Source organism: Delftia sp. 11MD (assembly GCF_050907895.1).
GTDB classification, from domain to species: Bacteria; Pseudomonadota; Gammaproteobacteria; order Burkholderiales; family Burkholderiaceae_C; genus Comamonas; species Comamonas tsuruhatensis.
The window spans coordinates 499045-556715 of sequence record NZ_CP194333.1 but is presented as its reverse complement, the minus strand read 5'-3'; the positions used below and the strand labels follow the sequence as shown (position 1 = coordinate 556715).

34 protein-coding genes, 6 tRNA genes, 1 pseudogene and 1 riboswitch (2 of these 42 only partly in view) are annotated in these 57671 nt (G+C 66.3%); of the genes and pseudogenes, 7 read left to right on the top strand and 34 right to left on the bottom strand.

Annotated elements, in window-relative coordinates:
- Together ACRSCF_RS02545 and ACRSCF_RS02540 are read right to left on the bottom strand one after the other, a co-directional pair.
- Positions 1-274: the 5' end (the start) of a PepSY domain-containing protein gene (locus ACRSCF_RS02545; protein WP_034368826.1), read on the bottom strand. The gene continues 2345 nt to the left of window position 1, outside the view; the window shows 274 of its 2619 coding nt (coding positions 1-274); the start codon lies at positions 272-274; its stop codon lies beyond the left edge, outside the window.
- A gap of 321 nt (positions 275-595) precedes the next feature.
- A complete protein-coding gene (locus tag ACRSCF_RS02540) occupies positions 596-11365 on the bottom strand; it encodes an invasin domain 3-containing protein (protein WP_244387748.1) in 10770 nt (3589 codons plus the stop codon).
- A 388-nt stretch (positions 11366-11753) separates the two neighbouring features.
- Positions 11754-11864: riboswitch (glycine riboswitch) on the top strand.
- Between the two features lie 93 nt (positions 11865-11957).
- On the opposite strand from ACRSCF_RS02540, the gene ACRSCF_RS02535 reads away from it, so the two are divergent.
- On the top strand, positions 11958-13289 hold the full coding sequence (locus tag ACRSCF_RS02535; protein WP_244387747.1) for a D-amino acid dehydrogenase: 1332 nt from the start codon (positions 11958-11960) through the stop codon (positions 13287-13289).
- 41 nt (positions 13290-13330) lie between these two features.
- Here the strand turns inward: ACRSCF_RS02535 and ACRSCF_RS02530 are convergent, their stop codons facing one another.
- From ACRSCF_RS02530 to ACRSCF_RS02515, 4 genes are all read right to left on the bottom strand, one after another.
- On the bottom strand, positions 13331-14566 hold the full coding sequence (locus ACRSCF_RS02530) for an FIST signal transduction protein (protein ID WP_016450408.1): 1236 nt from the start codon (positions 14564-14566) through the stop codon (positions 13331-13333).
- A gap of 81 nt (positions 14567-14647) precedes the next feature.
- Complete coding sequence (locus tag ACRSCF_RS02525; protein WP_126313035.1) at positions 14648-15580, bottom strand: PhaM family polyhydroxyalkanoate granule multifunctional regulatory protein; 933 nt, start codon at positions 15578-15580, stop codon at positions 14648-14650.
- A 142-nt stretch (positions 15581-15722) separates the two neighbouring features.
- Entirely contained in the window at positions 15723-16250 is a 528-nt protein-coding gene (locus tag ACRSCF_RS02520) for a copper chaperone PCu(A)C (protein ID WP_016450406.1), read from the bottom strand.
- A gap of 96 nt (positions 16251-16346) precedes the next feature.
- Positions 16347-16706, bottom strand: a complete 360-nt coding sequence (locus ACRSCF_RS02515; protein ID WP_016450405.1) for a hypothetical protein — start codon at positions 16704-16706, stop codon at positions 16347-16349.
- A gap of 116 nt (positions 16707-16822) precedes the next feature.
- Between ACRSCF_RS02515 and ACRSCF_RS02510 the strand changes: the two genes are divergently transcribed.
- The gene (locus ACRSCF_RS02510; RefSeq protein ID WP_016450404.1) at positions 16823-17485 is read left to right on the top strand and encodes a glutathione S-transferase family protein; all 663 of its coding nucleotides are present in this window, start codon (positions 16823-16825) and stop codon (positions 17483-17485) included.
- Between the two features lie 16 nt (positions 17486-17501).
- Here ACRSCF_RS02510 and recD read toward each other — a convergent pair whose 3' ends face one another.
- The 6 genes from recD to ACRSCF_RS02480 all read right to left on the bottom strand — a co-directional run bounded on the left by recD (position 17502) and on the right by ACRSCF_RS02480 (position 29162).
- The gene (gene recD, locus ACRSCF_RS02505; protein WP_212646635.1) at positions 17502-19637 is read right to left on the bottom strand and encodes an exodeoxyribonuclease V subunit alpha; all 2136 of its coding nucleotides are present in this window, start codon (positions 19635-19637) and stop codon (positions 17502-17504) included.
- On the bottom strand, positions 19634-23458 hold the full coding sequence (gene recB, locus ACRSCF_RS02500; RefSeq protein WP_212646636.1) for an exodeoxyribonuclease V subunit beta: 3825 nt from the start codon (positions 23456-23458) through the stop codon (positions 19634-19636). Before recB ends, recD begins: the two co-directional genes overlap by 4 nt.
- Positions 23455-26979 (bottom strand): exodeoxyribonuclease V subunit gamma, encoded by a 3525-nt coding sequence (recC, locus tag ACRSCF_RS02495; protein WP_244387746.1) that lies wholly within the window; start codon positions 26977-26979, stop codon positions 23455-23457. The genes recB and recC overlap by 4 nt, the downstream gene beginning before the upstream one ends.
- Before the next feature lie 77 nt (positions 26980-27056).
- Positions 27057-27509, bottom strand: coding sequence for a CopD family copper resistance protein (locus ACRSCF_RS02490; protein WP_016450400.1), 453 nt, complete (start codon positions 27507-27509; stop codon positions 27057-27059).
- Positions 27506-27952 (bottom strand): RrF2 family transcriptional regulator, encoded by a 447-nt coding sequence (locus tag ACRSCF_RS02485; protein WP_016450399.1) that lies wholly within the window; start codon positions 27950-27952, stop codon positions 27506-27508. Before ACRSCF_RS02485 ends, ACRSCF_RS02490 begins: the two co-directional genes overlap by 4 nt.
- Positions 27953-27965: 13 nt before the next feature.
- A complete protein-coding gene (locus ACRSCF_RS02480; RefSeq protein WP_212646638.1) occupies positions 27966-29162 on the bottom strand; it encodes an NnrS family protein in 1197 nt (398 codons plus the stop codon).
- Positions 29163-29281: 119 nt separating this feature from the next.
- Between ACRSCF_RS02480 and ACRSCF_RS02475 the strand changes: the two genes are divergently transcribed.
- Positions 29282-29611 carry a cupin domain-containing protein gene (locus ACRSCF_RS02475; RefSeq protein WP_012202449.1) on the top strand — a complete coding sequence of 110 codons (330 nt, stop codon included), beginning with the start codon at positions 29282-29284 and terminating at the stop codon, positions 29609-29611.
- A gap of 97 nt (positions 29612-29708) precedes the next feature.
- Here the strand turns inward: ACRSCF_RS02475 and ACRSCF_RS02470 are convergent.
- The 21 genes from ACRSCF_RS02470 to ACRSCF_RS02370 all read right to left on the bottom strand — a co-directional run bounded on the left by ACRSCF_RS02470 (position 29709) and on the right by ACRSCF_RS02370 (position 50521).
- Positions 29709-29784, bottom strand: a tRNA-Phe gene (locus ACRSCF_RS02470).
- Positions 29785-29850: 66 nt separating this feature from the next.
- Positions 29851-30525, bottom strand: coding sequence for a response regulator (locus tag ACRSCF_RS02465; RefSeq protein WP_016450397.1), 675 nt, complete (start codon positions 30523-30525; stop codon positions 29851-29853).
- 42 nt (positions 30526-30567) lie between these two features.
- Positions 30568-32910, bottom strand: a complete 2343-nt coding sequence (locus tag ACRSCF_RS02460) for a sensor histidine kinase (RefSeq protein WP_126313041.1) — start codon at positions 32908-32910, stop codon at positions 30568-30570.
- The gene (locus ACRSCF_RS02455; protein ID WP_016450395.1) at positions 32907-33590 is read right to left on the bottom strand and encodes a DUF4390 domain-containing protein; all 684 of its coding nucleotides are present in this window, start codon (positions 33588-33590) and stop codon (positions 32907-32909) included. The genes ACRSCF_RS02460 and ACRSCF_RS02455 overlap by 4 nt, the downstream gene beginning before the upstream one ends.
- Positions 33535-34932, bottom strand: coding sequence for a 16S rRNA (cytosine(967)-C(5))-methyltransferase RsmB (gene rsmB / locus ACRSCF_RS02450; protein ID WP_034367464.1), 1398 nt, complete (start codon positions 34930-34932; stop codon positions 33535-33537). The genes ACRSCF_RS02455 and rsmB overlap by 56 nt, the downstream gene beginning before the upstream one ends.
- On the bottom strand, positions 34929-35558 hold the full coding sequence (locus tag ACRSCF_RS02445) for a LemA protein (RefSeq protein ID WP_034367462.1): 630 nt from the start codon (positions 35556-35558) through the stop codon (positions 34929-34931). Before ACRSCF_RS02445 ends, rsmB begins: the two co-directional genes overlap by 4 nt.
- Positions 35559-35813: 255 nt before the next feature.
- Positions 35814-40043, bottom strand: coding sequence for a DNA-directed RNA polymerase subunit beta' (rpoC, locus tag ACRSCF_RS02440; RefSeq protein ID WP_016450392.1), 4230 nt, complete (start codon positions 40041-40043; stop codon positions 35814-35816).
- 23 nt (positions 40044-40066) lie between these two features.
- Positions 40067-44179 carry a DNA-directed RNA polymerase subunit beta gene (gene rpoB, locus ACRSCF_RS02435; protein WP_016450391.1) on the bottom strand — a complete coding sequence of 1371 codons (4113 nt, stop codon included), beginning with the start codon at positions 44177-44179 and terminating at the stop codon, positions 40067-40069.
- A 277-nt stretch (positions 44180-44456) separates the two neighbouring features.
- The gene (gene rplL / locus ACRSCF_RS02430; protein WP_012202441.1) at positions 44457-44834 is read right to left on the bottom strand and encodes a 50S ribosomal protein L7/L12; all 378 of its coding nucleotides are present in this window, start codon (positions 44832-44834) and stop codon (positions 44457-44459) included.
- Between the two features lie 37 nt (positions 44835-44871).
- On the bottom strand, positions 44872-45399 hold the full coding sequence (gene rplJ / locus ACRSCF_RS02425; RefSeq protein ID WP_016450390.1) for a 50S ribosomal protein L10: 528 nt from the start codon (positions 45397-45399) through the stop codon (positions 44872-44874).
- Between the two features lie 226 nt (positions 45400-45625).
- Complete coding sequence (gene rplA, locus ACRSCF_RS02420) at positions 45626-46321, bottom strand: 50S ribosomal protein L1 (protein ID WP_016450389.1); 696 nt, start codon at positions 46319-46321, stop codon at positions 45626-45628.
- The gene (gene rplK / locus ACRSCF_RS02415; RefSeq protein WP_012202438.1) at positions 46322-46753 is read right to left on the bottom strand and encodes a 50S ribosomal protein L11; all 432 of its coding nucleotides are present in this window, start codon (positions 46751-46753) and stop codon (positions 46322-46324) included.
- A 140-nt stretch (positions 46754-46893) separates the two neighbouring features.
- Positions 46894-47478: a transcription termination/antitermination protein NusG gene (gene nusG / locus ACRSCF_RS02410; protein ID WP_016450388.1), complete on the bottom strand. Its 585-nt coding sequence runs from the start codon at positions 47476-47478 to the stop codon at positions 46894-46896.
- On the bottom strand, positions 47478-47861 hold the full coding sequence (gene secE / locus ACRSCF_RS02405) for a preprotein translocase subunit SecE (protein ID WP_012202436.1): 384 nt from the start codon (positions 47859-47861) through the stop codon (positions 47478-47480). The genes nusG and secE overlap by 1 nt, the downstream gene beginning before the upstream one ends.
- Positions 47862-47947: 86 nt before the next feature.
- Positions 47948-48023 (bottom strand) — tRNA-Trp (locus ACRSCF_RS02400).
- A gap of 9 nt (positions 48024-48032) precedes the next feature.
- Positions 48033-49223 (bottom strand): elongation factor Tu, encoded by a 1191-nt coding sequence (gene tuf, locus ACRSCF_RS02395; protein WP_016448514.1) that lies wholly within the window; start codon positions 49221-49223, stop codon positions 48033-48035.
- A gap of 78 nt (positions 49224-49301) precedes the next feature.
- Positions 49302-49376: transfer RNA gene (locus ACRSCF_RS02390), tRNA-Thr, on the bottom strand.
- A gap of 43 nt (positions 49377-49419) precedes the next feature.
- Positions 49420-49493: transfer RNA gene (locus ACRSCF_RS02385), tRNA-Gly, on the bottom strand.
- 55 nt (positions 49494-49548) lie between these two features.
- A tRNA-Tyr gene (locus ACRSCF_RS02380) sits at positions 49549-49634 on the bottom strand.
- A 90-nt stretch (positions 49635-49724) separates the two neighbouring features.
- Positions 49725-49800, bottom strand: a tRNA-Arg gene (locus tag ACRSCF_RS02375).
- Positions 49801-49882: 82 nt separating this feature from the next.
- Positions 49883-50521, bottom strand: a complete 639-nt coding sequence (locus ACRSCF_RS02370) for a TetR family transcriptional regulator (RefSeq protein WP_198818715.1) — start codon at positions 50519-50521, stop codon at positions 49883-49885.
- A gap of 192 nt (positions 50522-50713) precedes the next feature.
- Between ACRSCF_RS02370 and ACRSCF_RS02365 the strand changes: the two genes are divergently transcribed.
- From ACRSCF_RS02365 to ACRSCF_RS02350, 4 genes and pseudogenes are all read left to right on the top strand, one after another.
- Entirely contained in the window at positions 50714-52006 is a 1293-nt protein-coding gene (locus ACRSCF_RS02365; protein ID WP_016448485.1) for an efflux RND transporter periplasmic adaptor subunit, read from the top strand.
- Between the two features lie 15 nt (positions 52007-52021).
- Positions 52022-55177 carry an efflux RND transporter permease subunit gene (locus tag ACRSCF_RS02360; protein ID WP_016448486.1) on the top strand — a complete coding sequence of 1052 codons (3156 nt, stop codon included), beginning with the start codon at positions 52022-52024 and terminating at the stop codon, positions 55175-55177.
- Positions 55170-56624: an efflux transporter outer membrane subunit gene (locus ACRSCF_RS02355; RefSeq protein ID WP_046987756.1), complete on the top strand. Its 1455-nt coding sequence runs from the start codon at positions 55170-55172 to the stop codon at positions 56622-56624. The genes ACRSCF_RS02360 and ACRSCF_RS02355 overlap by 8 nt, the downstream gene beginning before the upstream one ends.
- 208 nt (positions 56625-56832) lie before the next feature.
- Positions 56833-57363, top strand: a pseudogene (locus tag ACRSCF_RS02350) (c-type cytochrome); the annotation flags it as partial.
- Positions 57364-57420: 57 nt separating this feature from the next.
- Here ACRSCF_RS02350 and ACRSCF_RS02345 read toward each other — a convergent pair.
- On the bottom strand, positions 57421-57671 hold the final stretch of the coding sequence (locus ACRSCF_RS02345) for a DUF2946 family protein (protein WP_244387745.1). 301 nt of this gene lie beyond the right edge of the window; only the last 251 of its 552 coding nucleotides appear in the window; its start codon lies beyond the right edge, outside the window; it ends in the stop codon at positions 57421-57423.

Below are 57671 nucleotides of genomic sequence, written 5' to 3'. Positions count from 1 at the left end.
AGGCCACCTGGGCCGAGCGGCCGGGCTCGGCAAAGACGGTGATGCGCTGGACCACGCGCTGCTCGCCGGCCTCGCGCAGCGCCTGCGCAATCTGCGGCGGCCCCAGCGGTGGGTCATCGCGCGCAGGCACGGAGACAGTGCCGGGATTCAGCCAGCCCAGGATCTCCTCATGGAACGAGAACACCGCGCCCGACAGCCCGATGACGATGAGCACCGTGCCGGCCGTAATGCCGGCGAACCAGTGCAACTGGAACCAGATTTTCTTGAAAGTCATGGGGAGCAGGCGGCGGCGTTCAGCGGTCCATCACGGTGCGCAACGGAACATCAGGACAGAACGGTGCATGGAAGGCAGGCGTGCAGGAATGAAGGGGCCAGGCGCCTGTGCGTCGGCCGGGACCCAGGGATGCAAGGCACCCATCAGCGCGAAATTCTAAATTGTTCTCATTTACGGCGTGTTGCACGCGCGATAGGCCCGCAAGGCGGCCTGGGGTTTCGTGCAGGCTTGAGCCGCCGGGATGCAGCGCCTCTACCCAATGGAAATCGCCTGCCGAAACAGGTTCGGCAGGCGATGGTTCAGCGCCTCTTCAACCGTGTGTCAACCGCGTCTGCGGCGCAGATTCCACAGGCCTGCAGCCAGCATCAGCAGCATGGCCATGGCGAGCATGCGCGGTTCGAGGGCAGGGATCGGCCGGGCACCCGGTGCCGCCCCCACACGCGCCGGACCGCTGGGATCCACGATCACGCCATTGGCTGCGCGATCGTCATCACCCTGGCCGCCATCGGTGACCACCACCGAGGTCGTATTGCCCGACACCACCGCACCCGCAGGCTGATACCAGGAGTCCGCCGCCCCTGCGGACGCTGGACCGAACTTCCAGTACGCCATGCCGGTCACCGGCCCCGGCCAGGTGACGCTGACCGTGATCGAGCTGCTGGGCGTACAGCCACGGGCCACGAAGTGCACATTGCCGTACGGGAAGCTCAACTGGCCCGGCGCACCCGCCGCAGCCGCGACGAAGTACGACTGCGACACATCGAACCCGCAGCCCGCGCCACCACCGCTCAAGGTCGCCGTGGCGTTGCCTGCCCCGGTGGCTGTCGGGCCCGTGAAGGTCGTTCCGAGCACGTTGAGCGAAGTCGTTGTGGCAGGTCCGGTGTTGCCATTGCCAGGATTGGTCTGGGTCGCGCTGATCGTGTGCAGACCCGGCGTCGGCAAGCCGCCGCCTGGCGTGCAGCTCCACGTCTGATCGGCCGCGACGATTGCCGTACACAGCGTCGTCGAGCCATCCTTCACCGTGATCGTGTAGCCCGGCGTGCCGGTGCCGGATATCTGCGGATAACCTCCCACCGTAGTCGGCGAAACCGTCAGCGTCGGAGCCACCGGTACCTGCGTGCTGGGAGTGACCGGCGTTGCTGGTGTCGATGCACAGTTCACAGTGCACCCTGCCGTCGGATTGACCGGGCTGATGCCGCCCGATGGATCGTAGGAGGCCGTGTTCGTGCTCGAACCCACAGCCGTCGGAACAGCCGGCAGATTGAAGCTGGTGTTGCTGCCAGCCGCCACCGGCGTGGTGAAGCTCACCGTGCAAGACAGGATCGCCGTGCCATTGCCCACGAAGGGGAAGGTATTGGGCGTGCAGGTCGCACTGGCCACGTTCGCACCGGTCGGCACGCCCGTGATGCTGATGCCTGCCGGCACCAGGTCCTTGATGGTCACGCTGGTGGCGGGACCGAAGGCACTGGCAGCGTTGGACACGGAGAACGCGTAGTTGAACGCAGTCCCCACAGCCAAGCTGCCGGGGTTGGCCTTGGTGACCGTCAACGCTGGCGTGCCAGGCGTCACCGGAGTCACCGGTGTGGAAGCGCAGTCTGTCGTGCAACCGGCTGTCGGATTGACGGGGCTGATGCCACCGGACGGATCGTAGGAAGCCGTGTTCGTGCTCGAGCCCACAGCTGTCGGCACAGCCGGCAGGTTGAAGCTGGTGTTGCCACCGGCCGCCACTGCCGCAGTGAAGTTCACCGTACACGTCAGCACGGAGCTGCCATTGCCCGCAAACGGGAGGGTATTGGGCGTGCAGGTCGCACTGGCCACGTTTGCACCAGTCGGCACGCCCGTGATGCTGATGCCTGCCGGCACCAGGTCCTTGATGGTCACGCTGGTGGCAGGACCGAAGGCACTGGCGGCATTCGCTACCGTGAAGGCGTAGTTGAACGGCGTGCCCACAGCCAAGCTGCCAGGGTTGGCCTTGGTGACCGTCAACGCAGGCGTGCCAGGGGTCACCGGCGTGGAAGGCGTCGATGCGCAATCCGTCGTACACCCCGCCGTCGGATTGACGGGGCTGATGCCGCCCGACGGATCGTAGGAGGCCGTGTTCGTGCTCGAACCCACCGCCGTCGGAACAGCCGGCAGGTTGAAGCTGATGCTGCCACCGGCCGCCACTTCCGCCGTGAAGTTCACCGTACACGTCAGCACGGAGCTGCCATTGCCCGCAAACGGGAAGGTGTTGGGCGTGCAGGTCGCGCTGGCCACGTTTGCACCAGTCGGCACGCCCGTGATGCTGATGCCTGCCGGCACCAGGTCCTTGATGGTCACGCTGGTGGCGGGACCAAAGGCACTGGCCGCATTCGCTACCGTGAAGGCGTAGTTGAACGCAGTCCCCACAGCCAGGCTGCCGGGATTGGCCTTGGTGACCGTCAGCGCAGGAGTACCAGGGGTCACCGGCGTGGAAGGCGTGGAAGCGCAGTCTGTCGTGCACCCTGCCGTCGGATTGACCGGGCTGATGCCGCCCGACGGATCGTAGGAGGCCGTGTTCGTGCTCGAGCCCACCGCCGTCGGAACAGCTGGCAGGTTGAAGCTGGTGTTGCCACCGGCCGCCACTGCCGCAGTGAAGTTCACCGTGCACGTCAGCACGGAGCTGCCGTTACCCGCAAACGGGAAGGTATTGGGCGTGCAGGTCGCACTGGCCACGTTCGCCCCAGTCGGCACGCCCGTGATGCTGATGCCTGCCGGCACCAAGTCCTTGATGGTCACGCTGGTGGCGGGACCGAAGGCACTGGCAGCGTTGGACACGGAGAACGCGTAGTTGAAGGGCGTGCCCACAGCCAGGCTACCCGGGTTGGCCTTGGTGACCGTCAGCGCAGGCGTGCCAGGGGTCACCGGCGTGGAAGGCGTCGATGCGCAATCCGTCGTGCAACCGGCCGTCGGATTGACGGGGCTGATGCCGCCCGACGGATCGTAGGAAGCCGTGTTCGTGCTCGAGCCCACCGCCGTCGGAACAGCTGGCAGGTTGAAGCTGGTGTTGCCACCGGCCGCCACTGCCGCAGTGAAGTTCACCGTGCACGTCAGCACGGAGCTGCCGTTACCCGCAAACGGGAAGGTATTGGGCGTGCAGGTCGCGCTGGCCACGTTTGCACCAGTCGGCACGCCCGTGATGCTGATGCCTGCAGGCACCAAGTCCTTGACGGTCACGCTGTTGGCGGGACCGAAGGCACTGGCAGCGTTGGACACGGAGAACGCGTAGTTGAACGCAGTCCCCACAGCCAGGCTACCCGGGTTGGCCTTGGTGACCGTCAACGCAGGCGTACCCGGCGTGACTGGAGTCACCGGTGTGGAAGCGCAGTCTGTCGTGCAACCCGCCGTCGGATTGACCGGGCTGATGCCACCCGACGGATCGTAGGAGGCCGTGTTGGTGCTCGAACCTACTGCCGTCGGCACAGCCGGCAGATTGAAGCTGCTGTTGCTGCCAGCCGCCACCGGCGTGGTGAAGCTCACCGTGCAAGACAGGATCGCCGTGCCATTGCCCACGAAGGGGAAGGTATTGGGCGTGCAGGTCGCGCTGGCCACATTTGCACCGGTCGGCACGCCCGTGATGCTGATTCCCGCAGGCACCAAGTCCTTGATGGTCACGCTGGTGCCAGGACCGAAGGCACCAGCCGCATTCGCTACCGCGAAGGCGTAGTTGAACGGCGTGCCCACAGCCAGGCTACCGGGGTTGGCCTTGGTGACCGTCAGCGCAGGCGTACCAGGGGTCACCGGCGTGGAAGGCGTCGATGCGCAATCCGTCGTGCAACCGGCCGTCGGATTGACGGGGCTGATGCCGCCCGACGGATCGTAGGAGGCCGTGTTGGTGCTCGAACCCACAGCCGTCGGCACAGCTGGCAGGTTGAAGCTGCTGTTGCTGCCAGCTGCCACCGGTGTGGTGAAGCTCACCGTACACGTCAGCACGGAGCTGCCGTTACCCGCAAACGGGAAGGTGTTGGGTGTGCAGGTTGCACTGGCCACGTTCGCACCGGTCGGCACGCCCGTGATGCTGATGCCTGCCGGCACCAGATCCTTGATGGTCACGCTGGTGGCGGGACCAAACGCTCCAGCCGCATTCGCTACCGTGAAGGCGTAGTTGAACGCAGTCCCCACAGCCAGGCTGCCGGGGTTGGCCTTGGTGACCGTCAGCGCAGGAGTGCCAGGGCTCACCGGCGTGGAAGGCGTCGATGCGCAATCCGTCGTGCAGCCGGCCGTCGGATTGACCGGGCTGATTCCACCCGACGGATCGTAGGAAGCCGTGTTCGTGCTCGAACCCACAGCAGTTGGCACAGCCGGCAGATTGAAGCCGGTGTTGCCACCCGCTGCGACCGAAGCCGTGAAGTTCACCGTACACGTCAGCACAGTGCTGCCATTGCCCGCAAACGGGAAGGTGTTGGGCGTGCAGGTCGCGCTGGCCACATTGGCACCAGTCGGCACACCCGTGATGCTGATCCCCGCAGGCACCAGATCCTTGATGGTCACGCTGTTGGCAGGGCCGAAGGCACCAGCCGCATTCGCTACCGTGAAGGCGTAGTTGAAAGGCGTGCCCACAGCCAAGCTACCCGGGTTGGCCTTAGTAACCGTCAGCGCAGGCGTGCCTGGCGTGACCGGGGTCACCGGTGTGGAAGCGCAGTCTGTCGTGCACCCTGCCGTTGGATTGACGGGGCTGATGCCGCCCGACGGATCGTAGGAAGCCGTGTTCGTGCTCGAGCCCACCGCCGTCGGAACAGCCGGCAGATTGAAGCTGCTGTTGCTGCCAGCCGCCACCGGTGTGGTGAAGCTCACCGTGCAAGACAGGATCGCCGTGCCATTGCCCACGAAGGGGAAGGTATTGGGCGTGCAGGTCGCGCTGGCCACATTTGCGCCGGTCGGCACGCCCGTGATGCTGATCCCCGCAGGCACCAAGTCCTTGATGGTCACGCTGGTGCCAGGACCGAAGGCACCAGCCGCATTCGCTACCGTGAAGGCGTAGTTGAACGGCGTGCCCACAGCCAGGCTACCGGGGTTGGCCTTGGTGACTGTCAACGCAGGCGTACCAGGCGTGACCGGTGTGGTCGGTGTCGATGCGCAGTCTGTTGTGCACCCTGCCGTCGGATTGACCGGGCTGATGCCGCCCGACGGATCGTAGGAGGCCGTGTTGGTGCTCGAACCCACAGCCGTCGGAACAGCCGGCAGGTTGAAGCTGGTGCTGCCACCGGCTGCGACCGAGGTCGTGAAGTTCACCGTACACGTCAGGACGGCGCTGCCATTGCCCGCAAACGGGAAGGCGTTGGGTGTGCAGGTTGCACTGGCCACGTTTGCGCCGGTCGGCACGCCCGTGATGCTGATACCCGCAGGCACCAGGTCCTTGATGGTCACGCTGGTGGCGGGACCGAACGCTCCAGCCGCATTCGCTACCGTGAAGGCGTAGTTGAACGCAGTCCCCACAGCCAGGCTGCCGGGGTTGGCCTTGCTGACCGTCAGCGTGGGCGAACCAGGGTTGACTGGGGTGGCGGGCGTCGACGAGCAGTCCGTCGTGCAACCTGCCGTCGGATTGACCGGGCTGGTACCACCGGACGGATCATAGGAAGCCGTGTTCGTGCTCGAGCCCACAGCCGTCGGCACAGCCGGCAGGTTGAAGCTGGTGTTGCCACCGGCTGCGACCGAGGTCGTGAAGTTCACCGTGCACGTCAGGACAGTGCTGCCATTGCCCGTAAACGGGAAGGTGTTGGGCTTGGGCGAGCAGTCCACACTGGCCACGTTCGCACCTGTCGGCGCACCCGTGATGCGGATACCTGCAGGCACCAGATCCTTGATGGTCACGCTGCTGGCAGAACCGAAGGCACTCGCTGCATTCGCTACCGTAAAGGTGTAGTTGAAGGGCGAACCTACGGCCAGGCTGCCTGGGTTGGCCTTGGTGACACTGAGGTTCACCACGCTCACAAAATGAATTTGTGCGGCGCTTGGCGAATACGCGTTTGCTCCCACGGTGAACGTGCCACCCAGGGTTCCGGCAGGAATGCTGGTGGCAATGCTGTAGGTCCCACTCGCTGTGCTGGTGGCAGTGATCGAGCAGATGCCCAGAGTTGTGCCGCTTGTTCCAGTGGTGCAAGTGGCTGACGCGCCGTCCGCGCCACCGTTCAGCTTCACGCCGGGGGTACCGGCAAAGGTGACGACCTCGCCGCCCTTGGGGTTGCCACCGGCATCGCGCACATACGCTTCCACCACATCGGTTGCCGTGCCATTTGCCGCCGCGTTGTCGCTCACGACACGCAGGCCCGAATTGCTTGCCGAGGCATTGCCGGCGACAAAGGCCATCGATTGCGGGCTGTTGCCGATGGCAGTTGCACCCACCGTGGCGGCAGCCGAGTAAGTCGATGCGGTCACGCTGGTGAACGACACCGAGCAGGTCGCCGCCGCACCCGCAGTCGTGCAACTGGCGGTGGCAGGTGCCGCTCCGGCAGGCGTCACGCTGAAGTTCACGGCAACGCCGGTGACCGGATTGCCGAACGCATCCTTGGTGACCACGGAAACGACGTCCTGGCCGCCGCCGGCTGCCTGGTTGTTCACATCGACCGACATGGTCGAATTGGCGGGATCGACGGCACCTGCCGTAAAGACATAGGCAGCCGTAGCGCCGTACGTATTGCCGCCGGAGCTGATGCCGCTGCCGCTCAATGCGCCCCCCGCGATGCTTGCGCCGGAAGCGTAGGAGCCCGCGACGGTTGTCCTGGCGGTGACCTGGCAGGTACCAGCCGCATTGGTGGTGCAGGTACCGCTGAAGGTGATGTTTGCGGTGGGAGAGAACGTGACAACGCTTCCAGCCACCGGATTGCCGTTGACATCTCCCACAAACGCTTCAAGCACATCCGTCGCCGAGCCATTGGCCGTGGCCGGACTGCTGACGGTACGCACCCCCGACCTGGCGGGGTCGGCGGCATTGGCCGTGAAGTTGATCACGGCCGGACTGCCATTGGCCACGCTCTGGGTGGTGGTGCCGTTGTTGTCCGTGGCTGTGAAGCTCGCCGCACCCGCGACGGTGGATGTCACCGTGATGGAACAGCGCGCTGGATTCGCATTGGCCGCAATCGTGCAGGAAGTTGCCGAAGGCGTGCCGGCGCCGGTATGGACAAAGCCGATGGTGTGGGCAACCGTATCGACGGTTGCATTGCCATTGGCGTCCTGCAGTGCGACGGTCACCGTGCCGGTGCTCGTACCGTCGGCCATCACCGAGAGCGGTGTGGCACTGAGCAGATTGCCACTGGCTGTATTGCTGGGCGGCCCGGCAATGAAGTTGACCGATACCGGACTGCCATTGCTCACGGCCTCTCCGTTGTCCGTTGCCGTGAAGCTTGCGGTGCCGACCGTGGCCGATTTCACCGTCACGGAGCAGGTGGCCGGATTGGCGTTGGCCGCGATCGTGCACGTGGGTGCGGCCGGCGTGGTCGTGCCCACGCCCGTTTTGGTGAAGACAATCGTGTGCGCAGCCGTATCCGTGGCGGGATTGCCATTGGCATCGCGCAGGGTCACGCTGATCGAACTCGTGGCCGTGTTGTCTGCGACAACGCTGAGCGGACTGGCACTGATCAGGTTTCCATTCGCGCCATTGCTGGGCGGGCCGGCCGTGTAGTTCACCACAGCCGTAGCCGTGGCGGCCGAGCCATTGATGGTGAAGCCAAAGGTGCCGCTGCCGACTGCGGTAGGTGCCGTGACGGTGGCCGTGTACACCCCTGCGCTGCACGACCCCGCGCCGACCGCAGGCGAGCCCTGTGTTCCGCCGTTCAGCGTGAAGGCCACCGTGTTGGCACAGGTCGAAATCGAATTGCCTGACGCATCCTTGAGCTGCGCCGTCAATGTGCTGGTTGCAGTGCCATTGGCAATGATCGAGGTCGGACTCGCAACGATGGTCGAGGCGCTGGTACTTGGCGGACCCGCCGTGTAGCTCACTGAAGCCGTAGCAACTGCGGCAGAGCCGTTGATGGTGAATCCGAAGATCCCGCTGCCGACCGCCGTGGGCGATGTGACGGTGCCCGTATAGATGCCGGCAGTACACGAGGCCGCGCCCACACTCGGCGTTCCCTGCGTTCCGCCGTTCAGGGTGAACGCCACCGTGTTCGTGCACGTGTTGATCGGATTGCTGCTGGCATCGACCAGTTGCACGCGCAGCACGCTGGTGGAGCTGCCGTTGGCCACGATCGATGCCGGAGTGGCGACTATCGTCGATGCACTCGTGCTCGGCGTTGCGGCCGCATAGGAGATCGTTGCGGTGGCAACAGCCGCAGACCCGTTGATGGTGAACCCGAAGGTTCCGCTGCCGACCAGCACCGGCGATGTCACCGTCCCCGTGTACATGCCGGCACTGCAGCCCGTGACGCTGACGGCAGGAACGCCTTGCGTCCCCGCATTGAGGGTGAAGGCCACCGTATCGGTACAGGTGGTGACAAGGTTGCCTAAAGCATCCTTCAACTGCACGGCCAAGGTGCTGGTGGAGACGCCGTTGGCCGCAATCGATGGCGGACTCGCGGCGATTTCAGAACCGGTCGTGCTGGCCGGCAGCCCGGTGAAGCTGTAAGCAACCGGCGAAGGCTGATAGGTCACTGCGCCAGATACCGGGCTTCCACCCAATGGAAGATTGGAGAACGTGGCACCAGCGACTGACGACGACAAGGTCACGGGTGTCGTGAATGTTCCGGCGACACTGCTGCTGGCATTGATGGGAGACGCGCACTTTCCGCTGGAGTTGGTCGTGCAGCTGACTGCGGCGGAGCCGCCATTGAACGTGACACCTGCAGGCGGCGCTGCGAAGGTGACGGTGTCACTGCCCCCCGTCCAGGCATTGCCTTGGCCATCAACAATGTAGACCTCCAGCAAGTCGCTGCTGCCGACAGGTTGATTGTTGGTCGTCGCCAGAACGCCGGATTTCAGGGCACAGGGAAAACCGGTGACGCTTGCCGCCGTTGAAAGCTGCGAGGTTTGTGCTCCACCGGAATTGCTGTCCGTCACTGTGACTCGCACCTGGCCGCTGAGATACGAAGGAACGGTCAGCGTTCCCGAGGCTCCGGCCATGGTCCCTGAGCCCAGATAGACCTGCGCATCGTTGACGCCCGCGCCGGTCGGCGACCAAAAGGCTTCCACCGTATACGGTGCCGGCTCGCTCGCATTGGCATTTGCCGTGATATTGAATGTCCAGGTGCAGGCGGCGGTGTCACTGGCGCCAACGCCAAGGGTCGGGGTCCATCCGGTTTGTCCATTGGCCGTCGTCTGCAAGCTGATACCTGAGTTTGCAGCCACAGGCACGGAAAACAGCGTGTTCTGAGAAATCTTGAAGAAATCACGCGCAGTGACACGAATGGCACTTCTCGACTGGCTTGTCATCTTGTTGTTGCCAATCAATCCTGGTGCCGTACCCGTACCACCGATATTCACCCCGTCCCCGCCGCCAGTGAAGTTGTTATCGGTCACCGTCACTACCTGCGTCGTGCCTGAGGCTGCCGTATTCAACGTTGGTGCCGACACATGCATTGGCGATGAAGTGGTATAGGCGGCAATAGGCAGCGAGAAGGTATTACCCGTCACGGCAAGACCAGTTCCATTGTCCAGGTTGATCGTTCCATCAACCGACACCACGGCCCTGGGCGCATTTCCACCAGTCGGGCTCAGTGCGATATTCGAATCTTTGATCGTCAATCCGTTGACGGTCATGTTCGACATGACCTGGAAGAACTGCTCGAGCTGCATTCCCCCGATAGGGTTGGGCAGATTCGTTACCGTGAAATTATCGACAACAATGTTGGAAACCGTGCCTCCTGTACCGTTGCTTGCGGCAACGGAAATGGCCGAGCCCTTGTTATTGCCGTAATTTCCATTCCATATCGCGGAATTGATCGTGCTATTGGTAAAGAATACGTTTTGTGCGCCTTGATGAATCTCCGCGTACAGCTCGCAGTTGAACGGCGTCCCCTCTCCAGCAGGGGTTGGAGCCACATTCACCAGGCCGACGCGATCAATGGTGACATTGTTCGCCGGGGAGCCAACGACGAATACCGCTTCGCCACAGGTCATATTGGGCGAATTGGTGAGCGTGATGTTCTTCCCACCAAGATAAAAAGTTTCCCAGGGGGAGTCCGCCCAGTTCTGGACTTGTATGACTCCCCCGAAATCGATGGTCAACGAGCCCGTGCCGGCTGGCACGGTGCCTTTGAGCCAGTACCAGGCACCACCGGCACCAGTGGTGGTGCCCGTATCGCCGCCGCTGATCATCTGGCTTTGACCACAGGCATTGGTGGCCCCCGTCACGGCGCCGGACTGGGCTCCGCTGATGAATGTATTGGCACAGCGCACGTAAACCGTCTGATTGTCGACATACGGATGGAGGTTTCCCGCCGCATCCTTGGATGTCCCGCTCTGTATGGTTCGTACCGACGTGGTCAGTGTCGGCGCAAAGACGATGGAAACATCGGCACTCGGATCCAGCGTTTGCAGCGTGTAGTTGGCTGCCTGAATGGCCGCTCGCAGCGTACATGCGCCAGCAAAGGTGCCCCCCAGCGTGCTGACACAGGTGGTTGGTGTCGTTGCATTGGCATTGGGAGCGTCGCTGTTGTCGGTGACCGTGAAGACGATGGTCGCCGCCAGTGCCGTGGATGAGATACCCGCGCATGAAAGCAGCAGCAAAGAGAAAAGGCACTTCGCTGCACGCCACTTGCGAAAAAATGCCGAACCAGGCAGGCGATTGAGAGCATGCATGATATTCCCCGTTCTCTCAAGGAGATATGACAGGAAAATGATTTTCCCAATGGCAATGGCCATCAGTTGTACCCAGCGCATTTGCATCGCCGTACCTCGGATAGTTCTATTTGAATCACGAGCCCACAACTCACCTTGCAGCCGGTGAGTTTGGAAGCAAAATTTTTCGCGCAGATCCTGCGCGTCAATCAAAAAAAGGCGGATTTCCATCAACGCTTGCGCGCTGCTCCACTGCCCATTGAGCGGGCACACCTTCAGTCGGGTTTGCGACGCAAAACATTCCTCCCTCGACAAACCATATTCACCGTGCTTGTATTTTTTCAGTGACGGACCAGTTTCCATGGACCCGCACCTGTGCAACGGTAAGTCGCCTATCAGACATATAGACAACCCATGGTTAACCCATGCAGGTCCAATCGACCAGAACATGCACTGACAAACCACTGCACATATCGATAGGCTAAATCATGTTTTTTTCTATTTCAATAGTTTTTTTACATGAAACCAGAGACTCGTACCAGCGCTACGAGGGAGGCGCTTGAACGATCTAGGGAATACCCTGAATCAGCCACACCACATACAGGTAACTGGTGGTATCCCCAATACGACTGGAGCTGGCTGCGCAAGCCCCATAGAATCGCCCCTGCAGGAGAGCAGGCGGGCGCCACGGTGCCGAGCCTCACCGAAGGCGCAAACTCCCATACACGCTCAGGTTCCGTACTGCAAACACAACATGCCGTCTGGAGAGCCGCCGCACGCAATGTGCGGCGCACCGAAGGAGCAAGCCCCGTTCCCATGGACGGCGGTGAATCTCTCAGGTACCAAGGACAGGGGGAGCGGCAGCTGCGTCACGACGGACGCCGGCTGCCTGCTATCCAGACCATAGCGGCCAGCTTTCGCGTGACCCGGCACATGCCTTTGAAAGGGCATCGTCATGCGCGTCATCGTTCTCGGAGCCGGCCTGATCGGCACCACGTCGGCCTACTATCTGCAATCCCTCGGTCATGAAGTGACCGTCATCGACCGCCAGGCCGCGCCCGGCGCCGAAACCAGCTTCGCCAACGGCGGGCAGATCTCGGTCAGCCATGCCGAGCCCTGGGCCAACCCCGGCGCACCGCTGAAGCTGCTGGGCTGGCTGGGCCGGCAGGACGCCCCCCTGCTGTTCCGCCTGCGCGCCGACATGCGCCAGTGGCGCTGGGGCCTGTCCTTCCTGCGCAACTGCACGCCCGCGCGCACGCGCCACAACATCCAGCAGATCGTTCGCCTGGGCACCTACAGCCGCGAGGCCCTGCAGCAGCTGCGTGCCGACACCGGCATCCAGTACGAGCAGCGCACGCAGGGCATCCTGCACTTCTATACGAACGCCCGCGAGTTCGAGGGCGCGCTCAAGCCCACCGAGCAGATGCAGACCCTGGGCTGCGACCGCCGCCTGATCGATGCCGACGAAGCCGTGCGCCTGGAGCCGGCTCTGGCCCATGTGCGCGGGCAGATAGCGGGCGCCACCTATACGGCCGAGGATGAATCAGGCGACGCCAACCTCTTCACACGCGAGCTGGCGCGCATCGCCGCCGCCACGGGCGTGCAGTTCCGCCACGGCCACCACGTCATGGCGCTGCGCACCACGGGTGCGGGCGCCAGCCGCCATATCGACCATGTGGAGGTGACCAATGCCGATGGCCGCTACGAACGCATCCAGGGCGACGCCTATGTCCTGGCCATGGGCTCGTTCAGCCCGCTGCTGGCCCAGCCGCTGGGACTGCACCTGCCCATCTACCCGGCCAAGGGCTACTCCGTGACCCTGCCGGTGCTGGACCCCGCCAAGGCCTACCAGGTCAGCCTCACGGACGACGAGTTCAAGCTGGTGTTCTCGCGCTACACGGGCGCGCAAGGCGACCGCCTGCGCATTGCGGGCACGGCCGAGTTCAACGGCTACGACCGCAACCTGGACCCCGTGCGTTGCGAGGCCATCGTGCGGCGCGTGCAGCAGCTGTTCCCCGGCGCCGGCGATACCGGCCGCGCCCAGTTCTGGAGCGGCCTGCGCCCCGCCACGCCCAGCAATGTGCCGCTGATCGGACGCTCGCCCATCGCCAACCTGTTCCTGAACACCGGCCACGGCACGCTGGGCTGGACCCATGCCTGCGGCTCCGGCATGGCGCTGGCCGACCTGGTCAGCGGCAGGCAGCCGGCCGTGGATTTCGATTTTCTGGGAGCCGCAGCCATGGACCCGGATCGCAGCGCAGGCACGGTTCGCCCGCGCGCGGTCTGAGGTGCAGACGGTGTGTACCGTGTGTACGGCGTGTACGACGCCTAGGCAGTGAACACCGTCAACACCCCGGCGAAGCGGTGCAGGCGGGCGTCCATGATCTCGGCTTCGGCAACGAAGCCGATCAATGGCACATCGCCCAGTGCGTGGCGCAGGGTGCGCAGTTCGGCATCGGGGCCGCCGAACAGGCCGCCGCCGCGGCCCCGGCAACTGATGTAGATGGCGCCACGGATGCGGGGCTGTGCCTCGCCTTCGGGCGCCGCCTCCTCGGGCTCCGCCGCATCGCGCAGCGCAGCGCCCAGTTGCAGCAGTTCCTGGCGCGCCACCTGGGCCTGGCGGCGGCAGAAGATCACCGAATGCCCGGCCTCCACGGCCGAGGACAGGGCCACGCCCTGGCGCAGCGGGTCCAGGCCAACCAGGGTCAGCACCTGGGCCTCTTCGGTCAGCACGCCGTGGGCCAGGCCCCGGCCCGGCGGCGCAATGGCCGCCAGCGTGGTGCGGACCGTGGTCAGCGCGGGCTGCCAGTCGCTGCCTTCCAGCTCCACGCCCAGCAGCTGCAGCAGGCGCTGCAGGGCCGGATCGCCATCGAGCCCGGTGACCAGGGCGCCGCGCGCCTCGGTGATCTCCAGCCCCTCGCCCAGCGGCACGCAGCCCTGGGCCATGCCCGTGATGCAGGGCACGCCGGCACCGAAGGCCACGCCTGAAAAGCCGCCACGAAAAATGCCGCGCGCGTCCGCATGCTGCGCATGCAGATCCTCGGTACGGCAGGCGATCTGCACGCCCTCCACGCCATCTTCCCCGTCATCGCCCACGCCGCCGAACAGCAGGCCGGACTCGGTGCGCTCGGACAGCTCGTACAGCAGCTCGGCCAGCTCGGGCTGGCCGCCTGCGGCATGGACCAGGGCCGAATGGGCGGTGAAGCCGGCCTCGCCGCCAGGCGCATGCAGGGGCGCCAGGCCCGAATACAGGCGGTAGTGGGCGGCCGGTACATCCAGCAGCATCACCGCGAGCGCGGTTCCTGACAGGTACTCATGCGACATGGCCAGAACGCCGCCGGCCGAGCAGCCGGCCCAGTCCGCCACATGGGGCAGGGCCCTGGCCAGATGCTGCAGCAGCGGCCGTGCGTGGGCGGCATGCGCATGGGACAGGTACACCAGTCCCAGACGGGGCCGCTGCGCGTGGCCGGGCCCGGCCATCTGCAAGCGCAGCTGCTGCAGCACCGCGTCGGCCGCGGCGCGCCAGTCGGAATGGCTGGCATGGCCTACAGGAAACAACGACATACCAACCTTCTTTCTAGCCCCGCCAGCACCCGGCTTGCGGGTGGCTGGGGCCTTGCGCATCCATGGGTCCGGCCCGATCGGTCAACGCGCCGGCCGGCTCTTGGCTGCCGGCTTGCTGGCGGCCGGCGCCTTGGCTCCAGCCTTTGCAGCGGTTTTCCTGGCAGCCGCTTTGGCGGGAGCCTTGGCAGCGGTCCTGGGGGCTTCGGCCTGCACCGCAGCCTTGGCCGCCGGCTTTGCGGACGGCGCCTTGGCAGGGGAGACCGCCGCCGCCTTGCCCGCCTGCGCAGCAAAGGCGCTGGCCTGTGCCGCCATGCGGTCCATGGTGGCCTTGGCCAGGTCACCGGCCATGCCGGTGGCGCGCTGGGCGGCCGCCACGGCCTCCGGGGCCATGGGCTCGGCCATGGCCTTGGCGGCGATCTGCTGGAACTGCTGGGTCAACGCGCCCCACCACTGCATGGCCTGGCCCATGGCGGCGGCCTGGGCGGACTCGTCCTTGGGCGCCGCAGTCTCCGCGGCTGCGGGTCTGTCGGCGGCCTTGGCCGCCTCGGGGGCTGCAGGCGGCGCGGCAGCGGCCTGTGCGGGCTCGGGCTGCGGCTTTTCCTTCTTGCTCGCCCGGCTGGCGGCCGAGGACATGGGCCAGTCCGAAAGGTCGCCCTGCCCCGCGCTGGCGGCGCCCTTGGCCGCGGCGGTTGCGGCTGCAGGGAACTGGAAGGCCTGCGCCAGCTCGCCCATGCTGACGTTCATGCCCTGCAAGGTGGACAGCGTCATGCGCTGCACTTCCAGGGCCTGGATGGTGGCGGCCAGCGCCTTGCCGTTCTGGTCGAGCCAGAACTGCACGGCCTTGAGTTCGGTGATGCGCTTGTCCACCTCTTCGATGCTCACCGTGGGCGCCACCCATTCGGGCAGGCGCCCCAGGGGCCGGGCGGTGGCCGATCCTGCACTCTGGGCCAGGCCCTGCAGGAAGTCGAAACCGGGGATGAACTTGCCGAAACCGAAGGAGGACGCATCACTCATGGCAGCACTCGCTAGGACTGGGTTGGAAGAACATGCCGGTGAAGCACACCGGCCATGCGCTCAGCTTAACCCAGGCACACGCCAAGTCCATCGCAAGTCATGCACGGCCCGCTGCGCACAAACCCGGTGGATGACAAAAAGCTCAGTGGGAGTGGCCGGCATGTCCGCCGTGTCCGCCATGCGCGCCGCCCTGCGCAGCCGATGCCGCACCTGCGCCGGGCGCCATGGCGCGCACGGGGACCTGCAGGCTCAGGCGCGAGGTCTCGCCCTTGGCGTCCTTGAACACCAGGGTGATGGGTACCTGACTGTCCTTGAGCAGCGGGCTCTTGAGCTGCTGCAGCATGACGTGGTAGCCGCCGGGCTTCAGGTCCACGGCCACGCCCTTGGGCAGGTCCAGGCCGTCGATGGCGCGCATGCGCATCACATCGCCTTCCATCTTCATTTCATGCACCTCGGCCACGCCGGCGGCGGGCGACTCCACGCCCACCAGGCGCAGCGGCTCCTCGGCCGTCAGGCGCATGAAGGCGCCCGTGGCCTGCTGGCCCGGCACGCTGGCACGCGCCCAGGCGGCGTCGGCCTTGACATGGGCCGCATCGGCATGGGCATGGGCCAGGCCCATGGACAGGGAGGCGGCGATCAGGAAAGGGGTGGTCCATTGACGCAGTGTCATCACGGTTTCTCCAGAAATTTCAATGCATTGCGGCACGGTCTTCGTGCCTTGCAAAAAGGGTTGGCCAAGCGAAGGAAGCGGGAGTGAATCCGGGAGTCACCGGGGCGGGGCGCGGGCCTGGGGCAGGGCCGGCATGGCCACGCTGTGGACGGAGGCCGGGTGCGCCCGTGGCTGCGCATCTGCCACCAGCGGTGCCGGGGCCGCACTGCACCGGGCGGGCGGCGGCGCCAGCGGGGGCAGGCACAGCGGGCAGTCGATGCCGTGGCTGCCGGCAAGGGCATCGTCCTGACCGGCCGGCGAGGGCACCCAGACCGATTCGCCAGCGGCCGAGCACAGGCGCTCCCAGCCCGAGGCGCGCGCCAGCGGCGCAAACGCCGATGCCAGCGCCACGCACAGCCACAGGCCCAGCGCCCAGCGGGCGCAGGCAGCCAAGGTGGAGGGCAGGCGAAGCGGCATGGCGTCATTCTAGGGGTCTGCCCCAGGACGTCATGTCCGTGACCCCGCCAGGCCCTGCCCGCCCCTACCATCGCAGGCGCATCCCCCAGCCCTCACCAACACCCTAGGAGACACCCATGCTCACCCTGTGCGGATTCGCGGCCAGCAACTACTACAACAAGGTCAAGCTGGCCCTGCTGGAAAAGCAGCTGCCCTTCAACGAGGAACTGGCCTGGCTGGGAGAGACCGACATGGCGCTTTCTCCGCTGGGCAAGGTGCCCTACCTGCGCATCGACGACGGCCGGGGTCTGTGCGAGTCGGCCGCCATGGTCGAGTACGTGGAGACGCTGTCGCCCTCGCCGGCCCTGCTGCCGGCCGACGCCTTCGAGGCCGCCAAGGTGCGCGAGCTGTGCGTGTACCTGGACCTGCACCTGGAGCTGGTGGCGCGCATCCTCTACCCGCAGGCCTTCTTCGGCGGCCAGGTCAGCGACTCCACCCGGGAGCGCACGCTGGCCCAGCTCGACAAGAACGTGGCGGCCTTCGCCAAACTTGCGCGTTTCTCACCCTTTGTGGCGGGCGACAGCTTCACGCTGGCCGACTGCTGCGCCATCGTCCACCTGCCCCTGGTCAGCGCGGCCAGCAAGATCGTTGGCGGCCGCGACGTTCTGGCCGACCTGCCCGTGCGCGAGTACCTGGCACGCATGGCCGAGCGGCCCACGGTGCAGCAGGTCAATGCCGACCGCAAGACCAATACGGCGCTGATGATGGCCCGCTACGCCAGCGACAAGACCCCGGCCTGAGGCGCGGGGCCTTCACTCACTCCTGCAGCCAGCGCAGCAGCCCGCTGGCGCGCTGCGTGGGGCTGCCAACGGCCGAGGCCACCAGGCCCGGCACCTCGGAGAACAGCGAGAAGGCCTGGCGGGCGCGCGTGATGCCGGTGTAGACCAGCTCGCGCCCCAGCACGCTGCCGCCGCGCGAGGGCAGCACCAGGGCGGTGTGCTCGAACTCCGAGCCCTGGCTTTTGTGCACCGTCATGGCGAAGGCGGTCTCCACATGGGCCATGCGGCTGACGCCGACCGAGCGCAATTCGTCGCCCTGCAGGAAGTAGACGCGCAGCAGCTGCCCTGGCTGCCCCTGGTGCGCTCCCGGCAGCGCAATGCCGATGTCGCCGTTGAACACGCCCAGCTGCGCGTCGTTGCGCGTGACCATGACGGGACGGCCCGCATACCATTCGCCGCCTCGGCGGATCACGCCCTGCGCATCCAGGGCCTGCTCCACCGCGCGGTTGAGGCCGGACACGCCCCAATCGCCCTCGCGCACGGCGCACAGCAGCCGGAAGCGCTCGAAGGCCTGCAGCACAGCGACCACCCAGGCGCGGTGCGCTGCCTCGTCGGCGCCGGCCGCATCCGGCCGGCCCTGCAGCGCCTGGGCATAGAGGGCATAGCTGGCAAGACCGCCGCGCCCGTGCACGGCCAGTTCGGTCACGGCGTGCACGCCGCCGCCATGGCGTTCCCACAGCTCGGAACCTGCGCCGGCTTGCGTGCCGGCATCGAGCAGGGCCTGGGCCTTCACCGCCTCACCGGCATTCACGGCGTGTGCCAGCTGGCCGATGGGGCCCCCGAAGCGCCGGCTCTCGCGCAGCATGACGGTGTGCTGCGCCAGCGCTGGCGCACGATCGCCGTCGGGCGCCGCGAACTGCGGCGGCAGCCGCTGGCCCGCCACGCGCAGTGCGTAGTCCAGCGTGTCGGGCAGGTAGCGCCCGGCCTGGGCATCGCGGCACAGGTCGCCCAGCACGGCGCCCGCCTCCACCGAAGCCAGTTGGTCCTTGTCGCCCAGCAGCACCAGGCGGGCGCCGGCCGGCAGTGCCTCCAGCAGCGCCGCCATCATCTCCAGGTGGACCATGGAGGCCTCATCGACGATGAGCACGTCCACGTCCAGCTGCCGCCCTGCATGGAATCCCCAGTGCCGCGTATCGGGCCGCGCGCCCAGCATGGAGTGCAGGGTGCGCGCCGCACCCATGCGCTGCACCAGGCCCGCCAGGTCGATCTCGCCGCCCATGCTGCCCTGCAATTGCAGCAAGGCCCCGTCGATCGATTGCTTCAGCCGCGCAGCCGCCTTGCCCGTGGGGGCGGCCAGGGCCACGCGCAACTGGCCGGCATCGGGCGCCGTGGCAAACAGCAGGGCCAGCAGCCGTGCGGCGGTATAGGTCTTGCCGGTGCCGGGGCCGCCCGTGATCACCGACAGCCGGCCGCGCAGCGCCAGCGCGCAGGCCAGCTTCTGCCAGTCCACGGCGCCACCGTCCGCCGCAGGCGGGAACAGCCGGTCCAGCCAGTGGCGGGCCAGGGCTTCGTCCAGCGGCTGGCCGGCCACGGCCTGCGCCGCCGTGCGCTGGATGACGTGGGCGGCCACGGCGCGTTCGTAGTCCCAGTAGCGGCGCAGGTACAGCAGCGGCGCGGGGCCGTCTGCGCCGGCCAGCACCAGGGGCTGGCCGAGGTCCTCGCTGCCATCCTGTCCATCTACCTGCTCCCCGTGCACCACGCGCACCACGGGGCTGGCGCTCAGCGCCGCAACCCAGCCGGACAGGCGCGCAGGCAGCATCTGCCACAGGGCCTGCTGCGCGGGCAGCGCATCGGCCGGCCAGGCCAGCACGTCGTTGGGGTGGCCGGCCAGCGGCGCCAGGGGCAGGCAGCTGTGGCCGCGCCCCTCCATCTGCGCCAGCAGCGCGGCGGCCACCAGCAAGGCGGGCCCGGCCTGTGCATCCTGCCCGGCGACGAAGGAAGCCAGCGCCGCATCCAGCCGGCGCAGCAGGCCCGCGTCGGCCCAGCGGCGCAGCAGGGCCAGCACTTCATTGGTGTCTGGCGGCACGGCGCCCGGCGGTTCGCCGCCCGGCCGTTCATGGAACAGGTCCAGCGTGGCCGTATCGATGGTGCGCGAACGGGGGCGCGGGCTCATGGCAGTTCCTCCGCGTTGGCGCGGCCGGGACCGAGCAGTTCATCGAGCGCATCGAGCAAGGGCAGCTCGGGCGCCATGGCATGCATGCCACCGGCCGGGCCATCGATGCCGCGCAGAAAGTAGTACAGCGCACCGCCCAGCTGGCGCTGCGGCTCGTAGGCCGTGCCCAGCCGGCTGCGCAGCAGCCGGTGCAGGGCCAGCAGGTAGAGAGCGGCCTGCACGTCGTAGCGGTGGTGGAGCATGGCGCGGGCCAAGGCCTCCTGGCCGTAGGCGGCGCCGTCCGGGCCCAGGTGGTTGCTCTTGTAGTCAAGCACCCAGTAGCGGCCCTCGTGGCAGAACACCAGGTCGGCAAAGCCCATGAGCATGCCGTGCAGCGAGCGCTGGGGCAGCGCGGGCCGGTCCTGCCCCGGCAGGATGAAGCGCCGGCACAGCTGGTCGATGCGCTCGGCCGGCAGCTGGCGCGCGGGCAGCCAGAACTCCATCTCCGACAGTTGCGGGCCCAGCGTGGCCAGCGTGACATCGAGCGGCGCCAGCGGCTGGTGGACCACGGCCGTGAGCCAGGCCAGCAGGTCGCGCGCCTGCTCGCCCCGGCCCGCGCGCTCGCAGCGGCGCACCAGGCGATCAGCGAGCGCACCCTGGCCGTCCACGGGCAGGGCAAAGTCTTCGCCGCCCAGCCATTCCAGCTGGTCGTGCACGAAGTTGCCGACCACGGGGCCGCGCAGAAAGCGGTGCCAGACCGCAGGCCCGCCGGCCGGTCCATCCTGCAGGGGCTGCAGGCCCGCCAGGCCGGCGATGTCCGCCAGTTCCGGCGATGGCGGAGGCTCCAGCGCCTGCTCATCCTCGGCCGGGCGCTGCACGGCCACGGGCAGCACGGGCAGGCTGGGCGCGGCCATGGCACGCACCAGGGCAGAGAAGCTGCCGATGCCCCAGCGGGTGTCGAAGCGCGCGTCGTAGGCAGGGGCATCGTGCAGCGGGGTGGCGCCAGCCGGTGGCTGCCAGCGCGTGCGCTGCAGTGGCCCGGCATCCAGGTCGCGCCAGGCCATGTGCGGGTCTTCTCCGCACAGCTGCTGCAGGCCGTCAAGCCAGCCCTGGGCCGAGCGCGGCTCGGTGCCGCCCAGCAGGTAGCCGGCGGCGCCCTGCTCGTTCACGCAGGCCTTGCCGTTGCCGCGCCTGAGCGGGGCCAGGCCCAGCCACAGCGCATGGCGCGGGCGGGTGAGCGCCACGTAGAACAGGCGCAGGTCCTCGCGCAGCCGCTCGCGGTCGGCCTGGGCCAGGTCTTCGTCGCTGAAGTCCAGCAGCAGCCTGCGGGCCGGGGCGGCATCGTCTTCCCCCCCCTCCTGCGCGGACAGGGTCAGGAACGGCGTCCTGGCCCGCTCCATGGGGCGGAAGCTGCCTGCGAACGGCAGGCAGACCAGCGGGTACTCCAGGCCCTTGCTCTTGTGCACAGTGACGATCTTGACCAGGTCGGCATCGCTTTCCAGGCGCACCACCTGCTCTTCGCTGCCGCTGCCCGGCGCCTCGATCTGGGTGGCCAGCCAGCGGATCAGGGCCTGCTCGCCCTCCAGCTGGGCGCTGGCGGTCTGCAGCAGCTCGGCCAGGTGCAGGTAGTTGGTCAGGCGCCGCTCGCCACCCAGGGCCGGGTCCTGCAGCCAGCGCGCGGGCAGGTCCAGGCGGTACAGGGTCTGGCGGAGCATGGCCAGCACGCCCAGGCGCAGCCAGATGCTGTGCAGTTCGCGCAGCTGCTCGCTGCGCGCGTCAAAGGCTTCCTCGTCGGCGGCCAGCCAGGCCAGCTCGTCCAGCGACAGGCCGATGAGCCGCGTGGCCAGGCCCGCGCGCACGGCCTGGGCGTCCAGCGGCGCGGCAACGGCGCGCAGCCAGTACAGCAGGTCATGGGCCTCGTCGCTGGCGAACACCGAATCCTGGTCCGACAGGTAGACCGAGGCCACGGCGCGCGCCTGCAGTTCGCGGCGCACGGCGGCCGCCTCTCGGCCCGTGCGCACCAGCACGGCGATGTCGGCAGGCCGCAGGCGCACAAGGCGGCCATCGGGCTGCACAAAGCCGGCCTGCGGGTCGGCCAGCCACTGCACGATCTGCTCGGCGCAATGGGCCGCAAAGCGCCGCCGTACCTCGTCGGCCGACAAAGGCAGGGGGATGCCGGTGTCCTCGTCACGGCCCGCGCTCCAGGCCACGGTGAGGGCGGGCATGGCGCCGTCGCGCGTGTGCAGTTGCTCGCTGCGCCCCTGGGCGGCCACGGGCTCGAACGGCAGCGGGTTGTGGCTGCCGCGCCGGAACATGAAGGCGCCCTCGCCCGGCCGCTGCTCGGCCTGCGCGAACCAATGGTTGACGGCACCCACCAGCGCCTGGGTGGAGCGGTAGTTGGTGCCCAGCACGTAGTGGCGCCCCTCGGTGGCGCGGCGCGCCTGCAGGTAGCTGTGGATGTCGGCGCCGCGAAAGCCGTAGATGGACTGCTTGGGGTCGCCGATCAGCAGCAGGGCGCTGTGCGGGTCGTTGGCCGCCGTGCGGTAGATCTGGTCGAACAGGCGGTACTGCAGCGGCGAGGTGTCCTGGAATTCATCGATCAGCGCCACCGGGTACTGGGCCAGGATGCGCTCGCGCAGCACGGTGCCGTTGTCGCCGGCCAGGGCCGTGTCCAGGCGCTGCAGCATGTCGGCAAAGCCGAAGCTGCCGGCCTGGCGCTTGAGGTGGGCCAGCCGCTGCGCCACGCGCGCGGCCGCATGCAGGCGCACGGCCACGCTGACGGGCGGCAATTGCTCCAGCTGCACCAGCAGCGCCTGCAGCTCGGCCAGCTCCAGCGGCATGAGCACATCGCCGGCCGATCCCTTGAAGGCCTCGGCCAGGCCCTCGGGGCTGAGGCGGTGGCGCGCGGCCTCGGTCAGCGCCAGCGGACCGTCCAGCGGGGCGCGCGACCAGTCGGCCAGCGCGGCCAGCCAGCCGGTGTAGCGCGCGGGCTGCAGCTTGCGCTTGTCCCACAACGCGCCCTGCCCGTCGAGCTGTCCATCCAACCACCGCTGCAGGCGCTGGGCCTTGTCGTCCCAGCCGGCCGCCAGGGCCAGCAGGCGGCTGCGGCGCTGTTCCATGGCGCGCTGCAGGCAGTCGGCCAGGCTGCCCTCGCCCGCACCGGGCACGGGGGGCTCGCGCAGCAGGGCACGCATGTCTTCGACCAGGGCATCGACGTGGGGCCAGATCTTCAGGGCCTCGTCCAGCAGTTCGTCGGACAGCGGGTAGCACTGCTGGCGCCAGTAGTCCTGCGCGGCCTCGGTCTGTCGCTGGCTTTCGTCAGGCTCCAGCGTTTCGTCGAAGAGGTTGCCGCTGTCGAAGGCATGCTCGCGCAGCATGCGCTGGCACCAGGCGTCGATGGTGTGGATGGCCGCGTCGTCCATGCATTCAGCCGCCATGGCTAGGCGCCAGGCCGCTCGTTCACGGGCCGCGCCTTCAGGGTAGGCCTCGCGCAGCGCGTGCAGGAAGCCGTCGTGGGGCGCAGGTTCGGCCTCGCCACGAAAGCACTGCACGGCCTCGATCAGGCGCTTGCGTATGCGGTCGGACAGCTCGCGCGTGGCCGCGCGCGTGAAGGTCATGACGAGGATGTCGGGCGGCATCAGCGGGCGCTCGAAGGCCGTGCTGCTGATGCCGTCCAAGCTGCCCTCGCCATGCCCCAGCACCAGGCGCAGGTAGAGCGCAGCGATGGTCCAGGTCTTGCCGGTGCCGGCGCTGGCCTCGATCAGGCGGCTGCCCCACAGCGGAAAACGCTGTGCGTCGAGCACATGGCTGGTCACGCCGCCGGTCACTTCGCTGGTGCTCATGGTGCATCCGCCTGGTAGGGCTGGACCTGCACCTGCGCGGCCACCCAGTCGAGCAGCGGCGCGTGGACGGCATGGGCCAGTGCCTCGAAGCGCCCATCGGCGACCAAGGCCTCGAAATCGGGATAGCAGCGGGCCCAGGACGGGTCCTCGCCTTCGCCGCCGACCAGATGGCCGCCCTCATAGGCCTGCTGTGCCGCAGCGGGAAGGCCTTCGGCCATGGCCAGGCCGCTGCGCAGCGGCAGGGGCAGCGGACCGTTCTGGCCTTCGCGCCACAGGGCCATCAATGCACGCAGCCGTGCCAGCGCTTCGGAAGGGTCCATGGGCAGGACCTGCACCAGGCCGTCGCGCGCCACCACGCGCAACTCGGCCTGCGAGCCGCTGGCGGCCAGCGCCAGGCTGCGCAGGTAGACCGGCATGAGCTTGTCGGCATGGGGCCGGCCCTTGGCATTGAGCAGGTTGCGCGGGTCCAGCAGCAGCCAGCACTGTGCGTCGTCCGCCTCGGGGGGCTCTTCGGTTTCGCAGGACTGGCGCAGCCCGTCGATCCAGTCGTCGAACACCAGGCCATCGTCCTCGATCAGCAGCCGCCTGCGCGGCGCGGGATGGGCATACCGATCCAGTTGCTGGCGCCAGGCCCGCAGCGAAGGCGTGACCGAGGACTGCAGCGCCCGCGCGCCGCGCTCGCCCAGCCCCGCCAGCGGCAGCCGCCCCGAGCGCGTGAGGCGCGCCACGGCCGCTCGCACACTGTCTTCCATGGCCTGGGGCGCCTGCCCGGGCTCGGACAGGCCGGCCGCCACCTGCTGCTGCAACTGCTGCACCAGCAGGTATTCGGTCAGGCCGTCGAGCTGGAACAACTCCTCGTCCACGACCGGGTTGTCCTCCTGCTCGAAGCGCACCTGCAGGCGCTGGCGCAGGTAGGCGCGCGCCGGGTGGCGCAGGAAATCGGTGAGCCGGGCCAGCCTCAGCGGCGCCGAGGCGTCCGGGACAAAGGGCGGGCGCGGCTGCGCGGGCAGCGCAGGCAACGCGTCCGCGCCGTCAGACTGCGCATGCGCGGCCCGCCATTCGCGCGCATACGTGGTCCAGGGCGAACCTTCTTCGAAATAGCGGCGGCTGAAGGGCTGCAGCGGGTGCTGCTGCGTGCGCTGCGCCAGCAGCGGCTGGCCGCCTTCGCCGCGCCAGCCGGCCTCCAGGTAGTCGCGCAGCTGGGAGACCAGGACCGAGGGCGGCTGCTCGCTGTTGTCGCGCACATGGTGGCCGGTCCAGCTGATGTAGAGCGCGCGGCGCGCGGACAGCAGGGCTTCGAGCATGAGCTGGCGGTCATCGTCGCGGCGCGCGCGGTCGCCGGGGCGCTGCTGGCCGGGCAGCGCCATCAGGTCGAAGTCGCTGCGCGTGGCGCGGCGCGGATAGTCGCCATCGTTCATGCCCAGCAGGCAGACCACCTCGAAGGGAATGGCCCGCATGGGCATCAGCGTGCAAAAGGTCACGCCACCGGCCCGAAAGCGCTGCGACAGCGAGGGCTGCTCCAGCGCCTGCATCCAGGCCTCCTGGGCCACGCCCAGTTCCACGGCCTGCGCATAGCCGGCCTGCTCGCAGGCGCGCTGCCAGTCCGTGAGGGCGGCGTCCAGTGCGGCCAGCATGGCCTCGTCCTCATCGTCCTGCGCCTTGAAGAAGTCCTGCAGCAGCGCGCGAAAGCGCTGCGCCCAGGCCTCAGGCATGGCGGGCTGCTCGGCCTCGCGCCACCACGCCAGCATGCGCTCCAGCAGCGCGGCCAGCACGCCGGCCAGCTCGGCCGACAGGCCGCCCACTTCGTCATAGGGCTCGATGCCGCCGAAGGCCTGGCCGTCCTGCGCCACGCCGCTGGCATAGCCCAGCAGCATGCGCTGCAGGCCGAACCAGGCGCTGTTGTGCTCGCCGCAGGCCTGCAGGCCCAGGGCGCCGCGCTGCGGCGCATTGAGTCCCCAGCGGATGCCGGCCCCGGCCATCCAGCGCGTGAGCTGGGGCAGGTCGTCGGCCGCCAGACCCATGCGCGCGGCAATCGCTGGGACGTCCAGCAGGTCGCACAGCTCGCTGAGCCGGCAGCGCTGCTGCGGCAGGCGCAGCAGCCATTGCAGGGCCACGGCCAGCGGGCTGCTGGCGCGTGCGCCCAGGTCGGCAATGTCAAAGGGAATGTGGCGCGGATCATGCCTGCCGTACTGGCCGAACACCGCGCGTATCGAGGGCGCGGCGGTCTCTATGGACGGCAGCATGACTACGACGTCACGCGGTGCCAGCGGTGCCTGCCCCGGCTGCCCGGGATCCGGTGGCCGGGCCAGCATCTGCAGCAGCTGATCGTGCAGAACCTCCAGCTCGCGCACCACGCTGTGCGCGCTGTGGAACACGATGGAGCGGTCGGCCCGCGCCACCTCCAGCGGCGGGTGCTCGGCCAGCGGCACCAGGTCGCGGATGCGCTGCTGCACCTGGGCCAGCAGCGGCGCGGTGCGCAGGTCCTCGGCATCGGTTTCGTCGCACAGGTCCACGCGCGGCATCTGCAGCTGCGCGGCGGCACCCGTGGTGTCGAAGGCGTCGAGCTGGCGCACATAGTCGCGGCTTTGCCGGCCCCAGGCGGCCAGCAGCGGATGGGCGTGGGCATGCATGGCCTCCAGCGGCAGCTGCGCCAAGTCGCGGCCGCCGCGCAGCGGCTGGCGGCGCCGCGCCATGCGCAGCAGCTCGCGCCCGTCGATGGCGTCGGCCCAATGGAAGCGGCAGGGATTGGGCACGGCCAGCAGCACCTGGCTGTGGCGGGCAATGGCGGCCAGGAACTCCAGCAGGCTCAGCGGTAGCTGGCTGATGCCGAACACCACCACACGGCGCGCCAGCGGCGCGGCCGGCGGCTCGCCGGACTGCAGCGCGGCCAGCACCCTGCCCTGCAGGCGCGCGCGCGTGGCGCCGCGCTGGTCCTCGTCCAGCTCGGCCAGCACGGCGCGCCACAGGCGCGGCTGCCACAGCTGGCCTTCGGGCACCGGGGCGTCCGCCACACCAGGGCGCAAGGGCATGGGCAGCACGTCATGCCCGGCCTCCCAGGCGTCCAGCCAGTCGGCGCGGTAGATCTGGTATTGGTCGAAAAGGTCGGCCAGGCGCTGGGCCAGCTGCAGCAGCCGCTCGGGCTCGCCGGGGCGCAGAAAGCCTGCAATGGGGGCGAAGGCCGGGTCATGCAGGCACTGCGGCAGCAGGCGCATGAGCCGCCAGGTCATGGGTGTCTTGTCCAGCGGCGATTCGCGCGGCACGGCCTGGCGGCCCAGCACCTGGCGGTAGCTGCGCCACACAAAGCGCGCGGGCAGTTCCACGCGCGCGGCGGCGCACACGCCCAGCTGCTCGGCCATGCGCATCTTGAACCACTCGGCCATGCCGTTGCTCTGCACCAGCACCACCTCCGGCTCCAGCACGTCCAGCGGGTGCGCAGCCAGCCATGCCAGCACCGTATCGGCCAGCACCTCCGTCTGATTACCGTGCAGGGCGATCAAGCCCGGCTGCCAATGCGATGCCACCTCTGCGCTCCCGTGCTCCAAGCCATGCGAGCAGCGAGCTTAACGCGGTTGACACGGGCCGGGACCGCGCGGGTCCATTACCAATGCAGGTAGAACATGGCCTTGGCCAGCAGCACGATGGCCAGCACGTGGCAGAACACGCTCAGGTGCAGGCGGTGCGAGCGGCGCCCGCCCAGCACACCGCGCCGGCGCCACCACATGGCTGCCAGGAAATGTCCGAACACGCTGAGCGCCAGCCCGATCTTGAGCGCCAGCAGCAGGCCGAAGCTGCTGGCCAGCGGAGCGGCAAAGGCTGCAGCCAGTGCCGCGCGATGCTGCCAGGCCAGACCCAGCCCCGCGCCGTACAGCACCAGCAGCACCCAGGGCATGACGGCCACCGCTCGGTCGCCCAGCGCCTGCTCGGTGGCGCGCGCCACGATGGCGGGCAGGTGGCGGCGCGCCCCGGCCAACAGCACCACTTCAAAGAACACCGTACCCGCGAAGGCGATGGCAGCCAGCAGGTGCAGGGTCAGCAGCAGGCCGTAGCTCATGCGCGCCTCCTGTGCGGCAGGGGCAGCGGCAGGGATGCGGGAGCCGGCAGCAGATCGGCCAGCGTGAAGCCGTCCAGATGGGCCAGGAAGCTGTCCAGCGCCCCGCCCAGCACGCCGGCCAGCCGGCAGTCCTGCGCAAGCGTGCAGGCAGGTGGGCTGGTGCCCGTGAAGCATTCGACGATGGCAAGGTCCGGCTCCATGCCGCGCACCACGTCGCCCAGGCCGATGTCGGCCGGCGCATGGGCCAGGCGCATGCCGCCGCCCTTGCCGCGCACGGTCACGATCCAGCCGCGCAGCGCCAGCTGGTGCGTGACCTTCATGAGATGGGCTTCGGAGATGGCATGGGCCTGGGCGATATCTGCAATCGTGCACAGCCGCCCGGGGTGGCGCGCCACATGCATGAGCAGGCGCAGCGCGTAGTCGGTCATCAGGGTCAGGCGCATGGCAGGCCTGCGATCATGCCTGCCGGTCGGCACGCGGGCGCACCAGCAGCGGGGCGAAACGCCACAGGTACAGCGCAAAGGCCAATACCCAGGCAGCGGCCGAGACATGCAGCGCCGCCAGCGACAGCGCCGTGGGCAGCAGGGCCGCCAGGCGCAGCACGGCAGCGGCAATGACCAGGGCATAGGCGGCGACCATGCTGCGGTCGGTGCGCAGCGGCAGGCCCAAGTGGCCCATCGACGTCCGTGTGCACATGCCGATGATGAGCAGGGCAAAGCCGCCCGCACCGATCACATGCACGGGCCAGGCGGGGCGCAGCACCCATCCGGCCGCATGCGCGCCGGCCACCAGCAGGCCCGCACCCAGCGCCGCGTGGCCCAGGTAGAGAATCCACAGCAGCGGCACGCGGCGCACGGCCTGGGGCTTCCAGGCCAGCACCTGCCACAGGGCGATCAGGCCCGCCACGGCCAGGCCGGCGGCCAGGCCCGGCCACCAGCCCGCCAGCAGGCAGGCGATGGCCACCACGCCCGCACCCAGTTGCCACTGGCCGCTGGCCGTGTGCATGGGGATCTGCAGGCCGGACACGGCGCGCATGGCGAAGAAGGGGATCACGCGCCGCGCGATCAGCAGCGCAATCACGGCCATGCACAGCAGGCCTGCGTTGAAGCGCTGCATCAGCGCGCCGTAGTCGCCTTGCCAGATGGACCACAGGTACAGCGCATCGGCCGCGCCCAGGCCGGCCAGCAGCAGGGGCAGCCCGTAGTTGCGCCGGCTGCGCGCCACCTGAATGGCACGGCCCAGCGCCAGCGCGGCCCAGCAGAAGAAGGCCGTCTCGCACAGCGCGGCGACCGCAAAGGCCTGCGGCCCCGGCAGCAAGAAGCCTGCGCGGGCCACCAGCCACAGCAGGCACAGCGCGCCCAATGCCCGGCCCTGCAGGGGATTGCGCCCTGTCCAGTTGCTGCCTGCCGTGAACAGAAAGCCCACGGCGATGGTGGCCACGAAGGCCCACAGCATCTCGTGCGCGTGCCAGAACACGCCGGGCATGCGCCCCGCGATCCACTGCGGAGCATGGACCCACAGCGCCACCGACAGCGCGGCCCAGAGGCAGCCAAGCAGGTACAGCGGCCGAAATCCCAATTCGAGGAATGCCGTCCATTGCGGCGCCGGCTCCCGGGTTCTCAGGGGTTCCTCCAGCTCCATCCATTGCGCCATGATGTGCACTCCTTCCGGCCCGCTGCGCCTGCATAAGATGCATCCAGCGTACATCTTCAAGTGCACCGGCGAGGCGGCGGCGCAACCACCTTCTGACCCATATCAAGCAGGAGCCAAGCATGGCACTCGAACACGCAAAGCCACTGGAGGTCATCGCCCTGCACGCCCGCGACGGCATGCCCATCAGCACCAGCCTGATCCGAACGCCGAAGCTGCAGCTGCTGCGCCTGGTGCTGCCGCCCGGCCATGCCCTGCCCAGCCATCAGGTCCCCGGCGAGGCCACCATCCACTGCCTGGCGGGCGAGGCCGGCATTGCCACGCGCCTGGCCAGCCTGCGGCTGGTGGCCGGCTCGGTGGTGCTGGTGCCTGCCGGCGAGCTGCACGATGTGCACGCGCGCGGCGACCAGGGCTGCGTGCTGCTGGTGACGATTGCGGGCGCGAACGACTGAACGCGGCCGCAGCACAGGCAGGATCACGCATTGCCTGAGGCACAAAGAAAAACGGACTGCTTCTTGCGAAGCAGTCCGTAATCTTTTTCACTGTATCTGGTGGCCTGGGACGGAATCGAACCGCCGACACAAGGATTTTCAATCCTCTGCTCTACCGACTGAGCTACCGGGCCGAGAACTAGATTATATGCAGGATTTTTTGACCCAAAAACGAAAAAGCCAAAATTCCTTCAAAAAGTCTATCCGCGCTTGTTGCGGCCCAGGTCCACGCCCAGCTGGCGCAGCTTGCGGTACAGGTGGGTGCGCTCCAGGCCGGTCTTCTCGGCCACGCGGGTCATGGAGCCGCCTTCGCGCGCCAGGTGGAACTCGAAGTAGGCCTTCTCGAAACCGTCGCGCGCCTCGCGCAGGGGGCGGTCCAGATCGAAACCCTGGTGTGCATGCGGCACGTTGTTGTCCACCGGCACACGGCTGGCCGCAGGCGTGACGACGGCTGCGATGTCGGCGGGCTCGGCCACTGCGGCAGGCGCTGCAGCCGGCGCCTGGCTGGCGGCATTGCGCGCCAGGCCCTGCTCCACCGCCTTGAGCAGCTTCTGCATGGTGATGGGCTTTTCCAGGAAGGACAGCGCACCGATGCGCGTGGCCTCCACCGCCGTCTCGATGGTGGCGTGGCCGCTCATCATGATGACCGGCATGGTCAGCTGGCCCGCCGAGGCCCATTCCTTGAGCAGCGATACGCCATCGGTGTCGGGCATCCAGATGTCGAGCAGCACGAGGTCGTAGGTGTTGGAGGCGCGCGCCGTGCGCGCCTGGCCGGCGTTCTCGGCCACGTCCACACTATGACCTTCGTCGTTGAGGATTTCCGACAACAAATCCCGGATCCCCAGTTCGTCGTCGACCACCAGTATGTTTGCCATGTGTCTTAAGCCTATGTGCTGAGGCGCGGGGGGGCGTCAGGCCTATCCTGTACGCTCAGGCGCAAATGATAGCGACACTTGCGCACCTTGAATCACCCCGCCGTCGTCCCTGTTGCCCAGGTCGATGCGGGCGCCATGCTCGTCTGCGATTTTCTTGACCACGGCCAGGCCCAGTCCGGTGCCCCGCGCCTTGGTCGTGACATAGGGCTCGAAGGCCCGTTGAAGGATGTTGGCCGCGAAGCCCGTGCCGCTGTCGCTGATGCTCAGGCGCACGCGGCGCGTGGACTCATTCCAGCGCGTCTCTATGGTCACGGGGCCGGGGGGCTGGCCGCTTTCCTGCGCACGCTGGGCCGTGGCGTCCTGGGCATTCTGCAAAAGATTGTGAATGACCTGGCGCAGCTGCTGGCCATCGCCGGAAATCGGCGGGCATTGCGGGTCCAGCACACACTCCACGCGCACTTCGGCGTTCTCTTCACCGTACAGCTGCAGCACGTCGGTCACCAGCGCGTTGAGGTCCAGCGACTGCAGATTGGCGGCAGGCAGGCGCGCGTAGTCGCGGAATTCATCGACCAGGCGCTTCATGGCGCCGACCTGATCGACGATGGTCTTGACGGACTTGGCCAGCAGCGCCTGGTCAGCCGGCTGCAGCTTGTCGGTCAGCCGCATGGCCATGCGCTCGGCCGACAGCTGGATGGGCGTGAGCGGGTTCTTGATCTCATGGGCCACACGGCGCGCGACCTCGCCCCAGGCCTGGGCGCGCTGGGCCGAGACGATCTCTGAGATGTCGTCGAAGACCAGCAGCCGCTGCGCATCGGGCAGTTCCGCACCGCGCATGACCAGGGTGGTGGTGTGCTGGATGACGCCGCCATCGGTGGAGGCATGCAGCTCATGCACCAGTTGCCAGCGATCGCGCCCCTGCTCGCCCAGGAAGAGCGCGAACTGCTCCTGCACGACTTCGCCGAACTGCTCCAGCCCCGGCACCTGGGACAGCGCCCGTCCTTCATGGACGGCCATGGGCGCGCGCAGTATGCGCGTGGCCCCGGGATTGCTCAGGACGATGGCGCCCCGCGCGTCCAGCACGATGACGCCCGATGTGAGGTTGTCGAGGATGGTCTGCAGGTTGCCGCGTGCGGCATCGAGCTGGCCCATGCTGCGGTTGGCCTCGGCGCGCGCATCGGCCAGTTGCTGGGTCATGAGCGCGAAGGAGCGCGTGAGCCCGCCGATCTCGTCGCGCGTCTGCAGCGCCGGCTTGGGCCGCAGGTCGCCGCGCGCCACGTCGCGCATGCCCTGGGCCAGCAGCAGCAGCGGCCTGGCCAGCTGGTTGCCCAGCACGATGGCCAGAACCACGGCGCCGAAGACCGCCAGGAACAGGCTGAGCGTGAGCGTGCCTATGTACATGCGCTGCAGGCCGCCGCGTGCCAGCGCGCGTTCCTGGTATTCGCGGTTGGCGGCCTGCACGGCAAGGGCGTTGGTCACCAGCGCCTGCGGCAGTGCAATGGTGGCCTGCAAATAACGCGGCTCGGTCAGCAGTCCCACGCTGGGGTTGGGAACCACGGCCAGCGTGCGGACCTGGGCATTCGGCGCTGTGGCACCCGGCTGGGCCGTGCCGTCGTCGTCCAGTCCTTCGATGCTGGCCACGGCGCGCTGCTCGCGCAGCGAGCGCAGCATTTGCGCGCTGGGGCGTTCGGGCTGCAGGTTGAAGCGCGACTGGCCTGCGCTGGCGATGGCGCGCAGGCCGGGGAAGTCGCCGCTGCGCGTGGTCTGCGAGGGCCCCATGACGGCAAGCTCCGACGCACTCCAGAGCACGACATCGGTGGCACCCAGCTGGTCGCGCACGCGCTCCAGGATCAGCGCGGCGCCCGCATCGGAGACCTGGGACAGCTGGGCGCCTGCGGTGCGCGTGTTGTTGGCCATGTCGTTGGCCACGGTCTCCAGCGTGGAGCTGGCCAGGCTCACGCCTGCCGACAGCGCACCCTCGACCTGCACGTCGAACCAGCTCTCGATGGAGCGCGAGACGAACTGGTAGGAAACGATGTAGATCAGCAGGCCCGGCACCAGTCCCACCAGCGTGAAGATGCCGGCCAGCTTGAGCAGCAGGCGGCTGCCGAAGCGCCCCCGCTGCAGGCGTATGGCCAGGCGGATGCCGCCCCAGACCAGGATGGCCAGCAGCAGACCGGCCACGACCACGTTGGCGGCGAACAGCCAGTTGTAGTTGCGCTCGTAGTCCAGCCGGTTGTTGGTGGCCAGGGTCAGCAGGAACAGCAGCAGCACGCCGACCAGCCCCATGAGACCGGCGCCCACGCCCACGGCCCAGCGCGTGCCGCGCGACAGGCCGGCCGAGGCCGGCAGGGCCATGCGTTCGTCGGCGTCGGTGTCCCGGTTCATGGCGCGTCTTCCAGCATCTGGGCGCGCGACAGCTGCAGGTTCCAGCCCGAGCGGCCCAGCGCACCGATCTGCAACGGCCTTGGCAGCTGGGACAGGTCGATGCGAAAGCGCAGCTGCACCGAGACACCCGACTGCGTGGGTGCCGTGTCCATGATTTTCCAGCGCGAGATGCGCCGCATGGAGGACAGCGCATCTTCCAGGGTCTCGAAGGTCTGGCCCAGGGCCAGCCCCAGCCCGGCGCTGGAGAAGGGGGTATTGGAGATGTGCAGGCGCCAGCGGCGTGTCAGCGGCTGGTGGCTGAGGCGGTAGTGGCGGCTGGCGGTGGCCAGTTGCTGATCGGACCAGTACCAGCGCTCACGCTGGACCTGGGCCTCGGCCACGAAGTACATGGGAATGCCCTGGCGCAGCGCGTCGTCGATCTGGTAGGGCAACTCGAACTGGAGATTGGCGGACAGCAGCAGACCATCGTCGGAGCGCTCGAGCTGCATGGATCCGATCTCGGCGGTCAGCGCATCGGCCCTGGCCTGCAGGCCCAGGCCGGCCAGCACGGCGGCCAGCACAAGTGCCCCGGCCAGCCGCGCCAGCAGGCGCAGCCAGGCTGGCGACCTGGTCCGGGGACGGGGGTCAGCGCGTCTTTTGCAGCAAGGCGTAGAAGAAGCCGTCGTGGTCACCCAAAGCATTGTCAGCCAGCATGCCGGCTTTGTAGTCCTTGCCCGGGATTAAATGCCCTGGCGCCGGCAGTGTTCGCGCCTCACTGTTGCGTGCAACAAACGCTTGAACCTGTGCCTCGCCCTCTTGCCTGAAGACCGAGCAGGTGCAGTACAGCAGGCGCCCGCCAGGCTGCAGCAGGGGCCACAGGGTGTCGAGCAGCCGGGACTGGATCTGGGCCAGCTGGTGCACATCGCTTTCGCGGCGCAGCCAGCGCACGTCGGGCTGGCGCCGCACGATGCCCGAGGCCGTGCAGGGCGCGTCCAGCAAGATGGCGTCGAACAGCTGGCCGCCGCATTGCGCCTCGAACCACTGCGCAGGCTGGGACGCATCGGCCACGACCACTTGCGCCTGCAACTGCAGCCTTCCCAGCGTGTCCTCGATGCGCGCGGCGCGCTCGGCGTCTATCTCCAGCGCCGTGACCTGCAGGGTCTGCGGCGCTGCGTATTCCAGCAGGTGGGCCGTCTTGCCACCGGGGGCGGCGCAGGCATCAAGTACCCGCAACGCTCGGCCGGCGGGCTGCTCCAGCCCTTGCAGCAGCAGCGGTGCGGCCAGTTGCGCCGCCGCATCCTGCACGGAGGCCAGGCCCTGATCGAAGCCCGGCAGGGATTGCACGGGCAAGGCCTGCTGCAGTTGCAGGCCGCTGTCGGCCACGGCAAGCGATGGCACGTCCATGGCCTGCAGCGCCGCCTGGTACTGCGCGCGGTCTGCCCTTTGGCGATTGACGCGCAGCGTCATCGGAGGCTGCTCGTTGCTGGCCTGCAGGATGGCCTGCCAGTGATCGGGATGGTCCTTGCGCAGGCGGGCAATCCACCAGGCGGGATGGTTCCAGACCGCCTGCGGCTGGGCTTCGGTGGCGGCGACCAGGGCATCGCGCTCGCGCAGAAAGCGGCGCAGGCAGGCGTTGACAAAGCCGGACTGCGCGCGGGTCGGCCCCTGCTTGGCCGCTTCCACGGCCTGGTTGACCAGGGTGAACGGCGGGTATGGCGCGCGAGATTCATCCCAGGCCAGGGCCAGGGCGGTGTTCAGCAACGCGCTGACGCGCGGCGGCGGGTTGCGCGAGGCCAGCTGCTTTTGCAGCGCCTGGGCACGGCCCAGCTGGCGCAGCACCTGGAACAGCAGGGCCTGCACGCCGGGACGCAGCGGCTGCGGCACACGCGCCAGCACGCTGCGGCTGGACTGGCCTTCGAGCACGGCCTGCAGGCATTGGGCGACGGCGTCGAGCTGCTGCCAAAGAGGAGGTGCGGCCGGTGCGGCATGCGCCTGCGAGGGCGCCGCAGCGCGGCGCGGGGAAGAATGCGTGCGTTGGTTCATGTTCCACTTTCCTGCACCTTGCTGGGCGCAGGTTCGACCAGCAGGCTGCGCACCGGGCGAAAGCCCAGCAGCCAGGCCAGCAGCCTGGCCGGATATTGCGCGATGGCGGCGTTGTAGCGCTCGGCCGCGGCGTTGAATTGCTGCAGTCCCAGGCGGTTGCGCACCTGGTGCTCGGTCCAGCGCTGCTGCCAGGGCTGCAGCGGTTCGGGGTCCGGCGACGGGACATCTGATGGCGCAGTGCCAGTGCCAGCGGCGCCGGCGCCGGTGTCAACGGCGACCTTGGTCATGGCCTGCCAGGCCACCTCCAGCGCCGAGCAGGCATGCTCCAGCGAGGCCAGCGCGCTCTCGCGCAGCGGCCGGCCACGGGCATCGACCAGCGCCGCCTGCAACTGCGCGGCGGTCTGGTGCAGCGCGGCCTGGGCATGCACAAGGGCGGGGCTTTGGCCTTCGCCCTTGGGCTGTGCCTCGAAGGCCTGCAGCATGGCATGCCACTGGCCCAGGTATGCATCGAGCGTACCGAACTGCTGCACGCAGCCGCTGCGCAGCCGGGCCAGCCGGTTGTATGCGCCGACGGCCCAGAACACCAGCAGTGCCAGCAGCATCCATTCAAGAGACAAGGACCACATCGTCTGCAATGGCCCGGCCGGAAGCTGGTCCGGCCGAACTCTGGTTATTCCCAAAGAAAAACGCTCCCGCCTGCGCAGGGCAGGCCGGGAGCGTCACATCATCAAGCACTTGCGCCATGCACTGCTCTAGGAGACAGCATGTCCCAACAAGAGGGACGCCGAGCAAGGGCCGCCCCCGCAGCGAGGGCGTCGTCCCCCTCCCGCGTAGCGAGAGAGGGGGAAGCGGCACAGCCGCTCAGGGGGTGACACCGCCTATCAGTCAGCGGAAGCGTCACCGGCGACGGCAGCCACGCCAGCGTCGTCGTCAGCCATCACACCGGCCAGTTCGGCCGCTTCGGCGTCGGCGATGGCGCGGCGCTCTGCGTCGTCCATGGCGTCCTTGGCCTTGCGCGCCTGGTGGTATGCCAGACCCGTACCAGCGGGGATCAGGCGACCCACGATGACGTTTTCCTTCAGGCCACGCAGCTCGTCGCGCTTGCCCATGATGGCAGCCTCGGTGAGCACGCGGGTCGTTTCCTGGAACGACGCGGCAGAGATGAAGGAGTCGGTCGACAGCGATGCCTTGGTAATACCCAGCAGCACGTTGGAGTACGTGGCGGGGATCTTGCCTTCGCGCTGCAGCGCCTCGTTGGTATTGAGGATCTCCGAACGCTCGACCTGCTCGCCAGCGATGTAGGTCGAGTCGCCGGTGTTCTCGACCACGACGCGGCGCAGCATCTGGCGAACGATCACCTCGATGTGCTTGTCGTTGATCTTCACACCCTGCAGGCGGTAGACGTCCTGCACTTCATCGACGATGTAGCGCGACAGCTCCTCGATGCCCAGCAGGCGCAGGATGTCCTGCGGATCGGCCGGGCCGTCGACGATGGACTCACCCTTGTTGACCACCTGGCCTTCGTGCACCAGGATGTTCTTTTCCTTGGGCACGAGTTCTTCCCAGACCTTGCCATCCAGATCGGTGATCTGCATGCGCACCTTGCCCTTGGTTTCCTTGCCGAAGGAAATGGTGCCGGTCATCTCGGCCAGCGTGCCCTTGTCCTTGGGCGTGCGGGCTTCGAACAGCTCGGCCACGCGGGGCAGACCGCCGGTAATGTCGCGGGTCTTCTGGCCTTCGACAGGGATACGGGCCAGCACTTCGCCGGGGCCCACGTCCTGGCCGTCACGCACCTGGATCAGCGCGCCGACCTGGAAGCCGATCGTCACCGAGTGGTCGGTGCCGGGGATCTTGACTTCCTGGTTGTTGGCATCGATCAGCTTGACCTGGGGACGCACGACCTTGGCAGAGCCACGGCGCTTGGGATCGATCACCACCAGCGTGGACAGGCCGGTCACTTCATCGACCTGCTTGGCCACGGTCAGGCCCTCTTCCACATTCTCGAAGCGCACCTGGCCGGCGTACTCGGTAATGATGGGTCGGGTCAGCGGATCCCAGTTGGCCAGGATCAGACCGGCCTTGACCTGCTGGTCGGGCCTGACGGTCAGCACGGCGCCGTAGGGCACCTTGTGGCGCTCACGCTCGCGGCCGTTGTCGCTGATGACGATTTCGCCCGAACGCGAAATCACGACCAGCTCACCCTTGGTGTTGCTGACGTAGCGCATCGTGCTGTTGAAGCTGATGGAGCCGTTGGACTTGGCTTCCACGCTCGAGGCGATGGCAGCGCGCGAAGCGGCACCACCGATGTGGAAGGTACGCATGGTCAGCTGCGTGCCGGGCTCGCCGATGGACTGGGCGGCGATCACACCCACGGCTTCGCCGAGGTTGATCAGGCCGCCGCGGCCCAGGTCGCGGCCGTAGCACTTGGCGCACAGGCCGTAGCGGGTCTCGCAGGTCAGCGCGGTGCGGACCTTGATCTCGTCCACGCCTTGCGATTCCAGCTCGTCGATCACGTCTTCGTTGAGCAGCGTGCCTGCGGGCAGCAGCACGGCCAGCGTCTCGGGATGCACGACGTCCTCGGCCGTGGTACGGCCCAGCACGCGGTCGCGCAGCGATTCGATGACTTCACCGCCTTCGACGATGGCGCGCATCAGTGCGCCATTGCTCGTGCCGCAATCGTCCTCGTTGACCACCAGATCCTGCGTCACGTCCACCAGACGACGCGTCAGGTAGCCGGAGTTGGCCGTCTTCAACGCCGTGTCGGCCAGACCCTTTCGGGCGCCGTGGGTGGAGATGAAGTACTGCAGAACGTTCAGGCCTTCACGGAAGTTCGCCGTAATGGGCGTCTCGATGATGGAGCCGTCAGGCTTGGCCATCAGGCCACGCATGCCGGCCAGCTGGCGGATCTGCGCGGCCGAGCCGCGGGCGCCGGAGTCGGCCATCATGTAGATGGCGTTGAACGATTCCTGCTCGACTTCGTTGCCGTGGCGGTCGATGACCTTTTCCTTGGCCAGCTGGGCCATCATGACCTTGGAGACTTCGTCGCCGGCCTTGCCCCAGATGTCCACCACCTTGTTGTAGCGCTCGCCAGCGGTCACGAGACCGGAGACGTACTGCTGCTCGATCTCCTTCACCTCGGCTTCGGCACGGCCGATGATCTCGGCCTTTTGCGGCGGCACCAGCATGTCGCCGATGGCGATCGAGATGCCGGCGTGCGTGGACAGGCGGAAGCCGTTTTGCAGCAGCTTGTCGGCAAACACCACCGTGGCCTTCAGACCGCACTTGCGGAACGAGGCATTGATGAGCTTGGAGATCTCCTTCTTCTTGAGCGCCTTGTTCATGTGGCTGAACGGCAGGCCCTTGGGAAGGATCTCGGACATCAGGGCGCGGCCCACGGTGGTTTCCACCAGGCTGGTCGAAGGCTCGAACTCGCCGGAGTCCTTGTTCTTCGTCCACTCGGTCAGGCGAACGCTGATCTTGGCGGCCAGCTCGACCTGCTCGGCGTCCAGCGCGCGCTGCACTTCGCCGATGTCGGCGAAGACCATGCCCTCGCCCTTGCCGTTGATGCGCTCGCGCGTCGCGTGGTACAGACCCAGCACCACGTCCTGCGAAGGAACGATGGAGGGCTCGCCCGATGCGGGGAACAGCACGTTGTTGGAGGCCAGCATCAGCGTGCGGGCTTCCATCTGTGCTTCCACCGACAGCGGAACGTGGACGGCCATCTGGTCACCGTCGAAGTCGGCGTTGAAGGCCGCGCAGACGAGCGGGTGCAGCTGGATGGCCTTGCCTTCGATCAGGATGGGCTCGAAGGCCTGGATGCCCAGGCGGTGCAGCGTGGGAGCACGGTTCAGCATGACCGGGTGCTCCTTGATGACCTCTTCGAGGATGTCCCACACCACGGGCGTGCCGGATTCCACTTCCTTCTTCGCCGCCTTGATGGTGGTGGCGATGCCGCGCTGCTCGAGCTGCGCGAAGATGAAGGGCTTGAACAGTTCCAGCGCCATCAGCTTGGGCAGACCGCACTGGTGCAGCTTGAGGTACGGACCCACCGTGATCACGGAACGGCCCGAGTAGTCCACGCGCTTGCCCAGCAAGTTCTGGCGGAAACGGCCGCTCTTGCCCTTGATCATGTCGGCCAGCGACTTCAGGGCACGCTTGTTGGCGCCCGTCATGGCCTTGCCACGGCGGCCGTTGTCCAGCAGCGAGTCCACTGCTTCCTGCAGCATGCGCTTTTCGTTGCGCGCGATGATTTCCGGAGCCTTCAGCTCCAGCAGGCGGCGCAGACGCGAGTTGCGGTTGATGACGCGGCGATACAGGTCGTTCAGGTCGGACGTTGCGAAGCGGCCGCCGTCCAGCGGCACCAGCGGACGCAGGTCCGGGGGCAGCACGGGCAGCACTTCCATGACCATCCAGCCCGGCTTGATGCCGGACTTCTTGAACGCTTCCAGCAGCTTCAGGCGCTTGGCGTTCTTCTTGACCTTGACTTCGGAGCCGGTCAGGTCGCCGCGCAGGCGCTCGGTCTCGACGTCGATGTCGATGCCTTCGAGCAGGTCCTTGATGCCTTCGGCGCCCATCTTGGCTTCGAACTCGTCACCGTACTCGGTGCGCTTGGCCTCGTAGTCGTCCTCGGTCATGATGCTGAACTTCTTCAGCGGGGTCATGCCGGGGTCGGTCACCACGTAGGCTTCGAAGTACAGCACGCGCTCGATGTCGCGCAGCGTCATGTCGAGCACCAGGCCCAGACGCGACGGCAGCGACTTCAGGAACCAGATGTGGGCGCAGGGCGCAGCCAGGTCGATGTGGCCCATGCGCTCGCGGCGCACCTTGGTCTGGGTCACTTCGACGCCGCACTTCTCGCAGATCACGCCGCGGTGCTTGAGGCGCTTGTACTTGCCGCACAGGCACTCGTAGTCCTTGATGGGGCCAAAGATCTTGGCGCAGAACAGACCATCGCGCTCGGGCTTGAACGTGCGGTAGTTGATGGTCTCGGGCTTCTTCACCTCGCCGAAGGACCAGGAACGGATCTTCTCGGGAGAAGCCAGACCGATCTTGATGGCATCGAAATGCTCATCGGGCGTGAATTGCTTGAACAGGTCGAGTAGAGATTTCATAAGACTCTTTCCCTTTTCAATATTTAAGAACGCTCAAGCTCGATGTCGAGGCCCAGGGAGCGGATTTCCTTGACCAGCACGTTGAACGACTCGGGCATGCCTGCCTCGATGGCGTGCTCGCCCTTGACGATGGATTCGTACACCTTGGTACGGCCCACCACGTCGTCGGACTTCACGGTCAGCATTTCCTGCAGCACATAGGCGGCGCCGTAGGCTTCCAGCGCCCACACTTCCATTTCCCCGAAACGCTGGCCGCCGAACTGGGCCTTGCCGCCCAGGGGCTGCTGCGTCACCAGAGAGTACGGACCCGTGGAGCGGGCGTGCATCTTGTCGTCGACCAAGTGGTGCAGCTTCAGGTAGTGCATGTAGCCGATGGTGGTCGGACGCTCGAAGCGGTCACCGGTGCGGCCGTCATACAGGTAGGCCTGCGTGCGGCTTTCGGTCAGGCCCTTGCGCTCCTTCAGCTCTTCCGGATATGCCAGATGCAGCATGTCCTGGATTTCCTGCTCGGAAGCGCCGTCGAACACCGGCGTGGCAAACGGCACGCCCGTGGTCAGCGCCTGCGCCATGGACACGATCTCGTTGTCATCGAGCTGGGCCAGGTCTTCCTTGCGGCCGCGCGAGTTGTAGATCTCTTCCATGAAGGCACGGATTTCGGCGGCACGGGCTTCCTGCTGCAGCATGTCGCCGATGCGCTGGCCCAGGCCCTTGCCGGCCCAGCCCAGATGCACTTCCAGCACCTGGCCGATGTTCATGCGCGAAGGCACGCCCAGCGGGTTCAGCACGATGTCGGCAGTGGAGCCGTCGGCCATGTAGGGCATGTCCTCGACCGGAACGATCTTGGAGACCACGCCCTTGTTGCCGTGGCGGCCGGCCATCTTGTCGCCGGGCTGCAGGCGGCGCTTGACGGCCAGGTAGACCTTGACCATCTTGAGCACGCCAGCGGGCAGCTCGTCGCCCTGGGTGAGCTTCTTGCGCTTTTCTTCGAAAGCCAGGTCGAAGCTGTGGCGCGTCTGCTCCAGCGAGTTCTTGATGGACTCGAGCTGGGTGGCGACCTCGTCCTCTGCAGGACGGATGTCGAACCAGTGGAACTTCTCCACGCCGTCCAGGTAGGCCTTGTCGATCTTGGCGCCCTTGGCCAGCTTTTGCGGGCCGCCGTTGGCCACGCGGCCATTGAGCAGCTTCTCGATACGGTCGAAGGCGTCGGCCTCGACGATGCGCAGCTGGTCGTTCAGGTCCAGGCGGTAGCGCTTGAGTTCATCGTCGATGATCTGCTGGGCACGCTTGTCGCGCTGGATGCCTTCACGGGTGAAGACCTGCACGTCGATCACGGTGCCTTGCGAGCCCTGGTCCACGCGCAGCGAGGTGTCCTTCACGTCGGAAGCCTTCTCGCCGAAGATGGCGCGCAGCAGCTTCTCTTCAGGCGTCAGCGTGGTCTCGCCCTTGGGCGTGACCTTGCCGACCAGCACATCGCCGGGCTGTACTTCCGCACCCACGTAGATGATGCCGGACTCGTCCAGGCGGTTGAGCTGCTGCTCGGACAGGTTCGGGATGTCGCGCGTGATTTCCTCGGCACCGAGCTTGGTGTCGCGGGCCATCACCACGAGTTCTTCGATATGGATCGAGGTGTAGCGGTCTTCGGCCACCACGCGCTCGTTGATCAGGATCGAATCCTCGAAGTTGTAGCCGTTCCAGGGCATGAAGGCGATCAGCATGTTCTGACCGATGGCGATTTCGCCCAGGTCGGTCGATGCGCCGTCGGCCACCACGTCACCCTTGGCCAGCTTGTCGCCACGCTTGACGATGGGACGCTGGTGGATGTTGGTGTTCTGGTTGGAACGCTGGTACTTGATGAGGTTGTAGATGTCCACGCCGACTTCGCCGGCCACGGCTTCCGCATCGTTCACGCGGACCACGATGCGCGTTGCATCGACATAGTCCACGATACCGCCGCGGGTTGCCGTCACCACGGTGCCGGAGTCCACTGCCGCCACGCGCTCGATGCCCGTGCCCACCATGGGCTTTTCGGGACGCAGCACAGGCACGGCCTGACGCGACATGTTGGCGCCCATCAATGCGCGGTTCGCGTCATCGTGCTCCAGGAACGGAATCAGCGAGGCAGCCACCGACACGATCTGTGCGGGCGACACGTCCATGTACTGAACGCGCTCGGCCGACACCAGGGTCGAATCACCCTTTTCGCGCGCCGACACCAGGTCGCCGATCAGGCGGCCTTCGGCATCCAGCTCGGCATTGGCCTGGGCGATGATGTACTTGCCTTCCTCGATGGCCGACAGGTAGTCGATCTCCATCGTGACCTTGCCGTCGGCCACGCGACGGTAAGGCGTCTCGATGAAGCCGTACTCGTTCAGGCGGGCGTACAGGGCCAGCGAATTGATCAGGCCGATGTTCGGGCCTTCAGGCGTTTCGATAGGGCAGACGCGGCCGTAGTGGGTCACGTGCACGTCGCGCACTTCGAAGCCTGCGCGCTCGCGCGTCAGACCGCCCGGGCCCAGGGCCGAGACGCGACGCTTGTGCGTGATTTCGGCCAGAGGATTGGTCTGGTCCATGAACTGCGACAGCTGCGACGCACCGAAGAATTCCTTCAGGGCGGCCGAAATCGGCTTGCTGTTGATCAGGTCATGGGGCATCAGCGGCTCTTGCTCGGCCTGACCCAGACGCTCCTTCACGGCCTTCTCGATACGTGCCAGGCCCGTGCGGTACTGGTTCTCGGCCAGTTCGCCCACGCAACGCACGCGGCGGTTGCCCAGGTGGTCGATGTCATCGACCTCGCCCTTGCCGTTGCGCAGATCCACCAGGATCTTGACCACGGCCAGGATGTCCTCGTTGGACAGCACCATGGGGCCGGTGGCGCCATCGCGGCCGACCTTGGCGTTGAACTTCATCCGGCCCACGCGCGAAAGATCGTAGGTGTCGGGGTTGTAGAACAGACGCTGGAACAGGGCCTGCACGGCGTCCTCGGTCGGCGGCTCGCCGGGGCGCATCATGCGGTAGATGGCCACGCGCGCAGCGAACTCATCGACGGTTTCGTCGGTGCGCAGGGTCTGCGAAATGTAGGCGCCCTGGTCCAGCTCGTTCGTGTAGATGCACTGCAGATCCTGGATGCCGGCGCTGCGCAGCTTCTTGAGCAGGGACTCGGTCAGCTCTTCGTTGGCCTTGGCGATGATCTCGCCAGTGTCTGGATCGACGATGTTCTTGGCGACCACGCGGCCGATCAGGAAATCTTCGGGGACGCTGATGAACTTGGTGCCCGACTGCTCCAGCTCACGCGTGTGGCGAGCAGTGACGCGCTTGTCCTTGGCGACCACGACCTTGCCCGACTTGTCGGTGATGTCGAAGCGCGCGACCTCGCCGCGCAGGCGCTCGGGGACGAACTCCATCTGCGCGCCCGAATCCATGAGGCGGAAGTTGTCGTTGACGAAGAAATTGGCCAGGATCGATTCCGGCGTCAGGCCGATGGCCTTCAGCAGAATGGACACGGGCATCTTGCGACGACGGTCGACGCGGAAGAACAGCAGGTCCTTGGGGTCGAACTCGAAGTCCAGCCACGAACCGCGGTAAGGAATGATGCGTGCCGAGAACAGCAGCTTGCCCGAGCTGTGGGTCTTGCCCTTGTCGTGTTCGAAGAACACGCCAGGCGAGCGGTGCAGCTGCGAGACGATGACGCGCTCGGTGCCGTTGATGATGAACGAGCCCTTGTCGGTCATCAGGGGCACTTCGCCCATGTAGACCTCTTGCTCCTTGACTTCCTTGACCACCTTGGACTGCGAGGTCGAAGACTCACGGTCATAGATGATCAGCTGAACCTTGGCGCGCACGGCAGAGGCGAAGGTCAGACCACGGGTCTGGCACTCGCGCACATCGAAAGCAGGCTTGGCGAGGTTGTACTCGACGAACTTCATCTCCACAAAACCGTTGTGGGAGACGATGGGGAAGGCAGAGTTGAAGGCCGCTTGCAGGCCTTCGATGGTGCGTTTTTTGGGGGCTACATCTGCCTGCAAGAATGCGGTATATGCATCTTTTTGCATCTGCAGCAGGTAAGGCACTTCGAGCACGCTGTCGCGGCTCCCGAAGCTTTTGCGGATTCGCTTGCGTTCGGTGTAAGAATAGGCCATGAGATCTCCGGGCAAAGACATGAGTCCTGGGTCTGCGACGACTGCCCCACATGGAAAGCTCCCTGCGGGCTTGGCGGTTGGCCACTACCAACCATGGCTGACGGCGATGCGTTGCACATCGCCCGAACCAAGGCATCTTCTGCTGTCGGGTTGTCAGAAGACACTAGAAAACAGGCTGCTCCAGACCGCTTTCTAGTGTGCTCTATGGATACGCTCTCCACAAGCGCCAAAGGCTGGAGGCCCTTTTTCGGAGCCTCCAGCCCTTGAGAGGACTGAATTACTTCAGTTCAGCCTTGGCACCGGCTTCCACCAGCTTCTTCACAGCGGCTTCAGCGTCAGCCTTGGCAACGCCTTCCTTGACGTTCTTGGGAGCGCCGTCGACCAGGTCCTTGGCTTCCTTCAGACCCAGGCCGGTGATTTCACGCACGGCCTTGATGACGGAAACCTTGTTCGCGCCGGCTTCGGTCAGCACAACGTTGAACTCGGTCTTTTCTTCTGCAGCAGCAGCGCCGCCAGCAGCGCCACCAGCAGCGGGAGCGGCCATGGCGGCAGCGCTCACGCCGAACTTCTCTTCAATGGCCTTCACCAGGTCATTGAGTTCCAGGACCGTCATGCCGTCGAGCGCGGTCAGAAATGCGTCTTTATCGAATGCCATTTTGATTTCCTAACAATATTGGTTAACTGCCGCGCGCTCAGGCTGCGACTGCTTCGGCTGCCGGTTCTTCGGCAGAGCCTTCGCTCTTCTTTGCCGCCAGGGCGCCCAGCACAACGGCCGTACGCGAGATAGGCGACATCAGCAAGCCACACAGTTGTGCCAGCAGAACTTCCTTCGAGGGGATGTTCGCCAGTTGCTTCACACCGTTCACGTCCAGGGCCTTGCCTGCAAACGCACCACCGCGGATCACCAGCTTGTCGTTGGTTTTCGCGAAGTCGGCCACCACCTTGGCGGCAGCCACTGCGTCTTCAGAGAAGCCATAGATCAGAGGGCCGGTCATCTGGTCGGCGACAACGTCGAACTGGCTGCCAGCCACAGCACGGCGGGCCAGCGTGTTCTTCAACACGCTCAGGCTCACACCCTTGCTGCGGGCGTCAACGCGCAGTTTGGTCATGTCGGCGACCGTGATGCCGCGGTATTCCGCGATCACAAGCGTTTGAGCTTTTGCGGCGAGGCTGGTCACTTCATTGATGACCGCTTCTTTCTCACTGCGATTAAGACTCAAGGTCTACTCCTTCAAATGCACACTCGGGGCAGGCCCCTCATGCGCGCTCTTGTTGCAGCGACCAACTGTTTTGGAAATGCATCCATCTGCAGCGGGATCGCCATCTGCGTTGGCCCCTGAGGTTTAAGTGCCGCAAGGCACACCAACGGTCTTGGATGACCCGGCGCATCGCTGCGCCGGCCCACCACTGAAGCAGCCCGCAAGCCGCCTCAAGATTTCTTGGCTATCAGGCCGAGATGGTTTGCGTGTCGACGCGAACGCCCACACCCATGGTCGACGAAACAGCCACCTTGCGCAGGTACAGGCCCTTGCTCGAGGCGGGCTTGGACTTGTTCAGGGCGTCGATCAGCGCAGCCAGGTTGCCTTGCAGCTTCTCGTTGTCGAACGAGCGGCGGCCGATGGTGGCGTGGATGATGCCGGCCTTGTCGACACGGTATTGCACCTGACCAGCCTTGGCGTTCTTCACGGCCGTGGCCACATCGGGAGTCACCGTACCCACCTTGGGGTTGGGCATCAGGCCGCGCGGGCCCAGGATCTGACCCAGCGTACCGACGACGCGCATGGCGTCGGGGGCAGCGATGACCACGTCGAAGGGCATGTCGCCAGCCTTCACGCGGGCAGCCAGGTCGTCCATGCCGACCACGTCGGCGCCAGCAGCCTTGGCTTCTTCAGCCTTGGCGCCTTGGGCGAACACGGCCACGCGGGCGGTCTTGCCAGTGCCGTGGGGCAGCACGACGGCGCCACGAACCACTTGGTCAGACTTCTTGGCGTCCACGCCCAGTTGCACGGCCACGTCGATGGATTCATCGAACTTGGCGGTGGCGGCTTCCTTCACCAGCGCCACGGCGTCGGCGAAAGCGTACAGCTTGGTGGACTCCACCTTGCCCTGGAGAGCCTTTTGCTTCTTGGTCAACTTGGCCATTTACACGCCCTCCACAATCACGCCCATCGAACGGGCCGAACCAGCCAGCGTACGCACGGCGGCGTCGACGTCAGCAGCGTTCATGTCCTTCAGCTTGGTGTTGGCGATCTCTTCCAGCTGAGCGCGGGTGATCTTGCCGACCTTGTTCTTCAGGGGGTTGGAGGAGCCCTTGTCCAGCTTGATGGCCTTCTTGATCAGCACAGTCGCCGGAGGCGTCTTGATGATGAAGGTGAAGCTCTTGTCGGCAAAGGCCGTGATGACCACGGGCAGGGGCAGGCCGGGCTCGACACCTTGGGTCTGGGCGTTGAACGCCTTGCAGAATTCCATGATGTTGAGGCCGCGCTGACCCAGCGCAGGACCGATCGGAGGAGAGGGATTGGCCTTACCAGCTGGCACTTGCAGCTTGATGAAGCCGACGATTTTCTTCGCCATTGAATGCTCCTTGCGGGTATAGCGCCGCCGGCCCAACCAACAACAGTTGCAGCCGGCAGCTCCCCGGTGGTTAAAAGACTCTTGCTGACACGCCCTGCACCGAGCCTAAAAATGCAGAGCCAGAGATTGTAAGCGGTAACTCAGGTTTTTTCAACCTGGGCAAATTCAAGCTCGACCGGCGTGGAGCGACCGAAGATCATCACCGAGACGCGCAGGCGGCTCTTTTCGTAGTTGACCTCTTCGACCGAGCCATTGAAGTCCGTGAAGGGGCCTTCCTTGACACGCACCAGTTCGCCGGGCATGAATTCGATCTTGTGGCGCGGCTTGTCCGTGCCTTCCTGCATCTGGCTGACGATCTTGCGCACTTCCTCTTCGGAGATCGGTGCGGGGCGGTTCTTGGCACCACCCACGAAACCCGTCACCTTGCTGGTGTGCTTGACCAGGTGCCAGGTGTCGTCGTCCATGACCATCTCGACGAACACGTAGCCAGGGAACAAGCGGCGTTCGGTGGTACGGCGCTGGCCGTTCTTCATCTCCACCACTTCCTCGGTGGGAACCAGGATGCGGCCGAACTTGGACTGCATGTCCGAACGCGCGATGCGCTCGATGATGTTGCGCTCCACTGCCTTTTCCATGCCGGAGTAGGCATGGACGATGTACCAGCGCAGATCCGGATTGGCAGGCGTTGCCCCTCCGTCGTTCACACCTGTTTCGACAGCATCCATTACTTCCTCCAGCCCAAAATCAGGTCATACAGGACCCACTCCAGCGTCTTGTCCGTGAACCACAGGAACAAGGCCATGATGACCACAAAGCCGAAGACGTACAAGGTCATCTGCATGGTCTCCTTGCGCGTCGGCCAGACGACCTTCTTGACTTCGCGCCAGGCATCCTGCGCAAAGCTGACGAAACGCTTTCCGGGCTCGGAAACAAGGAACGTGCCAGCAGCCGCAGCCAGACCGACCAGCAGCACCAGCCACTGAACGATGGGACCTTGCTTGCTCAGCAGATAGAAACCTGCGATCGCAGCAACGACTAAAGCCGCGACTGCGGCAAGCTTGGCTTTGTCAGCTCCGGAGCTGACCGTTTCAACCTGAGTAGTGGCCATAATCCATTTCTAATGCGCATTTTTTGCGCAACGCCAAGACACCGAAGCCCGCTTTGGGGCGGGCTCGTTGCGATTCCACCATCAGGTGGCAGGGGCAGTAGGAATCGAACCTACAACCTTCGGTTTTGGAGACCGACGCTCTGCCAATTGAGCTATACCCCTACGAATCAATTAGGCAATGATCTTGGCAACCACGCCAGCGCCCACGGTACGGCCGCCTTCGCGGATAGCGAAGCGCAGACCTTCTTCCATGGCGATGGGGGCGATCAGCTTGACGGTGATCGACACGTTATCGCCAGGCATCACCATTTCCTTGTCGGCGGGCAGCTCGATGGAGCCGGTCACGTCGGTCGTGCGGAAATAGAACTGGGGACGGTAGTTGTTGAAGAACGGAGTGTGGCGACCACCTTCGTCCTTGGACAGCACGTACACCTCAGCCGTGAAGTGGGTGTGGGGCTTGATGGAGCCGGGCTTGCACAGCACTTGGCCGCGTTCCACGTCTTCACGCTTGGTGCCGCGCAGCAGCAGGCCCACGTTGTCGCCAGCCTGGCCTTGGTCCAGCAGCTTGCGGAACATTTCCACGCCGGTGACGATGGTCTTCTGGGTGTCGCGGATACCGACGATTTCGATTTCTTCGCCGACCTTGATGATGCCGCGCTCAACGCGACCGGTCACCACGGTGCCACGGCCGGAGATCGAGAACACGTCTTCCACGGGCATTGCGAAGGCACCGTCCACAGCGCGCTCGGGCGTGGGGATGTAGGTGTCCAGGGCTTCAGCCAGACGCAGGATGGCGGGCTCGCCCTTGTCGCTTGCGTCACCTTCCAGGGCCAGCTTGGCCGAGCCGCGGATGATGGGGGTGTCGTCGCCGGGGAAGTCATACTTGGCCAGCAGCTCGCGCACTTCCATTTCGACCAGCTCCAGCAGCTCTTCGTCGTCCACCATGTCGCACTTGTTCAGGAACACGATGATGTAGGGCACGCCCACCTGACGAGCCAGCAGGATGTGCTCGCGGGTCTGGGGCATCGGGCCGTCAGCGGCCGAGCACACCAGGATAGCGCCGTCCATCTGAGCAGCGCCGGTGATCATGTTCTTGACGTAGTCGGCGTGGCCGGGGCAGTCAACGTGAGCGTAGTGGCGGTTGGCCGTTTCGTACTCGACGTGGGCGGTGTTGATCGTGATGCCGCGGGCCTTTTCTTCAGGTGCTGCGTCGATCTGGTCGTAAGCCTTGGCTTCGCCGCCGAACTTCTTGGACAGAACGGTGGCGATGGCAGCCGTCAGGGTCGTCTTGCCGTGGTCCACGTGACCGATGGTGCCCACGTTGACGTGGGGCTTGGTACGCTCGAATTTTTCTTTAGCCATTTTTCCGACTCCGAAAAAAATCTAAATCACTACAACAGGATTTGGCGCAACCCCATCTAGCGAGCGCACCAGAGAGAATGGTGCCCATGGGCAGGATCGAACTGCCGACCTCTCCCTTACCAAGGGAGTGCTCTACCACTGAGCCACATGGGCCTTGAAGCCGCCGAAGCAACCTCAAAAAACTTTGCTTGCAAACTGGAGCGGGAGACGGGAATCGAACCCGCGTCATTAGCTTGGAAGGCTAGGGTTCTACCATTGAACTACTCCCGCACAGATTGACTGCACGCTGCCACCTTTTCAGATGACTTCTCTTCTTCACCATTACTGGTGGAGGGGACTGGATTCGAACCAGTGTAGGCGTAAGCCAACAGATTTACAGTCTGCCCCCTTTAGCCACTCGGGCACCCCTCCGAAGAGATTTGAATTCTAGCACCGTTTTTTTCGTCTGAAAAAATTCAGTGCATTTTTTTCTCAGGCCACCGAGGCGATCCAAGAAAAATGTGGCGCGGCTGGCGGGGATCGAACCCACGACCCTTGGCTTCGGAGGCCAATACTCTATCCACTGAGCTACAGCCGCTCAAGGCATCGCTGCCCTGCACAAGCCGATGATTGTCGCATGACTTTGCACTACCGCGTACAAGCCCCGCGGCCCCGCCCGCTCATTGGGCAGGAGCCTCCGAAACCGTGAAGCCCAGCCCGCGCAGGCAGACATCCACCGCCTGGGCACCCACTTGCTTGAGATCGAAAGCCCGCCCCAGCAGCCAGCTCTGCAGCAGCCCGTCAAACATGGCGCACAGTGCGATCGATGCCTGGTGCGCCGACATGGGCATGGTGACCGCATGGCTTTCGGCGGCGGTACAAAGCGCCAGCTCCAGCCGGGACGAAAAGGAGTCCAGTGCCGCGCGATTGCGCTCCTGCACCGGCATGAGTTCGCCCACGTACTCCACCTTGAGCAACAGGATCTCGAAGACGCGCCGCGTGCTGTCGTCATCCGCAATGCGCCCGAAGACCACCGCCATCAGGCGCCGCACATATTCCAGCGCATCGCATTCGGAGTCATCTTCGCAGTCGCCCTGAGCGGCCTGCTCCAGCGGGAGCGTGACGCGATCCAGCATGGCATAGAAGAGATCCAGCTTGTCCTTGAAATGCCAGTAGACCGCACCGCGCGTGGCGCCGGCTCGCTGGGCAATCTCGTTGAGCGAGGCCCGGGCGACACCCTGCTCGTAGAACACTTGCTCCGCAGCGTCCAGCAGACTGTTGCGCGTTGCAAACGCATCTTCTTTCGTTCGTCGTGCCAAGATGTATTTCCTTCCATCGTTGAGCCCGGCCATGCCACGCTACGCCATGCTTCGCGCCGCCTTGCAGCAACTGCGGTCATTATACATTCATGTATGTATGTATAATCCGCGACTTGCCCGTGGACACGGGCGTTCCGGATAGCGCTGACCGGAACGTCAACATCGTTATTTGATTCAGCACAAGGACCCATCATGCCCAGCACACGCAGCAATGTGTCAGCCGCTCCGTCCCCTTACAACAGTCTGCGCCTCACCACCGTGGCCCTGGCCGTCACCGCCGCAATGGCCATGGCCGCCTGCGGGAAAAAGCCCGAAGAACAAGCTGCCGCACAGCAGCAGATGCCCGCCGTCCCTGTAGGTGTGGTGGTGGCCACCCCCGCCGATGTGGGACTTGTGACCGAGTTGCCCGGCCGCGTGGACGCGCGCCGCGTGGCCCAGATCCGGGCCCGCAGCGCCGGCATCGTGCAGGAGCGCCTGTTCAAGGAGGGCAGCGACGTGAAGGCCGGCCAGGTGCTGTACCGCATCGATCCGGCGCCCTACCAGGCGACGCTGCAAAGTGCCAAGGCCACGCAGGCCCGTGCCGAGGCCAACCAGGCCCAGGCACTGGCGCAACTGGAACGCTACCGCCCGCTGGTTGCCGCCAACGCGATCAGCAAGCAGGACTTCGTCAATGCAGAGGCTGCCTACAAGCAGGCCCAGGCTGACGTCGCGGCCGGCAAGGCCTCCGTGCGGACCGCCGAGATCAATCTTGGCTATACCAGCGTCACCGCCCCCATTTCTGGCCGCATCGGCCAGTCTCTGGTGACCGAAGGCGCGCTGGTCGGCCAAGGCGAGGCGACCCCGCTGGCCGTGGTCCAGCAGATCAATCCGGTCTATGTGAATTTCACCCAGTCGTCCAGCGAAGCCTTCCGGCTGCGCCGCGCGATGGAGCAGGGCAAGCTCAAGAAGGCCGATGGCGCCGAAGCCGCCAGCGTCGAGGTGCGCCTGGACGATGGCACGGCCTACGAACTCAAGGGCAAGCTGCTGTTCACCGACCTGACCGTGGACAGCTCCACCGGCCAGGTCACGCTGCGTGCCGAGGTGCCCAATCCCAAGGGATTGCTGCTGCCCGGCATGTATGTGCGCGTGCGCATGGAGCAGGCCCAGGCGTCCAACGCCATTGCCGTGCCCCAGCAGGCGGTGACGCGCACCGAGACCGGCGACACCGTGAGCGTGGTCAGCGACGACGGCAAGATCACCAAGCGCCAAGTGAAGGTGACCACGGCCCAGAACAACCAGTGGCTGGTCAGCGAAGGCCTGCAGGCGGGCGAGAAGGTGATGGTCGACGGCTTCCAGAAGCTGCAGATGCTGCCACCCGGCACGCCGGTCAAGCCCGTACCGTGGCAGCCCGAGGCCGCAGGCGCCCAGAAGCCGGCCGGCACGGCAGCGCCAGCCCCGCAAGCCGCAGCCGATGCCAAGCCTGCGGACCAGGCAGACAAGAAGTAATCAAGGGGCTCAGCAATGGCCAAGTTCTTTATCGACAGACCGATCTTTGCATGGGTCGTCGCGCTGTTCATCATCGTCCTCGGTGGTATCGCGCTGACCAAGCTCCCGATCGCTCAATACCCCAAGGTGGCTCCTCCGGCCATCGTCATCAACACGGCCTATCCAGGCGCGTCCGCGAAGGTGCTCGAAGACAGCGTGCTGTCCGTGATCGAGCGCGAGATGAACGGCTCGCCCGGCCTAGTCTACATGGAGTCTGTGGCCCAGGCCGACGGCACGGGCAGCATCACCATCAGCTTCGAGGCCGGCACCAACGTGGACCTGGCGCAGGTGGACGTGCAAAACCGCCTCTCGCGCGCCACGCCGCGCCTGCCTGCTTCGGTGACGCAGCAGGGCGTTCGCGTGGACAAGGCGTCGTCCAACTTCCTGCTGTTCATCATGCTGTCGTCCGAGGACGCCAAGGCCTATGACACGGTGGCCCTGGGCGACTATGCCTCGCGCAACATCGTTCCCGAAATCCAGCGTGTGGCAGGCGTGGGCCAGGCACAGCTGTTCGGCACGGAAAAGGCGATGCGCATCTGGTTCGATCCCGCCAAGCTGCAGGGCTACAAGCTCTCGGCCGAGGACGTGACAGCCGCCATCCGCAGCCAGAACGCCCAGGTGGCCAGCGGCGCCATCGGCGACCTGCCCAACATCACGGGCCAGAAGATCGCCGCCACGGTGACGGTGATGGGCCAGCTGTCTTCGATCAGCCAGTTCGAGAACATCGTGCTGCGCGCCAATGCCGATGGCTCCACCGTGCGACTCAAGGACGTGGCCACCATCGAGATCGGCGGCCAGGCCTACGCGACCTCCGCCCGCCTGAACGGCAAGGATGCCGTGGGTATCGGCGTGCAGCTGACGCCCAGCGGCAATGCGCTGGCCACGGCCAAGGCCGTGCATGCACGCATGGAGGAACTGAAGAAGTTCTTCCCCAAGGGCGTGAATTACTCCATTCCCTACGACAGCTCCAAATTCGTGAGCATCTCCATCGAGAAGGTGGCCCACACGCTGCTGGAAGCCATCGTGCTGGTGTTCCTGGTGATGTACCTGTTCCTGCAGAACTGGCGCTACACGCTGATCCCGACCATCGTGGTGCCCATTGCACTGCTGGGCACCTTCGCGGTCATGCAGGCCGTGGGCTTCTCGATCAACGTGCTGGCCATGTTCGGCATGGTGCTGGTCATCGGCATCGTGGTGGACGACGCCATCGTGGTGGTGGAGAACGTCGAGCGCATCATGAGCGAGGAAGGCCTGCCGCCGCGCGAGGCCGCGATCAAGGCCATGGGCCAGATCTCGGGCGCCATCGTGGGCATTACGCTGGTGCTGATCGCGGTGTTCATACCGCTGGCTTTCTTCGCGGGGTCCACCGGCAATATCTACCGGCAGTTCTCCATCGTGATGGTCGCCTCCATCAGCTTCTCGGCCTTCATGGCGCTGACGCTGACACCGGCTCTGTGCGCAACGCTGCTCAAGCCCGTGGAGGCCGGCCACAACCACGAGAAGAAAGGCTTCTTCGGCTGGTTCAACCGCACGTTCGCACGCTCGGCCAAGTCCTATGAAGGCTGGGTGGCTCGCCTGCTCAAGCGCTCGGTGCTGATGATCGGCGTGTACCTGGCCGTGATCGCCGGTGCCGTGGTGGTGTTCCGTGGCCTGCCGACCTCGTTCCTGCCGACCGAGGACCAGGGCTACTTCATCGTCAACGTGCAACTGCCTCCTGGCGCCGCCAAGGAGCGCACGCTGGAAGTCATGAAGCAGGTCGAGGAGGCCGTGCTGCCGCAGCCCGAAGTGGCCAACATGGTCAGCGTGCTGGGCTTCAGCTTCTCCGGCCAGGGCCAGAACGCCGCCCTCGCCTTCGTGCCGCTCAAGGACTGGTCCGAGCGCAAGGGAGCGGACTCCACGGTGGATGCCATGACGGGCCGCATCATGGGCATGACGGCGGGCATACGCGACGCCTTCGTGTTCGCCGTGAACCCGCCGCCCATTCCCGAACTGGGCAATGCCGTGGGCTTCTCGTTCCGCCTGCAGGATCGTGCCGGCCACGGCCACGATGCGCTGATCAATGCGCGCAACATGCTGCTGGGCATGGCCGGGCAGAGCAAGGTGCTGGCCGGCGTGCGTCCCGACGGCCTGGAAGACGCACCCCAGCTGCGCATCGAGATCGACCGCGACAAGGCCAACGCACTGGGCGTGGACTTCACCTCGATCAATGCGGCGCTGTCCACGGCACTGGGCTCGTCCTACGTCAATGACTTCCCCAACCAGGGTCGTCTGCAGCGCGTGATCGTGCAGGCCGACGCTCCGGCCCGCATGCAGCCCGACGATCTGCTGCGCCTGAACGCGCGCAATGCCAAGGGCGATCCGGTGCCGCTGTCCACGTTCGCGACCACCAAGTGGGTCAAGGGCGCGCAGCAGACGGTGCGCTACAACGGCTACCCGGCCGTGCGCATCGAAGGCTCGGCTGCTCCGGGCTTCAGCTCGGGCGATGCCATGGACGAGATGGAAAAGCTGGCTGCCAAGCTGCCCGAAGGCTTCGGCTTCGAGTGGACCGGCCAGTCGCGTGAGGAAAAGCTGGCGGGCTCGCAAGCCATCTTCCTGTACGCCTTCGCCATCCTGGCCGTGTTCCTGTGCCTGGCCGCTCTGTACGAGAGCTGGTCGATTCCGCTGTCGGTGATTCTGGTCGTGCCGCTGGGTCTGCTGGGCGTGGTGCTTGCCACCTTGCTGCGCAACTATTCCAACGACGTGTACTTCCAGATCGGACTGGTGACGGTGATCGGCCTGTCGGCAAAGAACGCCATCCTGATCGTGGAGTTCGCCAAGGACCTGCAGGCCGAAGGCAAGGGCCTGATCGAGGCCGCGCTGGAAGCCGCGCACCTGCGGTTCCGGCCCATCATCATGACCTCGCTGGCCTTCGGCCTGGGCGTGGTGCCTCTGGTGATCGCCTCCGGCGCCAGCTCCGCCAGCCAGCGTGCCATCGGCACCGGCGTGCTCGGCGGCATGATCACCGGCACCGTGCTGGCCGTGCTGTTCGTGCCCACCTTCTTCGTCGTGGTGCGCAAGCTGTTCAAGGGCAAGATCAAAACGCACAACCCGCCGTCCACACCGGCCGGCAAGGAGGCCTTGAGCCATGATTAATCGCAGTACCCCGGTGGCCATCGCCACCGCCGTGCTCCTGGCGGGATGCTCGCTCATCCCCACCTACGAGCGCCCTGCCGCTCCGGTCGCGGCCCAATACACCCGCGCGAACGCCACTGCTGCGGCAGAAGGCGGAACGGCTGCCGCACAGCTGCCCTGGCAGGATTTCTTCCAGGACGCACGCCTGCAGCAACTGGTGCGCACCGCGCTGGACAACAACCGCGACCTGCGCGTGGCCGCGCTCAACATCGAGCGCGCCCAGGCGCAGTACCGGATCACGCGCGCCGACCAGTTCCCGACGGTCGGTGCAGGCGTCAACGCCAGCCGCGCCCCGAATACCACGGGCTCCGGCACCAAGTACGTCAACAGCTACCAGGTCGGCCTGGCCGTGACCTCCTGGGAGCTGGACTTCTTCGGGCGCATCGGCAGCCTGAAGGAAGCGGCCCTGGCCCAGTACCTGGCCACCGAGGAAGCGCGCCGCGCCGCGCAGACCAGCCTGGTGGCCGCCGTGGCCAGCGGCTGGTACACGCTGCTGGCCGACGAGCAGTTGCTGAAGATCTCGCGCGACACGCTGCAGACCCGCGAAGAGTCGATCAAGCTGACCAAGCTGCGCTTCGACACGGGCGTGGCCTCCGAGCTGGACTACCGCCAGGCCGTCTCGCTGACCGAAGCTGCGCGCGCCACCCTGGCGCAGCAGCAGCGCCAGCGTGCCCTGGACGAGAACGCCCTGGTGCTGCTGCTGGGCCAGGCGCTGCCTGCGGACGTGGTCGCCAGCCTGGGCTCCAGCCAGGGCCTGCGCGACACGGCCGACCTGCCTGCAGTGCCGGCCGGCCTGCCGTCTGACCTGCTCACGCAGCGCCCCGACATCCGCCAGGCCGAGCAGCAACTGATCAGCGCCAATGCCAACATCGGCGCGGCGCGTGCGGCCTTCTTCCCGCGCATCACGCTGACCGGGCAGTTCGGCACGGCCAGCAACGAGCTGTCGGGCCTGTTCAAGAGCGGCAGCTGGGGTTTCACCCTGGCACCCTCGGCCCTGCTGCCCATCTTCGATGCGGGCCGCAACTCGGCCAATCTGGCTGCGGCCAAGGTCGATCGCGAAGTGGCCATTGCGCAGTACGAGAAGTCCATCCAGAGCGCCTTCCGCGAAGTCTCCGACGCACTGGACAGCCAAGGCACGCTGCGTGACCAGATCATGGCCCAGCGCGCCCAGCTCGAAGCCGAGCAGGCACGCCTGAAGCTGTCCGACCTGCGCTACAGCAACGGCGTGGCCAGCTACCTGGACCTGCTGGACGCACAGCGCACCCTGTTCGCGCTGGAGCAATCCACCGTGAGCGTGCGCCTGGCGCAACTGCTCAATCAGATCGAGCTGTACAAGGCTCTGGGCGGCGGCTGGACCGACAGGACGGCGACAGCGGCTGCAACCACGCAAACTCCCGCGCAGCAATAACCGCATCTGCCGCGCCAACCGCAAAGAGGCGTTCACCGCAAGGTGAACGCCTCTTTGTCATTCAGTGCGGCAAGCATTTGCCAATTGCTTGATCCATCTCATGGCATATGTGCGTCCCAGGTCAACCCGGGTCTGCGCGCAGTGTCTGCAAGAGGGCCGTCGATATAATTTGTTGTTGACTCACGCCCCCACAACACAAGAGGACTTCATGAGCGCAACCCACACCGAAGAAGCCCATACGGGCCCGATCAAGAATCCCAGGCAACTGCTGATAGCGGTGTTTTTCTCGTTCGTGGTTCCGGTGTTCGTGATCATCGGCCTCGTGCAGTACGTGAGTTCGGCCGACAAGTCCGGTGCCGGCGCTTCCCAGACCGAAATGGCCAAGGCTCAGCGCCTGCAGAAGATCGGCCTTGTGGAGATCCGTGATGCCAATCGCCCCCTGCGCGCGGGCGAAGAGGTCTACAAGGGCCAGTGCGCCGCTTGCCACGCCACGGGCGCTGCAGGAGCACCCAAGTTCGAGGATGCTGCGGCCTGGGGCCCTCGCCTTGCACAGGGACTGGAAGGCCTGGTGCACTCGGCACTCAAGGGCAAGGGCGCCATGGCCCCTCAGGGTGGCGGCGACTTCAACGACACCGAAATTGCACGCGGCGTGGTCTACATGGCCAACGCGGCGGGCGGCAAGTTCGAAGAACCCAAGGCCCCTGCCGCAGAAGGCGCCGCGGCAGAAGGCGCAGCAGCCCCCGCCAATTGAGCAACACGCGGGACTTCTGGAACCAACCGGCTTCGGCCGGTTTTTTCATGCCCGCGCAGGACTGCGCACGAAACCGTAGCGCTGCGGCAACGCCTCGGCCCGCACCTCTTCACAGGCCGGCAACGCGCCCGCCTCCAGCGCAGCCGCGGCATCGATCATGTCCTGCGTATGGACCAGGCCCAGGCCGGAAGGCGTCGCCAGGTACAGGCGCCCCGTCTCGTCCATCAGCGCTTCGGTGACGGCCCCGGCATCCAGTTCGGCTCCTGTATGGCTGTGCATCTGCAGGCCCTCGCCAT

Excerpts from the sequence above, each read along its gene's own strand:
- recB (WP_212646636.1), bottom strand. The coding sequence starts at position 23,458 with ATGAGCACCAGCGAAGTGACCGGCGGCGTGACCAGCCATGTGCTCGAC.
- ACRSCF_RS02465 (WP_016450397.1), bottom strand. The coding sequence starts at position 30,525 with ATGGCAAACATACTGGTGGTCGACGACGAACTGGGGATCCGGGATTTG.
- secE (WP_012202436.1), bottom strand. The coding sequence starts at position 47,861 with ATGGCCACTACTCAGGTTGAAACGGTCAGCTCCGGAGCTGACAAAGCC.
- recD (WP_212646635.1), bottom strand. The coding sequence starts at position 19,637 with ATGAGCCCGCGCCCCCGTTCGCGCACCATCGATACGGCCACGCTGGAC.
- ACRSCF_RS02530 (WP_016450408.1), bottom strand. The coding sequence starts at position 14,566 with ATGTCGTTGTTTCCTGTAGGCCATGCCAGCCATTCCGACTGGCGCGCC.
- ACRSCF_RS02455 (WP_016450395.1), bottom strand. The coding sequence starts at position 33,590 with ATGCTTTGGGTGACCACGACGGCTTCTTCTACGCCTTGCTGCAAAAGA.
- nusG (WP_016450388.1), bottom strand. The coding sequence starts at position 47,478 with ATGGATGCTGTCGAAACAGGTGTGAACGACGGAGGGGCAACGCCTGCC.
- rpoC (WP_016450392.1), bottom strand. The coding sequence starts at position 40,043 with ATGAAATCTCTACTCGACCTGTTCAAGCAATTCACGCCCGATGAGCAT.
- rpoB (WP_016450391.1), bottom strand. The coding sequence starts at position 44,179 with ATGGCCTATTCTTACACCGAACGCAAGCGAATCCGCAAAAGCTTCGGG.
- ACRSCF_RS02520 (WP_016450406.1), bottom strand. The coding sequence starts at position 16,250 with ATGACACTGCGTCAATGGACCACCCCTTTCCTGATCGCCGCCTCCCTG.
- ACRSCF_RS02360 (WP_016448486.1), top strand. The coding sequence starts at position 52,022 with ATGGCCAAGTTCTTTATCGACAGACCGATCTTTGCATGGGTCGTCGCG.
- ACRSCF_RS02490 (WP_016450400.1), bottom strand. The coding sequence starts at position 27,509 with ATGAGCTACGGCCTGCTGCTGACCCTGCACCTGCTGGCTGCCATCGCC.
- ACRSCF_RS02525 (WP_126313035.1), bottom strand. The coding sequence starts at position 15,580 with ATGAGTGATGCGTCCTCCTTCGGTTTCGGCAAGTTCATCCCCGGTTTC.
- rplK (WP_012202438.1), bottom strand. The coding sequence starts at position 46,753 with ATGGCGAAGAAAATCGTCGGCTTCATCAAGCTGCAAGTGCCAGCTGGT.
- ACRSCF_RS02475 (WP_012202449.1), top strand. The coding sequence starts at position 29,282 with ATGGCACTCGAACACGCAAAGCCACTGGAGGTCATCGCCCTGCACGCC.
- ACRSCF_RS02365 (WP_016448485.1), top strand. The coding sequence starts at position 50,714 with ATGCCCAGCACACGCAGCAATGTGTCAGCCGCTCCGTCCCCTTACAAC.
- ACRSCF_RS02480 (WP_212646638.1), bottom strand. The coding sequence starts at position 29,162 with ATGGCGCAATGGATGGAGCTGGAGGAACCCCTGAGAACCCGGGAGCCG.
- tuf (WP_016448514.1), bottom strand. The coding sequence starts at position 49,223 with ATGGCTAAAGAAAAATTCGAGCGTACCAAGCCCCACGTCAACGTGGGC.
- ACRSCF_RS02510 (WP_016450404.1), top strand. The coding sequence starts at position 16,823 with ATGCTCACCCTGTGCGGATTCGCGGCCAGCAACTACTACAACAAGGTC.
- rplL (WP_012202441.1), bottom strand. The coding sequence starts at position 44,834 with ATGGCATTCGATAAAGACGCATTTCTGACCGCGCTCGACGGCATGACG.
- rsmB (WP_034367464.1), bottom strand. The coding sequence starts at position 34,932 with ATGAACCAACGCACGCATTCTTCCCCGCGCCGCGCTGCGGCGCCCTCG.
- ACRSCF_RS02485 (WP_016450399.1), bottom strand. The coding sequence starts at position 27,952 with ATGCGCCTGACCCTGATGACCGACTACGCGCTGCGCCTGCTCATGCAT.
- ACRSCF_RS02515 (WP_016450405.1), bottom strand. The coding sequence starts at position 16,706 with ATGCCGCTTCGCCTGCCCTCCACCTTGGCTGCCTGCGCCCGCTGGGCG.
- ACRSCF_RS02460 (WP_126313041.1), bottom strand. The coding sequence starts at position 32,910 with ATGAACCGGGACACCGACGCCGACGAACGCATGGCCCTGCCGGCCTCG.
- rplA (WP_016450389.1), bottom strand. The coding sequence starts at position 46,321 with ATGGCCAAGTTGACCAAGAAGCAAAAGGCTCTCCAGGGCAAGGTGGAG.
- ACRSCF_RS02540 (WP_244387748.1), bottom strand. The coding sequence starts at position 11,365 with ATGGAAACTGGTCCGTCACTGAAAAAATACAAGCACGGTGAATATGGT.
- ACRSCF_RS02355 (WP_046987756.1), top strand. The coding sequence starts at position 55,170 with ATGATTAATCGCAGTACCCCGGTGGCCATCGCCACCGCCGTGCTCCTG.
- ACRSCF_RS02445 (WP_034367462.1), bottom strand. The coding sequence starts at position 35,558 with ATGTGGTCCTTGTCTCTTGAATGGATGCTGCTGGCACTGCTGGTGTTC.
- ACRSCF_RS02535 (WP_244387747.1), top strand. The coding sequence starts at position 11,958 with ATGCGCGTCATCGTTCTCGGAGCCGGCCTGATCGGCACCACGTCGGCC.